At 55.3% G+C, this 57,671-nt stretch carries 46 protein-coding genes (1 of these 46 running past the window's edge); 39 read left to right on the top strand and 7 right to left on the bottom strand.

Annotated features, from left to right (window positions below):
- From tssF to RO22_RS20225, 30 genes are all read left to right on the top strand, one after another.
- Positions 1 to 1,200: the 3' portion of a type VI secretion system baseplate subunit TssF gene (tssF, locus tag RO22_RS20355; protein ID WP_022521992.1), read on the top strand. It extends 564 nt beyond the left edge of the window; the window shows 1,200 of its 1,764 coding nt (coding positions 565-1,764); its start codon lies beyond the left edge, outside the window; its stop codon occupies positions 1,198 to 1,200.
- Complete coding sequence (gene tssG, locus RO22_RS20350) at positions 1,164 to 2,183, top strand: type VI secretion system baseplate subunit TssG (protein ID WP_027956916.1); 1,020 nt, start codon at positions 1,164 to 1,166, stop codon at positions 2,181 to 2,183. The genes tssF and tssG overlap by 37 nt, the downstream gene beginning before the upstream one ends.
- Positions 2,184 to 2,186: 3 nt before the next feature.
- The gene (tagH, locus tag RO22_RS20345; protein ID WP_041159248.1) at positions 2,187 to 3,653 is read left to right on the top strand and encodes a type VI secretion system-associated FHA domain protein TagH; all 1,467 of its coding nucleotides are present in this window, start codon (positions 2,187 to 2,189) and stop codon (positions 3,651 to 3,653) included.
- Positions 3,650 to 4,189, top strand: a complete 540-nt coding sequence (tssJ, locus tag RO22_RS20340; protein WP_041159247.1) for a type VI secretion system lipoprotein TssJ — start codon at positions 3,650 to 3,652, stop codon at positions 4,187 to 4,189. The genes tagH and tssJ overlap by 4 nt, the downstream gene beginning before the upstream one ends.
- Positions 4,189 to 5,523 carry a type VI secretion system baseplate subunit TssK gene (tssK, locus tag RO22_RS20335; protein ID WP_041159246.1) on the top strand — a complete coding sequence of 445 codons (1,335 nt, stop codon included), beginning with the start codon at positions 4,189 to 4,191 and terminating at the stop codon, positions 5,521 to 5,523. Before tssJ ends, tssK begins: the two co-directional genes overlap by 1 nt.
- A 3-nt stretch (positions 5,524 to 5,526) precedes the next feature.
- Positions 5,527 to 6,372 carry a type IVB secretion system protein IcmH/DotU gene (gene icmH, locus RO22_RS20330; protein ID WP_009287540.1) on the top strand — a complete coding sequence of 282 codons (846 nt, stop codon included), beginning with the start codon at positions 5,527 to 5,529 and terminating at the stop codon, positions 6,370 to 6,372.
- 8 nt (positions 6,373 to 6,380) lie between these two features.
- Complete coding sequence (tssH, locus tag RO22_RS20325) at positions 6,381 to 9,002, top strand: type VI secretion system ATPase TssH (RefSeq protein WP_041159245.1); 2,622 nt, start codon at positions 6,381 to 6,383, stop codon at positions 9,000 to 9,002.
- Between the two features lie 4 nt (positions 9,003 to 9,006).
- Complete coding sequence (locus RO22_RS20320; RefSeq protein WP_051052062.1) at positions 9,007 to 10,590, top strand: sigma-54 interaction domain-containing protein; 1,584 nt, start codon at positions 9,007 to 9,009, stop codon at positions 10,588 to 10,590.
- 62 nt (positions 10,591 to 10,652) lie between these two features.
- The gene (gene vasI / locus RO22_RS20315) at positions 10,653 to 11,246 is read left to right on the top strand and encodes a type VI secretion system-associated protein VasI (protein WP_235270535.1); all 594 of its coding nucleotides are present in this window, start codon (positions 10,653 to 10,655) and stop codon (positions 11,244 to 11,246) included.
- 18 nt (positions 11,247 to 11,264) lie between these two features.
- Positions 11,265 to 12,728 carry a type VI secretion system protein TssA gene (gene tssA / locus RO22_RS20310; RefSeq protein WP_051430513.1) on the top strand — a complete coding sequence of 488 codons (1,464 nt, stop codon included), beginning with the start codon at positions 11,265 to 11,267 and terminating at the stop codon, positions 12,726 to 12,728.
- A 44-nt stretch (positions 12,729 to 12,772) separates the two neighbouring features.
- Entirely contained in the window at positions 12,773 to 16,423 is a 3,651-nt protein-coding gene (tssM, locus tag RO22_RS20305) for a type VI secretion system membrane subunit TssM (protein ID WP_041159244.1), read from the top strand.
- Positions 16,407 to 17,018, top strand: a complete 612-nt coding sequence (locus RO22_RS20300; protein WP_041159243.1) for a GNAT family N-acetyltransferase — start codon at positions 16,407 to 16,409, stop codon at positions 17,016 to 17,018. Before tssM ends, RO22_RS20300 begins: the two co-directional genes overlap by 17 nt.
- 100 nt (positions 17,019 to 17,118) lie before the next feature.
- Positions 17,119 to 17,256 (top strand): hypothetical protein, encoded by a 138-nt coding sequence (locus tag RO22_RS24710; RefSeq protein WP_161575217.1) that lies wholly within the window; start codon positions 17,119 to 17,121, stop codon positions 17,254 to 17,256.
- On the top strand, positions 17,249 to 19,483 hold the full coding sequence (tssI, locus tag RO22_RS20295; protein ID WP_041159242.1) for a type VI secretion system tip protein VgrG: 2,235 nt from the start codon (positions 17,249 to 17,251) through the stop codon (positions 19,481 to 19,483). Before RO22_RS24710 ends, tssI begins: the two co-directional genes overlap by 8 nt.
- A 3-nt stretch (positions 19,484 to 19,486) precedes the next feature.
- Positions 19,487 to 20,641 carry a DUF2169 domain-containing protein gene (locus tag RO22_RS20290; protein WP_041159241.1) on the top strand — a complete coding sequence of 385 codons (1,155 nt, stop codon included), beginning with the start codon at positions 19,487 to 19,489 and terminating at the stop codon, positions 20,639 to 20,641.
- On the top strand, positions 20,631 to 22,334 hold the full coding sequence (locus RO22_RS20285; protein ID WP_027956905.1) for a DNA/RNA non-specific endonuclease: 1,704 nt from the start codon (positions 20,631 to 20,633) through the stop codon (positions 22,332 to 22,334). The genes RO22_RS20290 and RO22_RS20285 overlap by 11 nt, the downstream gene beginning before the upstream one ends.
- Before the next feature lie 16 nt (positions 22,335 to 22,350).
- Complete coding sequence (locus tag RO22_RS20280; protein ID WP_027956904.1) at positions 22,351 to 22,686, top strand: immunity protein YezG family protein; 336 nt, start codon at positions 22,351 to 22,353, stop codon at positions 22,684 to 22,686.
- A 96-nt stretch (positions 22,687 to 22,782) separates the two neighbouring features.
- Complete coding sequence (locus RO22_RS20275; RefSeq protein ID WP_084625504.1) at positions 22,783 to 23,559, top strand: DUF2169 domain-containing protein; 777 nt, start codon at positions 22,783 to 22,785, stop codon at positions 23,557 to 23,559.
- Positions 23,549 to 24,652, top strand: coding sequence for a hypothetical protein (locus RO22_RS20270; RefSeq protein WP_041159239.1), 1,104 nt, complete (start codon positions 23,549 to 23,551; stop codon positions 24,650 to 24,652). The genes RO22_RS20275 and RO22_RS20270 overlap by 11 nt, the downstream gene beginning before the upstream one ends.
- 102 nt (positions 24,653 to 24,754) lie before the next feature.
- Positions 24,755 to 24,982 carry an HNH/ENDO VII family nuclease gene (locus RO22_RS25395; protein WP_081742584.1) on the top strand — a complete coding sequence of 76 codons (228 nt, stop codon included), beginning with the start codon at positions 24,755 to 24,757 and terminating at the stop codon, positions 24,980 to 24,982.
- 2 nt (positions 24,983 to 24,984) lie between these two features.
- Positions 24,985 to 25,458 (top strand): ankyrin repeat domain-containing protein, encoded by a 474-nt coding sequence (locus RO22_RS20265; protein ID WP_027956901.1) that lies wholly within the window; start codon positions 24,985 to 24,987, stop codon positions 25,456 to 25,458.
- A 507-nt stretch (positions 25,459 to 25,965) separates the two neighbouring features.
- Positions 25,966 to 26,112 carry an HNH endonuclease gene (locus tag RO22_RS25260; RefSeq protein ID WP_081742590.1) on the top strand — a complete coding sequence of 49 codons (147 nt, stop codon included), beginning with the start codon at positions 25,966 to 25,968 and terminating at the stop codon, positions 26,110 to 26,112.
- Positions 26,113 to 26,132: 20 nt separating this feature from the next.
- Positions 26,133 to 26,654, top strand: a complete 522-nt coding sequence (locus RO22_RS20260; RefSeq protein WP_041159238.1) for an SMI1/KNR4 family protein — start codon at positions 26,133 to 26,135, stop codon at positions 26,652 to 26,654.
- A gap of 22 nt (positions 26,655 to 26,676) precedes the next feature.
- On the top strand, positions 26,677 to 27,012 hold the full coding sequence (locus RO22_RS20255) for an immunity protein YezG family protein (RefSeq protein WP_027956899.1): 336 nt from the start codon (positions 26,677 to 26,679) through the stop codon (positions 27,010 to 27,012).
- Positions 27,013 to 27,083: 71 nt separating this feature from the next.
- Positions 27,084 to 27,728, top strand: a complete 645-nt coding sequence (locus tag RO22_RS20250; protein ID WP_084625502.1) for a DUF2169 domain-containing protein — start codon at positions 27,084 to 27,086, stop codon at positions 27,726 to 27,728.
- A 318-nt stretch (positions 27,729 to 28,046) separates the two neighbouring features.
- A complete protein-coding gene (locus tag RO22_RS20245; protein ID WP_161575215.1) occupies positions 28,047 to 28,547 on the top strand; it encodes a DUF2569 family protein in 501 nt (166 codons plus the stop codon).
- Positions 28,548 to 28,772: 225 nt separating this feature from the next.
- The gene (locus tag RO22_RS20240) at positions 28,773 to 30,185 is read left to right on the top strand and encodes a tetratricopeptide repeat protein (protein ID WP_051430511.1); all 1,413 of its coding nucleotides are present in this window, start codon (positions 28,773 to 28,775) and stop codon (positions 30,183 to 30,185) included.
- An 82-nt stretch (positions 30,186 to 30,267) separates the two neighbouring features.
- Positions 30,268 to 31,011: a hypothetical protein gene (locus RO22_RS20235; RefSeq protein ID WP_027956896.1), complete on the top strand. Its 744-nt coding sequence runs from the start codon at positions 30,268 to 30,270 to the stop codon at positions 31,009 to 31,011.
- Positions 31,012 to 31,197: 186 nt separating this feature from the next.
- Positions 31,198 to 32,409: a YeeE/YedE family protein gene (locus RO22_RS20230; protein ID WP_041159236.1), complete on the top strand. Its 1,212-nt coding sequence runs from the start codon at positions 31,198 to 31,200 to the stop codon at positions 32,407 to 32,409.
- A gap of 191 nt (positions 32,410 to 32,600) precedes the next feature.
- A complete protein-coding gene (locus RO22_RS20225; protein WP_039859571.1) occupies positions 32,601 to 34,280 on the top strand; it encodes an NAD-dependent malic enzyme in 1,680 nt (559 codons plus the stop codon).
- Positions 34,281 to 34,344: 64 nt separating this feature from the next.
- Here RO22_RS20225 and acnA read toward each other — a convergent pair whose 3' ends face one another.
- Positions 34,345 to 37,077, bottom strand: coding sequence for an aconitate hydratase AcnA (gene acnA, locus RO22_RS20220; protein WP_041159235.1), 2,733 nt, complete (start codon positions 37,075 to 37,077; stop codon positions 34,345 to 34,347).
- 272 nt (positions 37,078 to 37,349) lie between these two features.
- Here acnA and trxB point away from each other — a divergent pair, with 272 nt between their 5' ends.
- Positions 37,350 to 38,300 carry a thioredoxin-disulfide reductase gene (gene trxB / locus RO22_RS20215; protein WP_022522012.1) on the top strand — a complete coding sequence of 317 codons (951 nt, stop codon included), beginning with the start codon at positions 37,350 to 37,352 and terminating at the stop codon, positions 38,298 to 38,300.
- A 43-nt stretch (positions 38,301 to 38,343) separates the two neighbouring features.
- Here the strand turns inward: trxB and RO22_RS20210 are convergent, their stop codons facing one another.
- A complete protein-coding gene (locus RO22_RS20210; protein WP_022522013.1) occupies positions 38,344 to 38,880 on the bottom strand; it encodes a GspH/FimT family pseudopilin in 537 nt (178 codons plus the stop codon).
- A gap of 134 nt (positions 38,881 to 39,014) precedes the next feature.
- Here RO22_RS20210 and thiO point away from each other — a divergent pair, with 134 nt between their 5' ends.
- On the top strand, positions 39,015 to 40,130 hold the full coding sequence (thiO, locus tag RO22_RS20205; RefSeq protein ID WP_041159234.1) for a glycine oxidase ThiO: 1,116 nt from the start codon (positions 39,015 to 39,017) through the stop codon (positions 40,128 to 40,130).
- Here thiO and RO22_RS20200 read toward each other — a convergent pair.
- Positions 40,127 to 40,399 carry a PP0621 family protein gene (locus RO22_RS20200; RefSeq protein ID WP_022522015.1) on the bottom strand — a complete coding sequence of 91 codons (273 nt, stop codon included), beginning with the start codon at positions 40,397 to 40,399 and terminating at the stop codon, positions 40,127 to 40,129. The genes thiO and RO22_RS20200 overlap by 4 nt on opposite strands.
- 143 nt (positions 40,400 to 40,542) lie before the next feature.
- Between RO22_RS20200 and RO22_RS20195 the strand changes: the two genes are divergently transcribed.
- Complete coding sequence (locus tag RO22_RS20195; protein ID WP_027956891.1) at positions 40,543 to 42,177, top strand: NAD+ synthase; 1,635 nt, start codon at positions 40,543 to 40,545, stop codon at positions 42,175 to 42,177.
- A gap of 27 nt (positions 42,178 to 42,204) precedes the next feature.
- Here RO22_RS20195 and RO22_RS20190 read toward each other — a convergent pair whose 3' ends face one another.
- The 3 genes from RO22_RS20190 to RO22_RS20180 form a co-directional block, all read right to left on the bottom strand.
- Positions 42,205 to 44,361: a putative bifunctional diguanylate cyclase/phosphodiesterase gene (locus RO22_RS20190; protein ID WP_041159233.1), complete on the bottom strand. Its 2,157-nt coding sequence runs from the start codon at positions 44,359 to 44,361 to the stop codon at positions 42,205 to 42,207.
- Between the two features lie 89 nt (positions 44,362 to 44,450).
- Entirely contained in the window at positions 44,451 to 46,160 is a 1,710-nt protein-coding gene (locus RO22_RS20185; RefSeq protein ID WP_022522018.1) for a methyl-accepting chemotaxis protein, read from the bottom strand.
- A 237-nt stretch (positions 46,161 to 46,397) separates the two neighbouring features.
- Positions 46,398 to 47,213 carry an outer membrane protein assembly factor BamD gene (locus tag RO22_RS20180; RefSeq protein ID WP_022522020.1) on the bottom strand — a complete coding sequence of 272 codons (816 nt, stop codon included), beginning with the start codon at positions 47,211 to 47,213 and terminating at the stop codon, positions 46,398 to 46,400.
- Positions 47,214 to 47,412: 199 nt separating this feature from the next.
- On the opposite strand from RO22_RS20180, the gene rluD reads away from it, so the two are divergent.
- The 3 genes from rluD to clpB all read left to right on the top strand — a co-directional run bounded on the left by rluD (position 47,413) and on the right by clpB (position 51,873).
- Positions 47,413 to 48,372: a 23S rRNA pseudouridine(1911/1915/1917) synthase RluD gene (gene rluD / locus RO22_RS20175; RefSeq protein WP_009287556.1), complete on the top strand. Its 960-nt coding sequence runs from the start codon at positions 47,413 to 47,415 to the stop codon at positions 48,370 to 48,372.
- On the top strand, positions 48,369 to 49,124 hold the full coding sequence (pgeF, locus tag RO22_RS20170; protein WP_041159232.1) for a peptidoglycan editing factor PgeF: 756 nt from the start codon (positions 48,369 to 48,371) through the stop codon (positions 49,122 to 49,124). Before rluD ends, pgeF begins: the two co-directional genes overlap by 4 nt.
- Positions 49,125 to 49,290: 166 nt before the next feature.
- The gene (clpB, locus tag RO22_RS20165) at positions 49,291 to 51,873 is read left to right on the top strand and encodes an ATP-dependent chaperone ClpB (protein ID WP_041159231.1); all 2,583 of its coding nucleotides are present in this window, start codon (positions 49,291 to 49,293) and stop codon (positions 51,871 to 51,873) included.
- A 91-nt stretch (positions 51,874 to 51,964) separates the two neighbouring features.
- On the opposite strand, the gene RO22_RS20160 is transcribed toward clpB, so the two are convergent.
- Entirely contained in the window at positions 51,965 to 53,344 is a 1,380-nt protein-coding gene (locus tag RO22_RS20160; RefSeq protein ID WP_022522022.1) for a sugar porter family MFS transporter, read from the bottom strand.
- 719 nt (positions 53,345 to 54,063) lie between these two features.
- Between RO22_RS20160 and RO22_RS20155 the strand changes: the two genes are divergently transcribed.
- The 3 genes from RO22_RS20155 (at position 54,064) to pssA (ending at position 57,401) form a co-directional block, all read left to right on the top strand.
- A complete protein-coding gene (locus RO22_RS20155) occupies positions 54,064 to 55,788 on the top strand; it encodes an acetolactate synthase 3 large subunit (RefSeq protein ID WP_027956886.1) in 1,725 nt (574 codons plus the stop codon).
- Positions 55,788 to 56,279: an acetolactate synthase small subunit gene (gene ilvN / locus RO22_RS20150; protein ID WP_009287561.1), complete on the top strand. Its 492-nt coding sequence runs from the start codon at positions 55,788 to 55,790 to the stop codon at positions 56,277 to 56,279. The genes RO22_RS20155 and ilvN overlap by 1 nt, the downstream gene beginning before the upstream one ends.
- A 216-nt stretch (positions 56,280 to 56,495) precedes the next feature.
- Entirely contained in the window at positions 56,496 to 57,401 is a 906-nt protein-coding gene (gene pssA / locus RO22_RS20145) for a CDP-diacylglycerol--serine O-phosphatidyltransferase (RefSeq protein ID WP_035538112.1), read from the top strand.
- The last annotated feature ends 270 nt before the right edge of the window (positions 57,402 to 57,671 follow it).

Here is a 57,671-nt window from a genome sequence, read left to right as displayed (position 1 = left end):
CTAGCGCGCGTAGAGCTGGAAATTGATGGCAAACGGCTGCCTCTGCCCAAGCAGTTGCTGCAGCCGGTTGGTTTTGATCGCCATCATGCACTACTGCCCTACCCGAGGAATGTGTATCAAGGGTATCGGATACTGCAGGAATACTTGTGTTTTCCAGAGGCTTTCCATTTCTTTGATGTAACAGCCCTGAGCCAACACTTGCCGGCCATTCCCGCAGACAAAATTATTTTGCGCCTAGAGTTTGAGCGTACGTTACCGACCGACGCACGGGTGAGAGACGAGCATTTCGCTCTGTATTGCTCGCCGGCGATCAACCTGTTCTCTCACGATGCAGAGCCTGTTGATGTTAGCGGGGAGCGCAGTGAATACCGCATTCACCCCAATAGTCGATCTCCCGGCCACTATGAAATTTTTAGCGTCGATAAGGTGGAAGGCTGGTTAGAGAACGAGACCGGTAAAGGGCGCGGTACGCCGCGTGAGTACGTGCCTTTTGAAAGCTTTCAACACCAAGTCAAGAGAGACCGTGGCAACGATGCCTCCTACTACCGTCTTCGCGTGCGCGACAGCTTGCGCGGGGATGGGTTTGATCACGACATCTCCTTTGTGCGTGGCGATGAGCGCAGCTACATAGGCATGTCCGAAACCGTCTCGCTCGGATTGACGTGTAGTAATCGAGAGCTGCCTGAGCGTTTGACGGTAGGCGATATTTGCTACTCAACGGAAGAGAGCCCCTCGTATGCCATGTTTCAAAATATCACCCGCCCCACGCCAGTGTTGCGCCCCACGCTGGATGGCAGCTTGCTATGGACACTGATTTCTAATCTATCGCTTAACTACTTATCGCTACTGGAGCGTGATGCGCTGTGTTCTGTGCTGCGTGCCTACGATTTCCGTGCCTTGGTCGATAGGCAGGCCGAGCGAGTGGCTCAAAAACGGCTGGCAGGCATTGTTAGCATTGAAACCCAGCCCATTGATCGGCTGAAAAGAGGGCTGCCCATTCGTGGTCTGCGTTCGGTCATGACGCTAGATCAAGATGCCTTTGGCGACGAAGGGAGTCTGTATTTATTTGGCAGTGTGCTGGCGCGGTTCTTCTCCTTGTACGCCAGCATCAACTCGTTTCATGAGCTGCATGTTATTAACCGTCAAAATCACGAGCGCTACAAATGGACCTTACAGTCGGGGCAACAGCCTCTGATGTAGCGCTTGCCCCTTTGATGGCAAAGGCGCGGCGTTACGATTTTTATCAGCTAGTAGAGCTTCTGCATCGTCATCATGGCGATGACCTAGAGTGCGCTCAGCGAGGCGCGCCCGCTTTTGAGCGCGTGCGCTATAGCGCTTCAGCGTCACTAGGCTTTCCCAGCAGTGATGTGCTCTCACTGGCTTTTCAGCCTGAGGGCCATTATGAGCTGGAAGTTAGCTTCTTGGGTCTGCAGGGGTCTCAGTCGCCGCTGCCCAGCTATTACCTTGAAACATTGGCACATGAGGCAGCCCACCACGACGGTGTTGCAGGCGATTTCCTGGATTTTTTCAATAATCGCTTACTGGCATTAGTGCACCGCAGTTGGCGTAAATATCGCCACTACATCCGCTATCAGGATGGTGCTAGCGATGGATTTTCGGCGGCCATTTTTGCTTTGGTGGGGTTGGCGGACAGTGACCTGCGCGTTGAGACGCCTATTAACTGGAGCAAGATGCTGGCTTATGCCGGTTTGCTGGCAGGCCGTTCGCGTTCACCCGAGGTCGTCTGCAGCATCGTAGGGCACTGCTTTGACCTTGATGATGTGCAGATTGAAGAGTGGGTACATCGCTGGGTTCAGATTCCGATGGATCAACGCAGCCGAAGCGGTATGGCAGCAATGACCTTAGGCAGCGATGTGGTGGCCGGTGAGCGCGTAGCTGATGTTAACGGCAAATTTGTGCTGGGTTTATTTGGTCTCACCTTGGAGCGTTTTCGCGACTTCCTACCCGACGGCAGGGAGCATGCCCCATTGCGCACCTTGGTTGAGTTTGTGCTGCGCGAGCCGTTGGCCTACGACCTAGAGCTAGAGCTGTTACCCAGCGCCGTAAAGCCGATGCGGTTAGGCGATGCTGGCACCTGCCAGCTCGGCTGGACCACCTTTGTTAATCCCGAGTCCGGCAGCGCCTCAAAACGCCGCCGAGTGCGTATTCAGATGACAGGTTAAACAATGAACGCCAACCCAATTTCCGCTGTAACGCTGGTCATTGCCAATAGTGAGCGCCTAGAAGGCCGTTCGACAAGTAGTCATGTCTTTCATGAAGTCGGCGGCACCCTAGGCTGCTCAACCGATGATGACTGGTTATTGCACGATCACGCCGGCCGAATTCGCCCGCAGCATGCCCAAGTGAGCAAAATTGACGGCAAGTTCTGCCTGATTGATAGCAGCGGGCACACCTTTATCAATCGCGCCACCCTGCCGATTGGGCGAAACCGTAAGGTCGCTTTGAGCGAGGGCGATGAAGTGCTAGTCGGCGAGTACCGTCTTAAAGTGCATTTGGGTGATCGGCAGAGTACTCAACCCGGTGCTCAACCTCTGGCCTCGTTAGTCAATGAAGAGCAGGAGGCGGTAGATGCGTATGGCCGCCCGTTGGTTCAAGAAGACCAGCCGCTACGTGCGGAAGCCGCAAAAAAAGAAGATCCCATGGAGGCTCTTGGCGGGGTAGCGCGTGGAGTGGGGCACGAAGACCCAATGGCCGCTCTCGACCCCCGTTCTGCCAATACTCAGCTTTCCGAATCCATTGAAGAGATGCCTGAGTTGCTTGGCTCCGAGCGGCGCGTTGAAGGAAGTGTGGGGCGTGACCAGCAAGAGCGGCGCGAAGGCGCTGTTCGCATGCCCGCGATCAAACGCAAGCTAGGCAGCCATTCACCGGACAGCTATTCACCAAGCGGTTATTCACCAAGTAGTCATTCGCCAAACGGCTATACAGCAGGCAACCAGACAGAGAGGAGCAGTAGCATGGATGAGCGGGCAATAGATGACCTCGAACGTTCCGTTGGCGAGCAGTTAGAGGATCGCTGGCAAAAGCCTAGTGGCCGTTCCCTTGGCCATGTGGGGGCCGACCCGCTATTAAGGGGGTTGGATATCGACATTCCCTTCCGTGATAGCGAAGAGCAGCAGGCGTTTCTTGAAGAAGCGGGCCATACGTTACGGGCTGCTATTAATGGCTTACGTGCTCTGCAGCAAACCCAAAACGATAGCAAATACCCCCTCCGGGATCGTCGTTTACAGCCTATCGAAGATAATCCCCTGCGCCTTGGCCAGGCGTACGAGGCCACTGTCGAGACGATGTTTTCGGCCCAGCGCAGCCCGGTTCACCTTTCGGCGCCCGAAGCAGTGGGGGAGTGCCTGCGTCATCAAGGCCATCACCAAGCGGCAGTTGAGGAAGCCATTGAGTACGCCCTAACCGCTATTTTGGATGCCTTTTCACCTGAAGCGCTGCTCAAACGTTTCCATGCTTATCGGGGGGCAGGCACCCGCATTGAAGATGAAAACAGCTGGGCCTGGGAAATGTACCGCCACTACTACCACGAGCTTAACTCAGGCCGCCAGCTAGGTTTCCAAAAACTGTTCTGGGAGGTTTTCGAGCAGGCGTATGACCAGTCTGTTCGTCGCCAGCAGCGGGAGGGCGCATGAGCAAGGCCAAGAGCCTCGGACTTGTTGGGGTGCTTTTAGTGCTGCTGTCAATCACGGGCTGTGCCTCGACCCGTGAAGCAGCCGGTAAAGCCTGGGAAGTCATGCTAGACCCCTCGATACCGGTTGGCTATCCAGAAGATCAGCCCACGCTGGTCGATTTAAGCATGGTCGCAGAGCCCGATGTGAACCCAAACATCGATGGCGAGGGGACGCCGCTGCGCTTTCAAATTTTGCAGCTTAAAGATGACTCCATGCTAATGGCGGCTGACATGGATCAGTTAAGTGAGGATATGGAGGCGGCATTGGGCACGAACTATCTGACCCATGACGACTTCACCTTGCTACCTGGCCAGTGGAAATTCTACGAACCCTTCGCCATTGAAGAGGACACGCGCTATATCGGTTTGATTGCGTTCTACGCTCAGCCAAACGAGGCGGAGTGGAAGAAAGTCGTCAAAGTGAAGGCCAGTTCAGAGAATTATCACTTGCTGGTTCATCTGCGCAACAGTGAAGTAGAACTAAGGAAGGAAGAGTGATGGCCAGTCGCAATCGCGTGGTATGGAGTGAAGGGCTATTTATCAAGCCGCAGCACTTTCAACAGCAGCAGCGCAGCCTTGAAGGGTTGATTGATACGCGGCTTAAAGGAGTTAGTCACTATCTGTACGGATTTTTGACCCTGGAGTTGAACAACGAGTTTTTAAGCTTTGGCCGGATTGCGATTAGCCGGGCGAGTGGTGTCATGCCCGATGGCGTTGCTTTCCAATTGCCTGAGGATGATTTAGAGCCTTCTGCACTGGAAGTTGTTGATGCGGGCATTACTAACCAGGTGGTCTATTTAGGCTTGCCGCTAGCCACGGATAGCGTCGGGGAAGTGCGCTGGCCCGATGACGAACTGCCCGCACGTTATCGCCTTTCGCCGCGCAGCGTGCGCGACCTGCACTCCCGCGACGGTGATATGGCCGACCTGGATGTGGCGCGCGTTTCACCGCGCTTGTTGTTAGAGCAAGAAGACCGCAGTGGTTATGCCTGCTTGGCCGTTACGCGCATTCTAGAGCGTCGCCCCGACGGCAGCTTGGTACTGGATGAGCAATTTATCCCCACCTTAATGAACGTGCAAGCAGCGCCAAGCCTGCAGCGGTTTGTGGGTGAGATGGCGGGTTTGATGCGAGAACGGGCGCGTAATATTGCTCAGCGGCTGTCGACGCCCAATCAGGCAGGGGTGGCCGACGTAACGGATTTCATGCTGCTGCAGCTACTGAACCGTGCTCAGCCGCGTTTTCAGCATCTGGCGCGTTTAGGGCAAGTTCACCCAGAACGGCTTTACGACACCATGCACGAAATAGCTTGTGAGTTGGTGACGTTTACCGATGAGTCGCGTTTGCCGCCTGAGTGCCCTGCTTATGACCATGAGCATCCCGAGCGCGGATTCCGGCCCTTGATGCAGATGATGCGCCAAGCGCTCTCCACCGTGCTTGAACCCCGCGCGATCGCCATTCAGATACAGACACGGAAATTCGGCCTACTGGTGGCGCCGCTTTCGGATACCAGCCTGTTCGAAACAGCCGAGTTCATTTTGGCAGTGCGCGCCGATATGCCTAGCGAGCGCCTGCGTAAGCAGTTTCTACAGCAAACCAAAGTGGCCAGCGTCGAGCGTATTCGCGACCTTATTAGTCTGCAATTACCGGGTGTGCCCTTGGAGCCGTTACCGGTGGCCCCTCGTGAGTTGCCTTATCACGCGGGCTATACCTATTTCCAACTCAGCCGACAAAGCGAAGCCTGGGGAATGCTGGATGGTGCAAGCGGTTTTGCCTTCCACGTGGCGGGCGAATTTCCCGGGTTGGAGATGCAGTTTTGGGCGATCAGGAGTTAAGCCATGCAAGATATTGCCACGCATCAAGATGACGCCAAAAACGACTACCCGATGGGTGAGCCGGTTCGCCATGAAGATCAAATAAAAGACAGCGGCGTTGAGCAGTTGGTGCATAGCCATGCCCAGCACCTGAATGCTGACGAGGACTACTGGTTTCGGCTGCGCGGGCACAACTTAAACCCGCTGGTCGATGCATCGAGCAGCCTGCTGGGCATGGCGGTGCGCGTCCGACAGGTGGACGGCGCTGATGATCTCGAGCGCTTATATCGTCAGGTAGTGGACGAAATTGCCTCTATCGAAATTGAGCTAACCGAACAGGGGTATGACCGCCCGACACTGCTCGCCTACCGCTATGTGCTTTGCTCGTTTATCGATGAAACCGTGATGGGCATGCCCTGGGGGAGGCAGAGCGTGTGGGCTGAGCACTCGCTGCTAGCGAGGTTTCATAACGAGACCTGGGGTGGCGAAAAAGTTTTCTCTATCCTCGCGCGGCTGCAGCAAGAGCCTCATCGCTATCGCGACATGCTGGCCTTTATCTATTTGTGCCTGTGCCTTGGGTTTGAGGGGCGTTACCGGGTGAAAACCCATGGTCGTGAAGAGTACGACCAGATTGTACGCGCGCTGGGCGATCAACTGGCGTCACTTGATGAGCCGCCAGATGAGATGCTGACCCAGCCACTTAGGCATGTGGTGAAAGGGCGTGGCAAAGGGATGCACGAGGGGTTACCGCTGTGGGCCATCTTTGCCCTGTTCGGCGTTACGTTGGTGGGTATTTATTTGGGGCTTTCTTGGTCGCTGGATCAGCAGGCTGAGCAAGTCAGAGCTTTACTCGATCAGATTTATCGTTAGGAGATAGCATGCTTAGGGTAGAGCTACCGGCGCTTATTAGTCGACTGAATGGAATTTCTCGTCATGGCCTCGAGCAGGCCGCCGTGCTGTGCGCAGAGCAGCAAGCACCGGAGGTGACCACCGGGCACCTGCTGCTGGCGCTGGTCGACCAGCCGCTATGTGATGTGCGCTTACTGCTGGAAACGCTTGATATTGATGTCGAGGAGCTGCGCGCACGAATGGCTGAGGAGAGCCGTCCGCCTCGTGATCTTGAGGTGTCGACACCCAGCTTTTCGCCGTTATTGGTAGAGCTGCTGCAGGACGCGTGGTTACTGGCAGCCACCGAGTATGGACATCAAGCGCTTCGCAGCGGCGTGCTTTTCACGGCGCTACTGCACAACGCCCCGCGCTATTTAGGTCCGAAGAGCACGGCGCTACTGGAAGATATCAATCGCGAAAATCTACGCCGCCACTTGGAGCGTCTTACGGCCGATTCAGCCGAAGCACCTCGGGAGGGTGCCGACGCTAAACAACGCCAGGCTGCTCATCCTGCTGGCGATGACAGCACACTCGCCCGTTTTGCTACCTCGCTGACCGAACAGGCGCGCAAGGGTGAGCTTGACCCTGTGCTGGGGCGTGACCCGGAAATCGACCAAATGCTCGATATCCTGGGGCGTCGGCGCAAAAACAACCCCATTGTGATTGGCGATGCCGGGGTGGGTAAAAGTGCTGTGGTAGAAGGTTTAGCAGCACGCATTGTGGCGGGACAAGTACCCGCTGCGCTGGCAGGTGTTGAGTTGCTGACCCTTGATCTAGGTGCGCTACAAGCCGGTGCCGCGGTGAAAGGCGAGTTTGAAAAGCGCCTTAAAGCGGTGATTGACGAAGTCAAAAACGCCCCTCGTCCCACGCTGCTATTTATAGATGAAGCGCACACGCTGATCGGTGCTGGTAACCAGGAAGGCGGCGGTGACGCGGCCAACTTGCTCAAGCCCGCCCTGGCCCGGGGCGAGTTGCGTACTATCGCCGCCACTACCTGGCGTGAGTACAAAAAGTACTTTGAAAAAGATCCGGCGCTGTCGCGGCGCTTCCAGCCCATTGCGCTTTCCGAGCCAAGCGTAGAACAGGCACTGGTCATCCTGCGCGGTTTGCGGGATGTGTATGAGCGCGCCCACGGCGTGCTGATCGGCGATAGCGGCCTGCGTGCTGCCGCTGCGCTTTCTGCCCGTTACCTGGCCGGACGGCAATTGCCTGACAAAGCCATTGATGTGCTGGATACCGCCTGTACCCGATTGGCGCAGGCTCTGGATACCCCGCCCCGCAAGCTAAGCCACTTACAGAGTGAACATATCGCCGCGCTACGTGAGCGCGATCAGGTCGAGCGTGAACGTCTGCTGGGGCGCGAACCGGATAGTGAACGCCACCACGACTTAACCGAACGCTTAGCCAAGCTGGAAGAGGAGTTGGCAAGCCTGGAAACTGCCTGGCAAGCGCAGCGCGAATGCGTCGATGCCATTGTGGCGCTACACCGCCAACTGCTAGAGGCAACGGATAATGATTCCGTTGATCAACTGCCCGAGGGCGTGCATCAAGAACTCGCCGAACGGGAGCAGCAGCTGGCCCAACTGCAAGAGGCGTTTGCGCTGGTTAATCCCAGCGTTGAAGAGGCGCAAATTGCTCAGGTGATTGGCGATTGGACCGGCGTACCGGTCGAACGCATGACCAGCGACGAGCTAACCCGCCTCACCGAACTGCCGACCCATCTGGATGCGCTAATCCAAGGGCAGGGCAGTGCCATTGAGCGTATCCATCGCCACTTGCTAACCGCACGTGCGGATCTGCGCCGCCCAGGGCGGCCATTGGGCGCATTTCTGCTGGTAGGCCCCAGCGGCGTGGGTAAAACCGAAACCGTGGTGCAAATTGCCGACCAGCTGTATGGCGGTCGTCAGTTTCTTACCACGATCAATATGTCGGAATACCAAGAGAAGCACACGGTTTCACGTCTGATTGGTTCGCCGCCGGGGTATGTCGGGTTTGGCGAGGGCGGGCTACTCACCGAAGCGATCCGTCAGCGCCCTTATTCGGTGGTGCTGCTGGACGAAGTCGAAAAAGCCCATCCCGATGTGCTTAACCTCTTCTACCAGGCGTTTGATAAAGGCGAACTGGCCGACGGGGAAGGGCGCGTTATCGATTGCAAAAACGTGCTGTTCTTCCTGACCTCTAACCTGGGCTATGAAGCCATCGTTAGCTATGGCGATGACCCAGCAGCGCTGGATGCCGCGCTCTACCCGGTGCTGGCTGAGTTCTTTAAACCGGCGCTATTAGCGCGTATGGAAGTGGTGCCTTACTTGCCGCTGGACGGCGATACCCTGCGTGACATCGTCAAGGCCAAGCTGGATACCTTGGCAACACGCATCCGTGAGCGCCATCGCCATGCCGAGGTGGTGCTGGATGACAGCCTGGCCGAGGCAATTTGTAAACGTGCGACGCGGAGTGAAAACGGCGCACGCATGCTGGAGTCGGTGATCGACGGTGAACTGCTGCCGCCGCTTTCCCGTGCCCTGCTTGAGCGTATGGCACGGCGCGAGAACGTTAGCCGGGTAGTGTTGGGCACGGATGCCGACAGCGGTGTCTTTACTGCGGAGGTGGCATAGCGCCATGCAGGTAAAGGCTCTTGACCAGCGCAATGCTAGCGAAGCGCAGCCTTTAGCTGGGCTGGCGGCTATGCCCATGGCGCTTGCGTTGGTTGAAAGTACCACACCACGGGAGCTGCGCTTACGCAGTCGGCAACTGCTGGGTAATAGCCTGGGCTTGGCGTGGGTGGAGTGCCTCTATCTAGACAGCAGCGGCCGCTGGGTGGGCCGTGATAATAGTGAGGCGCGCTTCAACTGTGATGAGTTTAGTCACCCCTACGCCCATGCCATCCGCAGCGGTAAACCGGTGACACTGGGCGTGGGGGAAGCGCGTACCCGGCTTGATCATCCCGGTTTTCAAGCCCAAATAGCCTCCCTCAGTGGCGACTTGCGGCTACACGTGAGGCCGTTACGACTCCAGGACAGTTCGCGGGAGTGGCTAGGCGTGCTGGCCTTCGTCACGGAAGCGGCAACCTTGACGAACCTCATGGAGTGTAGCGATTTTGTCGCTTTTGAGGCCCTGCTGTGTCGGTTGTGGTCGCGCCTGGCAAGCAGTCAGGGAGAGCGTCAGAAATCAGCGGTATTGCGTGACTCGTTAGCCAAGCTCAACGACAACACCCGGCGCCAGGGGTTAGCGGCCAAGCTTGCGAGTGATTTGCTGGGTAACTCCATCGCCATGCAAGAGCTTCGGCAGCAGGTGATTCGTGCGGCCGAAACCAATTTAGCGGTGTTGCTCCAGGGCGAAACCGGTACCGGCAAAGACCTCGTGGCGAGAGCGATTCACCGTTTCTCGGCACGCGCCAAGGCGCCGTTCATGGCGATTAACTGTGCCGCGATCCCCGAGTCGCTGCTCGAGTCGGAGCTGTTCGGCCACTCCAAAGGGGCGTTTTCAGGCGCTGATCAAGCCAGGGAAGGGCTCATCGCCCAAGCCGACGGCGGTACGCTGTTTCTGGATGAAATCGGCGATATGCCGCTAGCGCTGCAAGCCAAACTGCTCAGGGTGCTGGAGAGCGGCCGCTATCGCCCCTTAGGGTCGAATGAAGAACGCTGTGCAGACCTGCGTCTTATTGCGGCTACCCATCAGCCGCTACGCGAGCAGATCAAACAGCAGCGGTTTCGCGCTGACCTCTATTATCGCTTAGGCCAGTTCCCGCTTTCGCTGCCTTCGCTGTCGGCACGGCGTGAAGACATCGCCTTTCTGGCCGAGCACTTTGTTGCTGATTTCTGTGCACGGGAAGAACGCAGTGAGATGGGCATCACACCCGCCGCGTTGCGGCAGCTAAAAGAGCGTGATTACCCCGGCAACGTGCGTGAGCTCAAAAACTTGATCGATTATGCCTGCGCCATGACCCCCGCCGGTGGCGATATTGAAGCCTTGCTCCTGCCCAGCGATACCGCCAGTGGCGCTGATTCAGCGACATCAGAAGCCAGCGGCACGCTGAATAAGATCCATGATCTGCGCCAAGCGGTTCGCGATTATGAAGCGCAATTGATTAGCCAGCGATTGCTTTACTACGGCGGGAATCGTGCCCTTGCAGCAGAGAGCCTGGGAATACCCAAGCGAACGCTCTCCCACAAATGCCAATTGCTAGAACTGGATGCTAAATGAAAGTGACATTCGTAAGTTGCCGATGGCAGCACAGGCTATTGATTTGCCTCTGGCTACTAAGCATGAGCAGCGCACTACAAGCAGAGGATAGCGCGGCGGTATTGGAACAGGCGCATCAGTGTGGCCAAGAAAGCTCCCGTTTGGATCGCCTGGGGTGCTACGACAGTCTGTTCCTGGACGAGCAGAGCACGCCAAGTGATAGCGCTGAATTGCCGCCACTTTGGCACGCAGTTGTCAGCCAAGAGGAGAAACGCAATCCCGATGACTTTGGCCTGATAGTCAGCGCCGAGGGAAGCCAAGTATTAATGACGGTGCCCGCGCGGGGCACAACGCCTCCGCGGCCCGTATTAGTACTGGCCTGCGAGAAGTTAATTACCCGCTTCCAGGTGCACCTGCCCAATGCCTTGGATACGCCCCGCGTGTCGTTGCGGGTCGTCGCGGATGGACGTGATGTCTCTCAACAATGGCGAGTGCGCGATGACGGCCACGTGGTAAGCGGTGGGCGCGGCCTGCCCGCCATTGAAACGCTGCGGCAATTATTGAGCGCCAACGAGCTTGTGTTGAGTAGCGACGCAGGGGCTCTGGACGGGCTGCGTTTTGATGTATCAGGACTGCGTCAGCAAATTCAACCGCTTCGCAGCGCCTGTCGCTGGTAGTGGGTATAGGAGTTCGTGATGCGTATAACGGCGGATAGTCACCTTGAACCCCTGCTAGCGCCTCTGCCTGCCAATGAGCAGGGTGAGGAGATCGGCGTTGTGCTGGAGGACAGCGCCGACTACCTGCGCCTTGAGGCTGAAATGATGAAGGTCGGCTCATTGCAGCACCAAGACGTCGATTGGGACACGGCAGAAGCATTAGCAATCACTATGCTCAGCCATAAGGGCAAAGACCTAAAGGTGTTGGGACACTTGCTGCACTGCCTGCAGCATGAAGGCAATGGCGTGCGTTTCGCGCTTTCCCTAAGGCTGCTGGCCGGTTGTCTTGAAGCCTGGTGGGCGTTGGCATACCCCTTCAATGGCGCACGTGGGGCTAAGTTGCGGCCCAGGCTGTTCCAGCAATTTACCCAACGCACGCTGAAGCTTGCCGCGGGCCTCGACTTTCATAATGCCGAGGATGAGTTTCTGGCCTGCCGCCACTCGTTGGAAAAACTGCAAACGTTAGCCGCGGACAAGCAGTTGCCCGCTGACTCACTTGACGAGCTGATGCGCCTGCTGGATGAAAAGCAGCCTAATCAAAACCGTGCTGCATCGGCCTCTCAAGGCGGCGACGCTTCCGGTAGCGATGCACGGACGGCCGCGTCTTCTTCCTCCAGCAGTGCTGAAAAGGTTGAGCAGCCCGGTGGGGCAAAAGTCCCCGAACTGCGTCTGGAGGCGGGCAATGAGCGCGCCAACCGCCAGTCTCTGCTCAAAATGGCCGATTTTCTAAACGAGCAAAACCCGGGCGAGCCGCTGGCATACCGCTTGCGTCGCTATGCCATCTGGAGCGCCATCCAGGCGTTACCTGCTGCAAGGGAAGGGGGGCGTACCGAGTTAGCCCCTGTGGCTGCTGACCGTGTGGCGGATTATCGAGAGGCGCTTTCCCGGGGCGGTGACGAAGCGCTTTGGCAGCGCATAGAGAAAAGCGTTGCGGTCAGCCCCTACTGGCTAGAAGGACACCGCTTGAGTGCCGAGCTGGCCAAGCGCCTAGGGCGGCCGCGCTGCGCTGAGGCTATTCGTGATGAGTCGGTGCGGTTCGTGGAAAGGCTCCCCGGTATTGAGTCGTTAACGTTTAACGATGGCTCGCCTTTTTTAGATAAAGAAACGCAGCAGTGGCTGTATAGCGGCGCGGGCAGCGGCGCAAATGACGGCGCCGGTGGCGGTGAAGCATGGCACGCGGGGTTAGAGGAAGCGCGTAGCTATATGGGGAGTGAAGGGTTAGGGCCTGCCTTGCAGGTGCTTGACCAGGGGTTAGCGTCGGCACGCTCCTTGCGCGAGAGCACGTACTGGCGCTTGGCCAGCGCTGATTTGCTGCAGGAGGCGGGGCTAGAAACGCTCGCCCAGCAGCACTACAGCACGCTGCACCAAACTGTTAATGAACTTGATTTAGAGCAGTGGGAACCAGCGCTGGTTTCGCGGCTTCAGGCATCGCTTAGGACATGACAACGATGATCGACTTTATCACTAGGGACGAGGATTAAAGGCTCATGTGGGGAACATTGAAATCAAAGCTGAGCCGCTGGGTGCCCGGCTTTTCACGTGCACAGAGCACTCACAATCGCGCCAAAGCGCAAGCTAACAGAGTCAAGGGGTTAGGGCGGCTTTCCATGGCCATGTGGGGCGTATTAATCGTGCTCCTATTAGTGGCCATCTGGTGGTTAGGGCCTAGCTGGGAGGTACGAGACAGTTACCCATTAGGCCCCTGGGTCAATCGGTTACTGGCCACCTTGGCGCTGGTAACGTTAGTGGCGCTGATTTGGGGCGTTCGGCTTTCCCGTCGACTGCGCGAAGCCGATGAGCTCGCGCAGGATATGGAGTCGCAGCAGTCAGACCCTATTCAGGAGAGTATCGACCAGCAGGAAACCTCGCTGAACAACGTATTATCCGAAATCATTGATAGCGTTGGCAGTGGGGACAGCAGCCGCTATCGCCTTCCCTGGTATTTGGTCATGGGGGTCGAAAACGCGGGCAAAACCAGCTTGGTCAACCGCTCTGGGCAAAACTTTGCGCTGTCCAATGTCATGAAAGCCTCTGGCATCAGCAGCAAGAAAAACCGCTTTGGTTTTGACTGGTGGATTGGCGATAAAGCGATACTCATCGACCCTGATGGCGAGTTATTGACCCAAGGCGCACTGGAAACTGGCGAGCCTGACGAACTGAATAGCCGCCTATGGGATCACTTCACCGAGTGGCTAGAGCGTAACCGCCCACGCCGCCCGCTGGACGGCGTTGTGCTGGTGTTGGATCTAGCCCGTCTTAGCCACGCCCAGGTAGCCGTTCGTAAAGCGTACGCGACGCTGTTACGTAGCCGCCTGCGCGAGTTGATGGAGCGCCACGGCAGCCGGTTACCGGTTTACGTCACCTTCAGCAAAATGGATTTGCTGCACGGTTTTGACGATTTCTTCCGCCATTACTCCCGTGCTGCACGGCGGGCGCCGTTAGGCTTTACCTTCTCGGCTAAATCCATTGATACACCGGGACAGTGGGAAGAAGAGTTCGCCGCCGCTTACGACAACATGCTGGAACGCCTTAACCGCGCAATGCCCACCATGCTGGCAGAGTGCCGCGACCGGGAAGAACGGGAATCGGTATTTCGCTTTGTGCGCCAGCTAGCAGGGCTGCGCGATGTGCTGCTCGGTTTCCTCAACGAGGCGCTCTCCAGCGACCGTTTTTCCACCGCGGCGATTGTACGCGGCACGTATTTCACCTCGGTTTATCAGCAGGGGGTGCCTGAAGACCCTTTCGTGGATGCTGCGGCACGCCGTTATGGCATGTCCGAAAGCGTTCAGCCTGCGCACCGTGCGACGCGCAGCGCGCTGTATTTCACTGAAGAACTGTTTGAGAAAGTCATTTATCCAGAAGCGGGGCTGGCCGGTGATAACGCCAAAGTCGCCCATCGCCGACAGCGTATTCGCCAAGCATGCATTGTTGGCTGCATGTTAGTGGCTGCGGTAATGATCGGTGGGTGGAGTCATTTCTACCAGAAAAACGCGACCTCGCTTTCCACCGTCGAGCATCGGGCGGAAACTTTCCTGGCCACCCATCCCGAAGAGTTTCAGAGCGACGACCCAACGGGCTACGAAATGCTGGCGCCGTTGGATCGCCTACGCGATGCGATGCAAACCTTCGAGGGCTACCGAACGCATACCCCTTTCCTTGCCGATATGGGGCTTTATCAAGGCCACATTATTGGTGGCCAGTTAGAGAATGCTTACCTCGCCATGTTGGAATACCAATTCCTGCCGGCGTTGATGGTGGGCATCATGGATGACATGAACCGCGAAGAGGAGGGCAGTAACGCCAAGCTGGCGCTGCTGCGCATTTTGCGCATGATGTCTGACGCCAGTGGCCGCCAGCCCGAACGCGTACACGACTTTATGGCGCAGCGTTGGCAGTCGGATTTCCCCCAGCGTGGTGAAATCCAAGACCGCTTACTGGCTCATTTAGATTACGCCCTGCAGCACAGCGATTTGGAAAGCCGGGTTGCCGCTGGTAATCGGCGCGCTGAATATGCCATGGCGCCACTACGCGGCAGCTTGGTCGCCGCGATAGATGACCTATCACGCCTGCCGATGGATGAGCGGGTCTACGCCACCATGAAAGCTGACAGTAGCCGTCGCGGTGATCCTCTCGATCTGCGCCGTCAGGTGGGGTCGATGTTCAACACGGTGTTTATGGCGCGTAACGATGAACCCTCGTATGTGCAACTGCCGTATCTGGTTACCCGGGGTGGCTTCGAAAATCACTTCCTGCAGCAGTTGGATAGGGCAACCGAGCTAGCGCTTATCGACTTGTGGGTATTGGATCAGCGCGAAGACATCAATTTCAGCAACGCTGACCGTCAGCAACTGCAAAACGCCCTGCGTGACTATTATGTCAGTGACTATCGCGTGAGTTGGCGTGATGCCCTGCGCAATACCCAGCTTGTGCCCCTGCCGGACATTCATCAGGCAGCGGTGGTCGCCGATGCGCTGGTCAGCGCCGAGCGCCCCCTAGACCGTCTGTTAGCAGCGGTCGAGCAGAATACCCGTCTCTATCCGGAACTGCCTGAAGATGACGAGGAAGCCCGTGAAGCGCTGCAGCGTTCACCGCGCTATCAGCTTGCTCACGATATCGAGCAGCAGTTTACCGCGATTAACAAGCTCTCCAATCCTCAAGAGGGGGATCCCTCCTCCCTGGAAGAGATCAAATCGGCGGTAACGGAGCTGCGTGATTACCTGCTTGATATAGAAGAAGCCAGCGACCCAGGGCGCGCCGCTTTCATTGGCGCGCGTGACCGCTTATCGCTGCGCGGTGATGACCCTATTTATCGCCTGCAGCGTATTGCTGACAGCTCGCCCGAGCCTGTCGCAAGCATGTTGAAAAGCCTGGCGGATCAAAGCTGGCAGCTCATCATGGCAAGCGCTATCAGTCACCTGGAAAATATCTGGATAGATGAGGTAGTGGCACCCTATCAAGAGCGTTTAGCCGGGCGCTATCCGCTGGTGCCCAGTGCAAGCCGGGATGCTTCGCTAAGCGACTTTGAAGCCTTCTTTGCTCCTGAAGGTATCCTCGACAACTTCTATCAGGATAACTTGCAGCCCTTTATCGAAGGTGCGCCTGAGCAACTGGTGGATACCCAGGGTAATTCGCTACTGCGTGAGAGCGTGTTTGCCGCTGTGTCACAGGCGGAACAAATTCGCCGTGCCTATTTTGGCCCTGATGGTGCGCTAGACGTCGAGTTCGCTCTTGAGCCGATCAGCTTAAGCCCCGACAAGCGGCGCAGTGTGATCAGTGCCGATGGCCAGCTCATTGATTACACTCACAGCGCCAGTAGTCGGGTCTCCATGATTTGGCCAAATACGTTGCGTGGCGGCACGGATAGCCGCATCACCATGGTGCCCAGCCAGGTAAATCACTCGCCGCGGAGTATAACCCGCGATGGCGCCTGGGCTTGGTTCCGGCTGTTGGAAGAGGCAAACATCACCAGCGTTAATGAGCGTGAGTTAGAGCTACGTTTCAACGTGGACGGGGGCGCTATGCGTTATCGCCTATTTACCGATAGCGCCCCCAACCCCTTTACCCGTTCGCCCGCCGCAGGCTTCCAGTTACCGTCGGCACTCTATGCAGAACGAGGGCCCTATGCTGACGAAACTTAAGCAGTGGCTCTCCCCCTCAGCTAGCACGACCCATGACCACCCAGGTGGTCATGTGGATAGCGGCCCTGATGTTAATGGCCAAGCATCTTCCCGCGCGCTTGAAAGCGCCCGCGAAGGGGATATCGATAGTTTTATCGAAGCCGTCCAGCGTGCCGATGCAAAAGGGCATTCGCCCTGGGTACTGCGTGATAAGGCCTACCTGGATACGCTGCGCCGCGCGCTGGAATTTACCCTGCATCGCCAGGTGTGGTTGCAGCGCGAGCAAGAGCACGTTGAGCACTGGCAGGGGCGTTTACTCGCCCTACGCCATGGGGATGGCCCGCCGTTGGGGATGGTGTTGGCGTGCCGACCCGATGACGAAGCCGCCTGGCAGCTTCGCTTCTTCTTTATCAGCCAAGAGTGGAAAGGCAGCGGCCATGGCGCACGCCTGCTGACCGCTGCGCGGCTGAGTCTAAGCGGTGTGCCGCTACAAACGCGGCTACCGCTCGCGTGCCACACGGCGATTCAAAGCCTGGAAGCGGCGGGGTTTCAGCGCATGTACGTCGATGCTTTTGAGGTGGCGAGCTACGAAGCGCCAGCAAAATGGGATGAGTAAGGCAGCGGCAGCCAAGGCTTTTAAGCGCCGATTGTGAAGCGCTGCTGATAGCCACAACTGCCGTCACCCAATCTAGAAAAACAGCAGCGGAGGAACAGTAATGGGACGAAAAATGGTAGTGGCTAGTCGCTTAATCATCACGCTGGACAATAAGCCGGTTGCACTGACCGATCATGCAGCTGTCTGCGGCGGTATTTTAATCGGCAGTGGCCGCGGAGAGGGGGCTTCCAATGGCTGATAATACGGGTCTTCAGTTTACTTTGTCCCTTCCCGGGGCTACTGACACGGCGGTGGTGAGTTTTACCCACCGCGAAGCGCTGTCGGAGACGTTTGCACTCACCGTTGAGTTCGCCAGCCGCACCCACGACCTGTCGCCCAGCGACTGTTTGGATCAAAATGCCACGCTCACCATTTGGCAGGATGGCGAGCCGCTGCGCCGGGTGCATGGCATTATCGCTGAGCTGCATCGCGGCGATCGCGGGCACCGGCGCAGCTTTTATCGGGTGGAAATTCGCCCCGCCCTGTGGCGGCTATCGCTGCGCCAAAACTCGCGTATCTTTCAAGATACCGTTCCTTATGATGCGATCAAAACGTTAGCCAGCGAGCGCGGCCTCACCGATATCGAGTTTGCCACTACGCGCACGCCGCCCAGCCGTGAATTTCTGGTTCAGTACCGCGAGACCGATCTGGCCTTTATCGAGCGCCTAGCCGCCGAAGAGGGCTGCTTCTATTTCCATGAGTTTGAGAACGCCGAAGGCGGAGCCCATCAGTTGGTGTTTGCCGATGCCACGGTGGTACTGCCTAACATCGGCGAGCGTACCTACCACGGCCGCGCCGGTGGCACGCCGCCCCGACGTCACTTGCGCAAGCTACGCCAGGTTAGCCGGGTACGCCCCGCCTCGGCCACACTCAAAGACTACAGCTTCAAGAACCCGCCTTACGCTCAGCTACACGAACACCAGGCCCCCAATCTAGGGGAGCACGCTCAGCGAGAGGATTACGAACACTACGACTACCCAGGGCGCTATAAGAAGGACGCCTCCGGCAAGCCGTTCACCCGCCACCGACTAGAATCGCTACGTGCCGACGCCACCACCGCCGAAGCGGAAAGTGACCTGCCTGAACTCGCCCCCGGTACCTGCTTTACTCTCACCGACCACGATATCGACAGCCTCAACCGTGCTTGGCAGGTGGTATCGGTGGTGCACCACGGCGAGCAACCTCAGGCGCTAGAAGAGGATGGTATGGCGCGGGGTGGCTATGACAGTAACAATGGGGGGAGCAGCGCTGCGCAAGCAGGCGAGCTGATGACCCGCTACCACAATGAAGTGGTGATCATGCCCCGGGATCAGACCTTCCGCCCGGTGCCCAACCCCAAACCGCGGGTCGATGGCCCTCAAGTGGCCTTTGTGGTCGGGCCAGCGGGCGAAGAGATCTACTGCGACAAGTATGGTCGGGTCAAAGTGCAGTTTCCTTGGGATCGCTACTCTGCCTCTAACGAAACCGCCAGTTGCTGGGTGCGCGTCGCCCAGGGCTGGGCGGGCGGCGGTTACGGCAGCATGGCGATCCCCAGGATCGGGCATGAGGTCATTTTGTCGTTCTTGGAGGGTGACCCGGACCAGCCGCTGATCACCGGGCGCACTTACCACGCGGTTAATCGGCCGCCCTACCCGCTGCCGGCCTACAAAACCCGCACGGTCATCCGTACCCAGAGCCACAAGGCGGACGGCTTTAACGAGCTGCGCTTTGAAGACGAAGCAGGCGAAGAGCAAATCTGGGTGCACGCCCAAAAAGACCTCGATCTGCTGACCCTCAATGACCGCACCGAGGACATCAAGCGCGATAGCACCCTGCACGTCTATCGTGACCGCACCACCGATATCGACCGCGACGAAACCCGCACCGTCCATCGCCATGAAGTCCACACGGTGCATGGCAACGAGACCCATACCGTGGACGGTAACGAAACCTTTACCGTGCATAAGAACCGCCGTAAGACAGTGGATGGCAACGAAACCGACCGCATCGGTAAAAACTGGTCGAGCAAAGTGGGTAAGAACAAAACCGAAACCGTTGGTAAGGCGTATCTGCAGAACGTCGGCATGGGCCGCATGGAAAACGTCGGTCTGGGCTACAGCCTCAACGTCGGGGCGATCATGAATACCCTGGTCGGGCTCAGCAAGAGCACCCAGGTGGGGCTCAACCACTCGCTCAATGTCGGGCGCAACATCACCCTCAAGGCCGGCAAGCAGCTCACCCTGCAGGTAGGCAACAGCCGGCTGGTGCTCACAGAGGACGCCATCTACCTCGATGCGGGCGAGATCCACGTCAAGGCGGGCACCAAGGTGCATGTCGACGGCCCCGATGACGTACTGCTCAACACCGGCACGGCCCAACCCGCACCGGGAAGTGCCGAGGAAAGCGATGGCCCTGAACCAAGCGACGCTAAGTCGCCGGGGTGGTAGTACATGGCGCAAGTGATTAATCCAACGTCGTTCCCCCATGCGCTGTATCGCAAGCTCGGCCCGGGCGACCAAGAGTATGATGTGGTGGTGGTACGCGCCACCTACCGATTCACCGAAGACAACTGGCCGCTGTTCGAATCCAGCCACCAGCTGCCGATTCGCTGGCAGCCCACGCTTGAGGGCGATAGCGACAACCTGTATGCCCAGGTCATCACCGATGACCGCGACGTGCTGCTCGGCAAACTGAGCACCGAAGTGCACGTGCATGGCACCCTGCGCTCGCCCACCGGGCAACCGCGCAGCACCTGGCAGGTGCGGGTACAGGTAGGCCCGGTGGACAAACGCCTGATCGTGCGTGGGCCACGGGAGTTCCGCTGGCAACTGCTCGGTGGCTGGCGGGTCACTGACCCCACACCGGTGAGCGAAGTACCGCTGGACTACCGCTACGCCTTCGGTGGGCACTACAGCCTGCCCGACGAGGACGCCCTCGCTAACACGCTCTACTACCCCGACAACCCCGCTGGGCGGGGCTGGTTGCCATCACGTGCTGACTATAAGCGGGTGTCCAGCGAGGTCGCCCGGTACCTAAAACCTGACCTTAACGCTGTGACACGGCTACCCGCCCCCCAACTGGAAGACCCGGATTGGCTGGTCACCTCACCCTTCGACCGCCCGGCCCCGGCAGGCTTTGGCCCCATCGCCCCCTGGTGGGAGCCCCGGGTCAGTTATCAAGGCACCTTCGACAACCACTGGAAAACCCAGCGTTTGCCCTACTGGCCCGAAGACTTCGACTATCGCTTTCACCACAGCGCCCCGGCGGATCTGGTCGCGCCTGACTACCTGCGCGGTGACGAACTGATGATCCTCACCAACTGCCTGCCCAATAGCCGCGCGATCATGGTGGGAGACCGCCAACGCTTTCGCCACCGCACCCGGCTACCGGGCATCGCCCTGCAGGCTCTCACCGAACACGCCAGTGGCCAGCGGGGCAATACCCTGTTGGCGCTGGACACGGTGGGTATCGACCTGGATCGTGAAGACGTCACCCTCACCTGGCGGGCACTGTTCCCGCTCGATGACCCACTCAAGCAGGTACGCATCCGGCGCACACGGCTGGCAGCGACCTCATCCACCGGAGGAGCGCGCCATGTCGGATAACGCGCACGAGCTAGCCCCCATGTGTGTGACACCTGACGGACTGTGCGAAGAGGGCGACGGCCCACCCGGTGCTGACAGCAGCACACCGCGCGATACCCAGGGAGAGTCACCCCAAGGCGAAACCCTTAGCGGCCAAGCCCGTCACGCCGGTAATGCGGAGGCCCGATGGAGAGCGTTGACCAGCTTTCCTGATTTTTGTCAGGTGGGTGACAAGATCGTGGGTTTTGACTCCTCGGGACCGCTTGGCAACCCGGTGAACTACTCGCCTAACGTGATCACCGCCGGGCAGCGCACCTACCGGGTCGGCGATTTATGCCAAGGCACCGAGGGCAACGCCGGATCGGGGGTGGGCTCTGGCACCTCCCAGGGCAGCGGCCACGTGCTGTTCATGACCGGGCACGACAACGTCAAAGCCAACGGCCTGCCTGTCGTTCGCGACGGCAGCGAATGCACGATCAACTGCAACGCCGCCGGGGCAGGCGGCGCCAAGGGCTATGTCCACACCAACACCGAGAGCGTCAACAGCCAGGCCGAAGAGAGCAGCGAGGCGCTCAGCGAGGCTGAACTGTTTCAGCAACAAGGCGAAGCCAACCTAGAACGCGTGGGCGAGCTACGCGACGCCCTGCACGATAACCCCAACGGCAAAACCGCTGCCGAGGCTGAAGCGCTCTATGCGGAGGTTCAGCAATTAGCCAGCGAGACCCGAGCTCAACAAGACGCCCTTATGGATGCGCTAAGGGAAGGGCGCATCAGCGGTAACGACTATATCGAGAGTAGTTTTGAGGTCGACGAGGCTGCTAATCGTGCCGCCGATATGCAGCAAGAAGCCGAGCGCCAAGTGCGTTATACCTCAGAAAGTGGTCGCAACATCCGAGCAGCGGGGGTGTTTGTGGCCGAAGCCGCTACACCGTATGGCATCGTTGTGGATATACAAGACACAATGGCATTGTGGGGCGAAGGTAGATTACTCGCCGCGTCGGGCATGACCCTGCTGACGGCTGCCTCGGTTATTCCGGGGGTAGGGCTTTTACGTAAGGCGGATGACGTCGTGGACATTGCCCGGAATACTGATAGGACAGGAGATGCGGCGGGAAGTGCCAATCGCAGTGGGACGCCAGGAGACAACGAAGGGGTGCAGATTAGCGCAAAGCAAGGAGGGAAGATTGTTCACCGGTTTGATAATGTTACGGATTTCAATCGGGCGGCTAACAATCCTCTACCAAATGCGCGTTATGAATATGGTACGTATGCTTGGGAAACTGATAATCTGGGCCGAGTCACGGAAGCTTCCGGAACAGTCCGGTTGGATGCGCTGGATGGCCGAGCAGGCACGGACGGCATTAGCACTAGTGTTATTGGAAAGGAAGGACAGCCAGGAGATGTAGGCTTTCACCTTATTGGTGATCAGTTCGGTGGGCCTACAAATAGATTGAATGTGGTGCCGGGTAATGGGGCACGAGTAAATCCCAATGGTCCGCCGAATTTGAACCAGGGCCAATATGGGAAATTTGAGCGCTCTATGAAGCGAGCTGCCCAAGATCCAGTGAATGTTGGGAAGAATGTGGAAGTCAGGATTTCGCCTCAGTATAACCCCAATAATAGTACAAATAGGCCTGATGAGTTTGAAGCTTCATACCGTGTTGATGGAGAGCGCTGGAAAACGTTTGTATTTGAAAATAAACAAGGTGGATAAAGAAAGGAGTAAGTAAATGTCTATAGAATTTCAGAAAAATGTTGTTCAAGAGGTGGCAGGCTTAGTTGGGCCAGGATGGGAGAAGATAACTGTAAATATTGAAATTGATGATGTTGAAGGAGAAATAGTGGTAAGCCCAGAGGCTGATGTTTGGTATGACGGAAGTGCCGATGAACTTCGATTAGATATAGTGGCTCGAAATTCTTTTAAAAAGCTTCGTGAGGTTATGGCCCAGAACGATAAGGAAAATCGTGCCTGGACGATTTGCGATCTTGAAATTCAGAATGATGGACAATTCAAATTTAAGTTCTCATATGATGAACCGCCTAGATTGGCTACTTTGAAGGAATGACAAAGAGAGCTCTTAATATTCTGTGCCAGCGGTAGTGTTCAGAATTCTGTGTCAGCTAGCTCACAGGTAGATATGATCGTCTAGTTCCGCTGGCAACTGCTCGGTGGCTGGCGGGTCACTGACCCCACACCGGTCAGCGAAGTGCCGCTGGACTACCGCTACGCCTTCGGTGGGCACTACAGCCTGCCCGACGAGGACGCCCTCGCTAACACACTCTACTACCCCGACAACCCCGCCGGGCGGGGCTCGTTGCCATCGCGCGCTGACTACAAGCGGGTATCCAGCGAGGTCGCCCGGTACCTAAAACCCGACCTTAACGCCGTCACGCGGCTACCCGCACCCCAACTGGAAGACCCTGACTGGCTGGTCACCTCACCCTTTGACCGTCCGGCTCCGGCAAGCTTTGGGCCCATCGCCCCCTGGTGGGAGCCCCGGGTCAGTTATCAAGGCACCTTCGACGACCACTGGAAAACCCAGCGGTTGCCCTACTGGCCCGAAGACTTCGACTATCGCTTTCATCACAGCGCCCCGGCGGATCTGGTCGCGCCTGACTACCTGCGCGGGGACGAACTGATGATCCTCACCAACTGCTTAGCCAATAGTCAGGCGATTATGGTGGGGGACCGCCAACGGTTTCGTCACCGCACCCGGTTACCGGGCATCGCCCTGCACGCCCTTACCGACCATGCCAGTGGCCAGCGCGGCAATACCCCGCTAGCCCTCGACAGCGTGGTGATCGACCTGGATCGGGAAGACGTCTCCCTCACCTGGCGGGCACTGTTCCCGCTCGATGACCCGCTCAAACAGGTACGCATCCGGCGCACACGGCTGGCAGCGACCTCATCCACCGGAGGGGCACGCCATGTCGGATGACAGCAACACGCCACCAGACGCCCAGGGGCAAGCCCGTAACGGCCAGGCCCGCCACGCCGGTAATGCGGAGGCCCGATGGAGAGCGTTGACCAGCTACCCTGATTTTTGTCAGGTGGGCGACAAGATCGTGGGTTTCGATTCCGAGGCGACGCTCGGCAACCCTGTGAACTACTCGCCCAACGTGATCACCGCCGGGCAGCGCACCTACCGGGTCGGCGATTTGTGCCAAGGCACCGAGGGCAACGACGGCTCGGGGGTGGGCTCCGGCACCTCCCAGGGCAGTGGCCACGTGCTGTTCTTGACCGGGCACGACAATGTCAAAGCCAACGGGCAACCGGTCGTCCGTGACGGCAGCGAAAGCATGATCAACTGCAACGCCGCCGGGGCAGGCGGCGCCAAGGGCTACGTCCACACCAACACCGAGGCCGTCAACAGCCAGCCCGAAGAGGCCAGCGAACCGCTCAGCGTCGCCGAGCAATTACAGCAAGAGGCACAAGCCAACCTGGAACGCGTGGGCCAACTACGTGACGCCTTGAACGACAATCCCACCGGCAAAACCTCGGAACAAGCCCTGGCGTTGCGGGCGCAGGTAGAGGAGCTTTCCCAGATGGTGGAGCACCAGCAGCAAGCGATGATGGAGGCCTCTCGCAACGGCACCCTCACGGATGATGAGCTGCATGATTTGATAGACTACATCAATGAAGCTACCGCCAGTGTTGGAGAGTTGCGAGAGAACGTTGGACGGCAGACCGCGCGTGCCAATGGCAAAGGGACATGGGTTGATTTTCTTATTGGTTTTAACCCCGTTATAGCGGGAGCACAGCTGCTTGAAGGAGTGGGAGATGGCATCAGGTCAGGCCAATACGGCCAGGCCATTTTGCCTGTGTTACTTGATGCTACGCCCATCGGGCGCTCTCTCGGTTCCTTTGTTAACAAGGTGTTTGGCGGTTTCAAAAAGCCCAAGAGGGTTGACAGAGATTCGTCTAGTAGCACTGACGACACCTCGACTAAGGCGGATGTGCCACCACCGGCGCCTGAGGAAGGGGGGGCAGATTGCGGGGCGAGGAAAAACTGGGCAAGGAGGGGATATTGATGTTCCAGTTAAAACCCCTACTCTGACTCTAAGAGAAGGCCTAAGTACGGTAAGGGTCAGGTTGAAGATGTATGGGAGAACGCGAAGCAACCTGACGGAAATATCTATGATCCGAATACAGGTGAGTTACTAGAATGGGACACTTCGAAGTCAAGGGCTGGTCAGTGGGATATGGGGCATAAGCCTGGTCACGAATATCGAAAACTACACAAGGACTACATGGATGATAAGATCACGAAGGAAGAGTTCATGACGTTTTATAGAGACCCAAATAATTATCAGCCGGAATCTCCTAGTGCAAACCGGAGCCGTAAGTACGAGGTCGACTAAATATGAGTATTGAAGATGTTTTTCAGGCGATCCGATTAAAGAACTACCAAGACTATCTTCGTTTAATTGATGGCGTTGATGTAAACGCAGAAAACGAAGATGGACAAACACTGCTTCATGAGGCTGCTGCTTACAATAGCCTTGAGTGCGCCCGGGACCTAATTTCCAGAGGAGCGGATGTAGATAGCCAGGATCCGAAGGAAATGGTTCCCTTACACTATGCTGCTGCCAATGGAGCGTTTGAGGTTGCCGAGATTTTAGCTGAAGGTGGGGCAAACTTTTCTATCAGTGATAAGTACGGAAATGAGCCTTTGTGGACAGCGGTTTTTAATGCCAGAGGGAACTATAAAACAGTCGATCTATTTGTAAGGCACGGCGCAAACCCCAACCATAAAAATGATAGTGGAAAGTCCCCGTTTGATTTCGCCAAGCAAATTAAAGATTTCGGATTGATCACAATGCTTGAGAATGAGTAGTATCAAAGACGAGCCTCCAAGGCAGATTGAGGATATACTTCGAGGTGACTACCCGGAGCTTTTCGATCGTCACAACCTTCAGGCTTTCGGACTGTTGACGTCTGAAATATGAGCCTGTGAACCAAGTTCTGTAACTGCCTATGAGTAATGTATTCAAAAGCCTGTATCATGCAGACCGGTAGTGTTCAGAATTCTGTGTCAGCCGTTCGTCCCGTCTGAATTCAGACCGATTCTAACGAAGCCGTTGGATACGCGTGGTTCAAGGCTGGGCGGGCGGCGGCTACGGCAGCATCGCGATCCCCAGGGGCGGCCTGACCCAGATCAGTCGCTGATCACCGGGCACACCTTTTATGCGGTGAACACGCCACCTTAACCGCTACCGGCCAACAAAACCCGCATGGTGATCCGCACCCAGAGCCATAAAAGCAAAGGCTTTAACGAACTGCGCTTTGAAGATGCCACCGGCGAGGAGCAGGCTGGCTCCTCGTCCAAAAAGACCTCGACCTACTGGCCCTCAACGACCGCAGCGAAGAGGTCAAGTGCGATAATTATACCTGGCATAGGGGGACAGCACTACATCATCTAGATAATGTGACAATACAGTTTATTCCTACAAAGTTGCACGGAAATATACCGCATATAGGATCTGCATAAGATCTTAGAGGAGGGTTTTAATGTACAGTGAAATTTTAAGGAACCTTGGGGCAAGGGCATTGAAAGATGATTCAATTGAGCAATGTTCTTATGAGCAAGTATGCTCAGAGCTCGATATCAGACTACCAGATGATTATGTGTTGCTGTTAAATGATTATAATGGCTCAATTGTTTTTGATAATGGGACTATGTTTAAGCCAAAACAAAAAACTCCGATTGATTCAGAAGATGGCTTTCAGTCATTGGAGATTCTTTATGGTTTAAGTGGAAAGAATAATTTAATAAAGAAAAATGTGATGTATAAAGATCAGATTCTGGCTGGTTTTGTAACAATTGGTGAATCTATTGGAGGCAGTCAGATATGCGTGTCAAGCGCTGGCGGTGGTATTTATTTTTGGTTTCATGAGGCTGAAACTGATGATGGCTCTCTATTTGTAGTGTCGGATAGTCTCAATAGCTTTATTAATTCACTGATAATTGACGACATGCAAGGTAAAAATAAAAGAGAAGTGGATGATTCAGGCTCATTTTTAGATTTTTAATCGTGATGGATGGGAGTTTTAAATGAGTGTTAATCTACAGGGTAATGTAGTTCAGGAGGTCTTGCTTTTAGTACCTCACAAGTGGGATAAAATTCAGCTGAATATTGAAATTGATGATATTGAAGGTGAATTAGTCATTAGCCCGAAGGGAAAGTATTTTATTGGTGATGAATTGTATGAGTTACGCTTAGGAGTTGATACCACTAATGCTTTTAAAGAACTCCGCAAGGTTATGGCTCAGAACGATAGGGAAAGCCGAGCCTGGACTATCTGCGACCTTGATGTTCAAAATGATGGCCAATACGATTTTAAGTTCTCATATGATGAACCACCTAGGTTGGCTACTTTGAAAAATTGATAATAAAGGCTCTTCGTCGGTAGTGTCAGAATTCTGTGTCAGCTCATGAATCCAGGGTATAACGGTTTGTAATTGGCGGGAATTGCACCCTGCTCTCGCCCACAGGCCAGCCGCGCAGCACCTGGCAGGTGCGGGTGCAGGTGGGCTCTGTGGACAAACGCCTGATCGTGCGCGGGCCACGGGAGTTCCGCTGGCAGCTGCTCGGCGGCTGGCGGGTTACTGACCCCACTCCGGTGAGCGAAGTCCCGCTGAACTACCGCTATGCCTTCGGTGGGCACTACAGCCTGCCCGACGGGGACACCCTCACCAACACGCTCTACTACCGCGACAACCCCGCTGGGCGGGGCTGGTTGCCATCACGCGCTGACTATAAGCGGGTGTCCAGCGAGGTTGCCCGGTATTTAAAACCCGACCTTAACGCCGTCACACGGCTACCCGCTCCCCAGCTTGAAGATCCCGATGCCCTGGTCACCTCACCCTTTGATCGTCCGGCTCCGGCAGGCTTTGGGTCCATTGCCCCTTGGTGGGAGCCCCGGGTCAGTTATCAAGGCACCTTCGACGAGCACTGGAAAACCCAGCGTTTGCCCTACTGGCCTGACTTGAGGATGCCACCGGCGAGGAGCAAATTTGGCTCCATGCCCAAAAAGATTTCGACTGCGGTGAAACCCATACCGTGCATGACAACGAGACCTACTGCATGGGCAAAGATTGAATAAAGTCGACAATAATCAAACCGAAATGGGGCAGTCTGTACCTAAAAAAGGTTGGTCACAAACTATTCAAGTAAATCGTTAGACGCTTTAGTGGCTTCTCTACTCGAAGGTTGGTATTGCTTGCCCCTCGCACCATGGTTGTCGATATATAGATATTGCCACTTCAAACCGTCCATGGCTAAGGCAAAGTGGATTTTACTTGAGATTATAGAAAAATTAGTGTATTTAAAAAATTGTGGCGAAGTATTATGAGGATGCTAGTGGGTGAGTGTGGTAAGATTCGCTATCACCATTTTTGGATCAATGAAGAGAGGGATCGAAATGACTGAGAGGGACTTACCTTACCCCAACAAGCCAGTAGGTGTAGGTGGTTGGTTGATGTTTTATATATGGGTTGTATGCATCATTCTTCCATTTATCTTTGTGGTCAAAATTCTAGAGTTTTTAAGAGAACAGGATGTTGTTGAAAATGCTGATTGGTTTAATTATTTTTTAGAAACTGTGCCTTACACTTCTGCTTTTTTTGTGTTTTGCCATTTATGCATGGTAGTTGTTTTATATGCGAGTAATAAGAAAGTTACGCGTTACATCGTCGTGTTGCTAATATGGCTTTCCGGCCCTTTGTTGAACGCTAGCCTTCTTGCCTTCTGTGTTGTGACTATGCCACCTGAAGCTGGGGAGTATTTCCTTGCGATGAGAATCCCACCTTCCATTTTTAATCTGGTATGGTCAGTTATCTGGACTCTTTATTTTTTACGCTCTAAGAGAGTGGCTAACACCTATTGGCGAGATGAAAAGGCTATAAAGAATTCGGCAGCTTAAGCGGCGTCGTAGTACGGGTAAAACGATCATGCTGAACTAAGCCTCGGAGTTTGCTGACCACGAGGCTGTTACAAAGGCGGTTAGCGCCTCTGTTTATTTCTTGATCCTTGTTACTCAGGCCCTTGTGGGAGTCATGAGATCAAGAAAATGAGTGGTTTGTATAGAAATCCAACAAATAGTCTGAGAAGATAAGTAGAATTAAGATCAGTGCAGGGATTGCATGCCATGCCTCACCTTATTGCTATATCACTTCTGAGTCTCACCCTTTTCTTATGCTCCTCACCCGCATTAGCCCAGCCGATGAATGAAGCGCTTAGCGCTTATACTGACGATCAAGTTAATGCAGGTTTTGATCAGCTTGTCGCACGCGCTAAGCAAGGTGATTCGGAGTCACAGTATCAGCTTGGTGCTATGTATCGTCACGGCGATGGCGTATCCAAAAATACTAACAAAGCCATCACGTGGCTTAGACTCGCGACAAAACAGGGGCATCCTGACGCCCAATTTATGCTGGCAGGGATGTATTACTTAGGCATTGGGCTCCCTCAAAGCTCTAGTGACGCGGCCGAGCTATATTTTCTCGCCGCTGAACAGGGTGTTCCCGATGCACAGTATAACTTAGGTGTTATGTATCGCGATGGCGAAGGCGTAGTACAGGATTTTAGTAAAGCCATCGAGTGGTTTCAGTTAGCCGCCGACCAAGAAGTGGTTGATGCCTATAATAACTTAGCCTGGCTTTACTATCGGGGCGAAGGCGTTACTCAAAGCATGAGTGATGCCTTAAGGCTATTTAATCTTGCGGCTGAGAACGGCCATATGGGCGCTCAAAACCAACTGGGGTATATGTATGCCAATGGCGAGGGCGTTACCCAGAATGAGGATACCGCGACTGAGTGGTATCGCCGGGCCGCAGAACAAGGGGATGCCGATGCGCAGTTTAGAGTGGGCTACCGGTACGATACCGGCCTGGGCGTTGCTCAAAATAGCCGCAAGGCGTTGGGTTGGTATCGCCAGGCTGCTGAGCAAGGCCATATTTCTGCCCAGTTCAACACGGGCATCATGTACCGAGACGGAGAAGGCGTTGAGCAAGACGCGCGAGCAGCGGCAGACTGGTTTCGGCTGGCCGCCGAGCAGGGCGATGCTGATGCACAGTTTGAATTAGGCTATATGTATGATTTTGGTGCAGGTATTCCCCCAAACCCAGAAAAAGCGATGATGTGGTACCGTCGCGCCGCAGAGCAGGGTGACGTCATGGCTCAATTCAACCTGGGGGCTATGTACCGTTACAACCCAGGCGTTGAACGAGACGATCATGAAGCGGCGCACTGGTACCGTCTTGCCGCCGAACAGGGAGATACTGATGCTCAAACCATGCTAGGCGCTATGTACCAGTTTGGTGAAGGCGTGCCTATTAACCGTGTACTCGCCCTGCAGTGGTATCAACAAGCGGCCATTCAGGGCAATGCTATGGCCCAATACAATTTAGGCAGTATGTACCTTCGCGGCGAAAGCATTCCCGAGAGCCGGAGCGACGCCATTCGCTGGTTTGATCTTGCCGCCCGCCAAGGGGAACCGAATGCCCAGTTTACGCTTACTCTCATTTACGTCGAATCACTAGGGCTTTTAGCAGGTGGCTAGCTCGTAATTAGTTCACTTATTATCTGCAATCAAGAAGACAATTAGGCTACGACTAAGCTCTGTCTTACACCAAGGACAAAATATGCGACTACTTATTGCCATCTTGCTGTTTCTTACTTGTGCGGTCTTTACACTCGCGACTCCTAATGGTTATGTTAGCTACGAGGGATTGATTGTAGATATTATCTTAACGGCTATTTTAATCCCATCATTGATGGCGCTTCCTTTCTGCCTACCCAAATCTGGTAGAAACGTTAGGCGTTTCCTCAAAGCATATAATATCGCCGTGCTTGTTGTTATTTTATTTCAAGTTAAAGACCTTCCTGTTGGTAAAGAAAAAGCCATCGCTTCCACAGAGGATGCCAATAACTCTGAAGTGATCAGTAGCGACGCAACAAAAAAAATTACCAATGGCGAGTTCGCTATATCCGTTCCACTTACCTGGGCCATTTATGCGCCCAGCGGGAAAGACTATATTTTAAGAACAAAGAGTGAAACAGGTGAGTTAGAAATGTTCATTGGTTTCGATCAGAATGATGCCTCTCTTACCTTAGAAGAGTACGGTTTATTGCTTGAAAGCAGTTTCCAATATCATGTGCCGGGCGATATTTTTGTATCGACCTCGGCCAATTGCGGAGTAAAAGACATCGAGTGTCTTTATCAAGTCGTAAACATTGTAGATGGCGATCAAGAAACATCTACCCTCGTTGCTTCTTTAGCCGCTCCTAATGGGCACTATAGAATAATGATAAACACCTTTACTGCGTCGTGGGAGGAACAGAGCGCCACAATATTCAAAGTACTGCATTCTTTTAGGTTGCTATAGCAGGGTGATTCTTGCGCTAGACTGGTGCGTTGCTCCATCATCCATATATTCCCCAAAGATATAACTACCTTTAAATAAAGAATTTCCCGCGCTCTACAGCTATCGTTAGGCTTATAACTATTGTCCATGTCTACCAAAAGCGCCTGTTTGTTAACAGGCGCTTTTGGTGCTGCAAAAGGTGAATGTATGTCTACAACGACGGTTGCTGCGCCGCAGAGCTATCGCGTGCCGCTGATAGCCACAGCGGCGATTGTGCTGGGTGCGTTGCTTATTGGGGTTGTCTTTGACGCCAACATTGGCCTGTTGATGATTGTCGGCGGGCTATTTGGCATGGTGCTGTATCACGCTGCCTTTGGTTTTACCTCAGCGTGGCGGGTATTTATTACTGAGCGGCGCGGGCGTGGCCTGCGTGCCCAGATGATGATGCTGGCGATTGCTGTGGTGCTGTTTTTCCCTGCCTTGGGGGCGGGTTCCCTGTTTGGCAACGAGGTGTCGGGCTTTGTGGCGCCCATTGGTATTTCTGTGTTGGTAGGGGCGTTCCTGTTCGGTGTGGGCATGCAGTTAGGCGGCGGCTGTGCCTCTGGCACGCTGTTTACCGCAGGCGGTGGTAACGCGCGCATGCTGATCACTCTGGTGTTCTTTATTGTCGGCTCGGTGATTGGCTCGGCGCATTTTGCCTGGTGGCAGAGCTTACCGACCTTTCAACCGGTATCGCTGGTTAACGTTGCCGGGGTCAGTGGGGGGATCGCCATTAGCCTGGTGCTGTTTGCGGCTATTGCGGCGTTTACCTGGGTGATGGAGAAGCGTCGTCATGGTCAGTTAGAACAGGCGCCCATGGTCGATAAGCATGGCTATGAGCGTTGGTTGACTGGGCCTTGGCCGTTAGTGGCGGGCGCGGTGGCGTTGGCGCTGCTCAACTTTGCCACCTTGGCACTGGCAGGCCGCCCTTGGGGAATTACCTCTGCGTTTGCGCTGTGGGGTGCTAAAGGCTTTGAACTGGTGGGCGGCGATGTCAGCCAGTGGGGCTATTGGCAGTCCCCTGGCAACGCAGCGGCCCTTAAAGCCAGCGTATGGAGCGACATCACTACGGTAATGAATGTCGGTATTATGCTGGGCGCGCTGGCTGCCGCCAGCTTGGCGGGTCGCTTTGCACCTAACTTCAGAATCCCGTTGAAATCTATCTTGGCCGCGGTCATCGGCGGCATCTTGCTAGGTTATGGCGCGCGTTTGGCGTTTGGTTGCAATATTGGTGCTTACTTCAGCGGCATTGCCTCTGGCAGCCTTCACGGTTGGGTATGGCTGGTAGCGGCGTTTGCGGGCAACATGTTTGGCGTTAAGCTGCGGCCGTTCTTCTTCGCTGGCGTGGAGGGGCGCAAACCCACCGCTAAAACTTGCTAGGGCATCGTTAGATCACTAGTTAATCGCGCCATCACGCCTCGGTTTAGGCTTCCTAAACCGAGGCGTTTTTTTATCAACATGGTCGCTCTCTTCCACCTTTGTCGCAGGAGCATGTTACATTACGCTCAAACGCCGCAAACGCCCGATGTTGCTGCATTGCAGCAGTGATTGACATAAAAAAGAGAGTGCTTATGACTACCGAGAGTAGACGCCCCCTATACCTTCCTTACGCCGGTCCTTCTTTGCTCGAAATGCCGCTATTGAACAAAGGCAGCGCGTTTACTCAGCAGGAGCGCTTGGCGTTTAACCTGATTGGTTTGCTGCCGCAGAAGGTAGAAACTATTGAGGATCAGCTAGAGCGGGTCTACCGCCAGTACCAACAATGCCATAGCGACCTCGAAAAGCACATCCACCTGCGCGCCATTCAAGACGACAACGAAACACTCTATTTCCGTATGGTTTCCCAGCATCTTGAAGAGATGCTGCCGATTATTTACACCCCCACGGTAGGGCAGGCGTGTCAGGAATTTTCCAACATTTACCGTAACCACCGCGGCCTGTTTATTAGCTATCCTGACCGCGAACATATGGATGATATCCTGCGCAGCGCCACCAAAGATAATGTCAAAGTGATCGTAGTGACCGATGGTGAGCGCATTCTAGGCCTCGGCGACCAGGGCATCGGGGGCATGGGTATCCCGATTGGTAAACTGGCGTTGTATACCGCCTGTGGCGGTATTAGCCCCGCCTACACGCTGCCGATCATGATTGATGTGGGCACTAACAACAAAGCGCTGCTGGATGATCCCATGTACATGGGCTGGCGCCACGAGCGGGTAGGGCAGGAAGAGTACGATGCTTTCATGGCAGAATTTATCGCTGCTGTGAAGCGCCGCTGGCCGAACGTGCTGCTGCAGTTTGAGGACTTTGCCCAGGCCAATGCGGTGCCGCTGCTAGAGCGCTATCGCAACGAGCTTTGCTGCTTCAACGACGATGTGCAGGGGACTGCCTCTGTGGTGGTGGGTACGCTAATGGCGGCTTGTCAGGCCCGGGAAGAGACCATTGCCCAGCAGCGTGTGGTGTTTGTAGGTGGCGGTTCCGCGGGGTGTGGAATCGCCGAGCAGGTGGTCGTAGCGATGGAAGCGGAGGGCTTGACCGAAAGCGAAGCACGGTCGCGTATTTACATTGTCGATCGCGACGGCTTGATGACCAGCGATCAAGAGTGGCAGCGCGACTTCCAGCGCCGGTTAGCCCACGACCCTTCGCTAGTCGCCGAGTGGAATGGCCAGGGTCTGGAAGAGACGATTGCTCAGATCAAACCAACAGTGCTGATCGGTGTCTGCGGCCAGCGCGGTATCTTCACCGAGCAGGTGGTGCGCACCATGCACGCGGGTTGTGAGCACCCGGTCATCATGCCGCTGTCTAACCCTACTTCCCAGGCAGAGGCCGTGCCAGAGGATGTTATTCGCTGGACCGACGGCCAAGCCTTGGTAGCCACCGGTAGCCCCTTTGCGCCGGTGGTTTACAACGGCCGTACTTATCCGATTGCCCAGTGCAACAATGCCTATATCTTCCCAGGCATTGGGTTGGGCGTGATTGCTGCCAGTGCCAATCGAGTCACCGACGAGATGCTGATGAGCGCCTCGCGGGCGCTGGCCCGTGAAGCGCCGCTGGTTAAAGAGGGCAAGGGTGCTTTGCTGCCGCCGCTATCGCGTATTCGCGATATCAGCAAGTCGATTGCTTTTGAAGTGGCTGCCCAGGCACAGCAGAATGGCGTGGCACTGAAAACCAGTGGTACGACGCTACGGGAACTGATTGAAAAGGCGTCCTGGTCGCCAGATTATCGCACCTATCGCCGCCGCGCTTTTTAAACGTTTGGCTAAAAAAAAGCCCCCACCGAGGTGGGGGCATGCAAGCATTGGTAGGTTTTACCCTTTAGGCTGCGCCGATCATCTTGCGCAACACGTAGTGAAGGATACCACCGTGGCGGTAGTAAGCCAGCTCGTTTACCGTATCAATTCGGCACTTGGCATCAACGCTACGTTCCCCGTCGGCATTTTTGATCACGATGTTGACCGTGCCACCTGGCGTCAGGTCGCTTAAGCCGGCAATCGAAATCTCTTCATCGCCGGTTAATCCCAGCGTTTTACGGCTTTCGCCTTCGGCAAACTGCAGCGGTACAACGCCCATGCCGATCAGGTTAGAGCGGTGAATACGCTCGAAGGATTCAGCAATCACCGCGCGAACGCCCAGCAACCGGGTGCCTTTGGCCGCCCAATCCCGTGAGGAGCCGGTGCCGTACTCTTTACCGGCGATCACGACGAGCGGTTTGCCTTCCTCTTTGTACTTCATGGCCGCATCGTAAATGGCCATCTGCTCGCCGCTGGGTACGTGGCGTGTTTCACCGCCGACCACACCGTCGAGCATCTCGTTTTTGATCCGCACGTTGGCGAAGGTGCCGCGCATCATGACTTCATGGTTACCCCGGCGTGAGCCGTAGGAGTTGAAGTCGACCGGCCTGACGCCGTGTTCTTGCAGATAGCGCCCGGCGGGGCTGTCAGGCTTGATGGCACCGGCAGGGGAGATATGGTCGGTGGTCACCGAATCACCCAGCATGGCAAGCACGCGGGCACTGTGCACATCTTCGATGGCATCCGGCTCGCGGCCCATGCCTTCAAAGAAGGGCGGGTGCTGAATGTAGGTGGATTCAGGCCACTGATAGACCTTGCTTTCTGACACGTCGATGGCTTTCCAGACATCGTCACCCTCAAACACCGCGCCGTATTCTTTACGGAACATGGCGGTGTTGACCTGCTCGACGGCGCTGGCAATCTCGGCCTGACTGGGCCAGATATCTTTGAGGTAGACCGGGTCGCCGTTGCTATCTTTGCCCAACGGCGCCTGGGTAAGGTCAAGCTGGACATTACCCGCCAGGGCGTAAGCCACCACCAGGGGCGGCGAGGCCAGCCAGTTGGTTTTGACCAACGGGTGTACACGGCCCTCAAAGTTACGGTTACCGGAGAGCACCGAGGCCACGGCAAGATCGCCGCTGTTGATCGCTTTTTCGATCTCATCAGGCAGCGGGCCGGAGTTACCGATACAGGTGGTGCAGCCGTAGCCGACGAGGTTGAAGCCCAGTGCATCCAAGTCATCGTTTAATTCAGCGGCTTCCAGATAATCGGTGACCACTTTGGAACCTGGTGCTAAGGAGGTTTTCACCCAGGGCTTCGTGGTTAACCCCTTTTCACGCGCTTTACGTGCCAGCAGCCCAGCGGCCATCATCACGCTGGGGTTGGAGGTGTTGGTGCACGAGGTAATCGCCGCAATCACCACCGCCCCGGGGTCAAGGCTGAAATCATGGTCATCAAGCGTAACGGCCTGGCTGGTGTCATGCTCGAAGCTGCGCCTCACCCCCACGGCGGTTTGGCCGCCTTCAGAAGAGAGTTCCCCCTTTGCGTTGGCATCCGCGTTGACGTCTTCCTGCATGAACTTGTCAAAGGCCGCCGCCATGTCTTTCAGCGCCACGCGATCCTGAGGACGTTTGGGGCCGGCCAGGCTGGCCTCTACCTCGGTCATGTCCAGTGCTAGGGCGTCGGTGAAGATCGGCTCGTCATTAGGTTCACGCCACAGCCCTTGGGCCTTGCTATAGGCTTCCACCAGGGCGACTTGCTCATCTTCACGCCCCGTCAGGCGCATATAGTTCAGGGTTTCTTCATCCACTGGGAAGAAACCACAGGTAGCACCATACTCGGGGGCCATATTGGCGATCGTGGCACGATCCGCCAGCGGCAGGTCTTTCAAACCATCGCCGTAGAACTCGACAAATTTACCCACCACGCCTTTTTTACGCAGCATCTCGGTAACGGTGAGTACCAGGTCAGTGGCGGTAATACCTTCGCGTAGCTTGCCGGTTAATTTAAAGCCAATCACTTCGGGGATCAGCATCGACACCGGCTGACCGAGCATGGCCGCTTCGGCTTCAATACCGCCCACGCCCCAGCCAAGCACGCCCAGGCCGTTGATCATGGTGGTGTGAGAGTCAGTGCCCACGAGGGTGTCGGGGTAGGCAAAGGTCTTGCCGTCTTCGTCCTTCGTCCATACCGTTCTGCCTAGGTACTCCAGGTTGACCTGGTGACAAATACCGGTACCGGGGGGAACGACGCTAAAGTTATCAAACGCCTGCTGGCCCCAGCGCAGAAACTCATAGCGCTCGCGGTTGCGCTGCATTTCGATATCGACGTTCTCTTGAAATGCAGCCGGGTTGCCGAACTTATCGACCATTACCGAGTGGTCGATAACGAGATCGACGGGGGAAAGCGGGTTGATCTTCGCCGGGTCTTCGCCCAGCTTTTCTACTGCGGCGCGCATGGAGGCTAAATCCACCACACCGGGCACGCCGGTAAAGTCCTGCATGAGTACCCGCGCCGGGCGGTAGCCGATTTCGCGGCTGGATTTGCCCTCGGCCTGCCAGTCGACCAGGGCCTGCATATCTTCCTGATCTACGCTTTCGTCGTCGGCGAAGCGCAGCTGGTTTTCGAGTAGAATCTTGAGCGTCTTGGGTAGCCGGTCAATGCTGCCCAGGGTCTCGGCCGCGTGGGGCAGGCTGTAGTAGTGATAGGTTTTACTACCAACCTCTAGGGTGTTTAGCGTATCGGGTATCTTGCTCATATCTCTCTCCTCTGGTTGCTGAGCGCAGCGCTCAGCATGACGGTCACGATCTTTCTTTAGTATAGATTTCCCCCCAGTATGGCGTTGATTTAGTAATAACACATGGGTCTTTGCACAGAGGCTTTCAAGGTTTCTTCGCCTAATAGCGTAGATGAAACCTTGCAATAGCTTGTACTTGGCACCATTTCAGGCAGACTCTGTGGCTAATTTTTTCAAAGCTATTAATACAGCTAGCGACAAAGCTATCAGTCAGATATTTACAAGGTGGTGTCATGGAAACTCGTCATGAGCGTTTGATTATTCTTGGATCCGGTCCCGCAGGCTATACGGCTGCCGTCTATGCTGCTCGGGCCAACCTGAAGCCGCTGCTAATTACCGGTATTCAGGCGGGTGGCCAACTGACCACCACAACCGATGTGGATAACTGGCCCGGCGACGCTCAAGGCGTACAGGGGCCGGAGTTGATGGAGCGCATGAAGCAGCACGCCGAACGTTTCAATACAGAGGTGCTGTTTGATCACATCAATGAGGTTAGCTTAAGCGAAAAACCGTTTACCTTAAAAGGCGATAGCGGTATTTATACTTGCGATGCGTTGATCGTGGCCACCGGCGCGAGTGCCCGTTACCTGGGTCTGCCCACTGAGCAGCAGTTTATGGGCCAAGGGGTGTCGGCCTGCGCTACCTGCGACGGGTTTTTCTACCGCAATCAGGAAGTCATTGTGGTTGGCGGCGGCAATACCGCCGTGGAAGAGGCGCTCTATCTCTCTAACATCGCTTCCAAAGTGACCCTGGTACACCGCCGTGACACACTGCGGGCGGAAAAAATCCTCCAAGATAAGCTTTTCGAGAAAGCTGAGGCGGGCAAAATCGTTCTTGAGTGGTTCCAGGAAGTCGAAGAAGTGCTCGGCGATAACTCCGGTGTTACAGGCGTTCGGGTTAAATCCACTAAAGATGGTTCAAGCAAAGAGATTCATGCGCCTGGACTGTTTATTGCCATTGGCCATAGCCCCAACACAGGGATCTTTGAAGGCCAGCTGGACATGAACGGCGGCTATATCAAAGTGCATTCAGGCCTTGAAGGGAATGCAACCGCGACTAGCGTACCGGGCGTATTTGCCTGCGGCGACGTGATGGATCACATTTATCGTCAAGCAATCACTTCAGCTGGCAGCGGCTGCATGGCAGCGCTGGATGCCGAGCGCTATTTAGACGGTATTGCTTAAAACCATTGTCACAACGCCGTGAATGAGTTGAAGCGCCTAATGATTAACAGTCGATAGGCGCTTCATCAATCCTTAGCCGCCCTAATTGGCTAAGTACCAGCTTTTTACCCTTAGAGCCCACGGCGCCGCTGGTTGAGCAAATAGCAAAACTGCCGTTATAACCGCTGGTATAGCCCAGCGGGCTGTAACGGATACGCGACCAGCCCCGGTTGTAGGTCACTTGTGTGCCTTGTTGCGCGGGCACAATGCGCAAAATGTCTTCTTCAGTGATGCTATCGGTTTTATTGCCCCACACAATCATAAGCTCTCCACCCCAGTCATTAGCGCAAGCCTCACGGTTCTGCGAGGCTGGGCAAAGCGTCAGCTGGCGGCGTTGGCTAATCGCTGTATTACGCGCGAACGAAAACGCACTCTGGAATCGATTGACCTCGCTAGTCTGTGCGGTACGCTCCCCCAATGCTTGAAAATTGGGTAGCCCCCAGGCGGCGATGATTCCAACCAACAGCAGGGTGATCAGTAGCTCGAGCAGTGTAAACCCGCTTTCAGGTGTGGTGTGCGTCTTGACGTAAAAACTGCTCATCGCCTCTCCTCACTTGACCTTGTTATCGCCCGCGCTATGCTCACTCTCCTTTACCAGTAGCGAACATATCGTCGTTAATAGGTCATCCTAGGCGGCGCTACGCTTTTTTTATGTAAGCCAAAACGGACAATTTTGTGAGCGATTTCTTAATTATTGGCGGCGGCGTGATCGGTATGATGACAGCGCTGCAGTTAGCCGATGCCGGTCACCAGGTCACACTGGTTGATCGTGGTGAGTGCGGTAAAGAGGCATCCTGGGCGGGCGGTGGTATCGTTTCGCCGCTCTATCCCTGGCGCTACGACTCTGCGGTATCGCAACTTTCCCGCTGGTCGGAAGGCGTTTACCCCTCTTTGGCCCTGCGCTTATTGGAAGAGACCGGTATTGACCCCGAATATCGTCAAAAAGGGCTGCTCTACCTAAATGTGGACGATGCCGACCAAGCGCTGCAATGGGCACGCCAGCTGGGGAAACCGCTAGAGCGGGTAGGGGCAGACTTTGTTCACGCTAAAGAACCTGGTGTGGCAATGGCTGACGATAGCGCGCTATGGATGCCGACGCTGGGCAGTGTGCGCAATCCGCGTTTAGCCAAGGCGTTGAAGGCGCGGTTAGCGGCGATGCCCCAGGTAACGCTGAAAGAGCAGTGCGAGGTCAGCGGTTTTATTCAACAGGGTGGCAAAGTAGAGGGCATCGTTGAAGGCGTGGTGACGTCTCAGGGGCCGATAACGGCTGAACGCATTATTGTTTGCGGCGGCGCTTGGGCTGCGCAGCTCTTGTCGCAGTTGAATGTGCAGTTGCCGGTAAGACCCGTTAAAGGTCAGATGATCGCTTACCAAGCACCCAAAGGGTTGGTGCAGCGCGTGGTGTTAAAAGATGGACGCTATATTATTCCGCGTGCAGATGGCTTGCTATTGGTCGGTTCTACGCTGGAAGAGGTGGGTTTTGACAAGCGCACCGATGAGGCGGCATTGGCGTCGCTAAAACAGAGTGCTGAAGCTATTCTGCCCGCTTTGGCAACGTACCCGGTAGCGCACCAGTGGGCCGGCCTGCGGCCTGGATCCCCAACGGGCATTCCCTTTATCGGCGCGCTGCCTGAATGGAGTAACGTCTTCGTCAATGCCGGGCACTATCGCAACGGCTTGGTGCTGGCGCCTGCTTCGACCCATTTACTGGTGGATCAACTGCTGGGGCGCGAGCCACTAATTGACCCCGCGCCTTACCAACTTACGCCAGAGCGGCTAATACAGGCTTAAGGTGTGCCGTCTTTATCCTGCTGCTCCTGCAGGTAGCGGTCGCGATGGGCGCTGGAGCAGAACCACTGCTCCTGGTCACGCAGTGCTTCGTCTTCAGGAACGTGGACCTCACACCAGCGGCAGCGCACCATTTTGCCACCCTCGTGGCGGTTGACTTTTTTATGCTGCGCTTCATGCTCAAGCTTACGTTGCCGGTATATGCCGTATAGCTTTAAACCGGCATAGAATATAACGGCGAAGATAATCAGCCGAATGATCAAGAGGTTCATCCTTTTGTGTCTCCCAAAGTGGGAATCTAGGCACAAGGCGTTAGGATAGACCCGCAGCCTTTGCCAGTTGGCGGCCCTTGCGGGACAATACGACTATGTTGGTGTAACCCTATTTTAAAGATTCTCAAGAGATTTTGACGCCCATGCAAGACTTAACGCTGGTAATGGCCCAACTCGATCCTCTGGTCGGGGATATTCCCGGCAATGCCGCACGCGCGATTGAAGCAGTGCGCGAAGCGCGGATTGAGCATGGGGCGGATATTGTTGTCTTTCCAGAGCTTTTTTTGTCAGGCTACCCACCGGAAGACCTGCTGCTGCGCCCCTCAATGGAAACCCGCCTGCGTGAAGCTCGCGCGCTAATGGCATCGAAGGTCGCCAGTGATGTGTTGGTGATCATTGGCTATCCCGGCGTGCGGGAAGGTCGCTGTTACAACTTGGCGGGCCTACTTTACAACGGCCAGTGGGAAGCTGAGTACGCCAAGCAGGCGCTGCCTAACTACCAAGTGTTCGATGAGCAGCGCTATTTCACGCCCGGCACTGAAACGCTGGTGTATGAGCATAAAGGCGCCAAACTGGGCATCGTGATCTGCGAAGACCTATGGGATGGCGTGCCGGTTAAGGCCGCCGCGCAAGCGGGCGCTGAGGTGCTGGTTTCCTTGCACGCCTCTCCTTATCACCAGGACAAGCCCGCGGAACGGTTGCGCCTGTTGGAGAAACACGCCCAGGATACGCAGCTTCCAATTGTGTATGTGAACACCATCGGTGGCCAAGATGAACTGGTCTTTGATGGCGGCTCTTGCTGTGTTAACGCCAGCGGTGAGCTGCAGGTGCTGGCACCGTATTGGCAGGCGGGCCTGATGCCAGTTCAGTTTTTGCAAACCAGCGCGACGGTCTGGGAACCCCAAGCCGGAGAGGTTGACCCCGAGGTAGAACCGGAAGAGAGCCTTTACTGTGCGTTAGTTACCGGGGTGCGCGATTACGTCAACAAGAGCGGTTTTGAGGGCGTGGTGTTGGGGCTTTCCGGCGGTATCGACTCAGCGCTTTCGCTGGCGATTGCGGTTGACGCACTGGGCCCTCAACGGGTGCAGGCGGTGATGATGCCGTACCACTACACCGCGGATATCTCCAAGCAGGATGCTGCAGAACAGGCCAAAATGCTCGGCGTCCACTATGAGATCATGCCGATCGAGCCCATGGTAGAAGCCTTTATGGGCACGCTGGCAGAGAGCTTCGCGGGAACTGAGCGAGATACCACCGAAGAGAACCTACAGTCCCGCTGTCGCGGCGTACTGCTGATGGCGATCTCCAATAAAAAAGGCTTGATGGTACTGACGACTGGTAACAAGAGCGAAATGGCGGTGGGCTACGCCACGCTGTATGGCGATATGGTGGGCGGTTTTAATGCCATCAAAGACGTGTATAAAACCTGGGTGTATCGCTTGGCTCGCTGGCGCAATACGCAATCACCTGCGATCCCCGAGCGGGTCATTGAGCGCCCACCCAGTGCGGAGCTGGCGCCGGATCAGCAGGATAGCGACTCTTTACCCGATTACGACGTGCTCGACGCTATCCTATTAAGCTATATCGAAGGCGACATGAGCGCTGAAGCGATCATCGCTGGTGGCTTTGACGCTGAAGACGTCTATAAAGTGGTGAAGCTGGTTGACCGCTGCGAGTATAAGCGCCGCCAGGCGCCCATTGGTGTCCGGGTGACGCCTCGGGGCTTTGGTCGCGACCGCCGCTATCCGATCGTCAATGGTTGGCAGCCCGGTGAGTAAGCCTTTATGACGGGGACTACCTCCGTATTAGGCGAGCATTGGTGGTGCAGCCAAACTGCGCTGTATCATCTCTGCAGCGGATACCGGCTTGCAAAAATAATATCCTTGGAAGGCATGACACTGGTGTTCGTTTAGGTGGCGCCAGTGTTCTTGGTTTTCGACACCTTCGGCGATAACCTGCAACCCGAGCGAACGCCCCATGGCAATAATGGTTTGTACGATGGCCTTATCGTCCGTGTCTTTATGCAGGTTGCGCACAAACGATTGATCGATTTTGATTTGATCTAAAGGGAGCCGTTTGAGGTACTGCAGCGACGAGTAGCCAGTGCCGAAATCGTCCAAGGAAAAGCTAACTCCCAGCGCTTTGAGCTGGTGCATGCGGGCAATGATGTCATCTATTTCGCCAATCATAGTACTTTCTGTCAGCTCCAGCTTTAGCCGGTGTGCCGGAGCATCGCATTTGGTTAGCACGCCGCAAACGGTGTCCACGAAGTCGGGCTGTTGAAACTGTTTGGCGCTGACGTTGACTGCTAATGTTAGATGCTGCGTGTTTTCGTCATTTGCCCAGATGACTAACTGTTCACAGGCTGTTTCGAGTACCCAGTTGCCAATCGGCATGATTAGACCCGTTTCCTCAGCTAGGGGGATAAAAGTACCCGGCGAGACAAACCCATGACGCGGGTGTTGCCAGCGGATCAATGCTTCTGCGCCAATCGCCCGCCCAAGGCTGTCTACCTGCATTTGATAGACGAGTATAAATTCATCTCGCTCAATAGCCAGCCGCATATCATGCTCTAACTCAATGCGGGCTTCTAAATCGGCTTGTACCTTTGGGTCGTAAAAACGAATGTTATTGGGGCCTGATTTTTGGGCTAAGTGAACGGCAGCGTTGGTATATTGAAACAAGTTGTCGACCGTGTGCTGTGGCCCGTTAAACAATGCAATACCCATGCTCAAACTAAGAAAATGTTCTTGCCCTTCTAGCTGGAAAGGCTGATTGAGTTTGTGCTGTATCTGTTCGGCCAATACCTCGGCTTTTTCGGCCGCTTTTAGGTGTTCTCCAGCCAGGCCGTCTAATATGACCATGAACTCATCGCCGCCAAGGCGGCCAATGGTGGCGCCTTCGACTTGTAGGTCGGTAAGGCGCTGGGCAATAAGCTTGAGGAGGTTATCGCCCACGCGATGGCCGCTGCTATCGTTGATGCGCTTGAAGTTATCCATCCCCAGATACACTAGCGCGCCAAATGTGCTGGCCTGTTGGTTGGTATCCAACGAATGCTGTAGATGCTCTTTCATCAAGCGCCAGTTAGGTAGTTTAGTTAGCGTATCGTAATAGGCGAGCCGGTGAATCTTTTGCTCGGCTTCACGGCGCTGCTGCTCGGAATCCTTGAGCGCGATCAATGCGGTGGCAATCCGCTTCAAGGGGCCGCTATGCTGCTGTCTCATCTGCTCAATAGCGTGGAAGTCCGGCAACGGCTGTCGGCGCTTAGAAAGCGATAAAATAGCGTCTCCCACTACCATCAACCGTTTATTGATGCGCCAGGAAGCAAAAAATGCTGCGCTGATAAGCACACCCATCATGGCAATGCCCAGCCAGATGGTGGTGCTATGAGAGCGTGTAAGTGCATCAAATGAAAGGTCATGACGCTCCTTGGCACGCAGGGTTAAGGCTTCGAATATTTGCTGGGAGAATAGCGTAAAGGTGTTGAAGTGGTTTTGCGCTTCTTTGAGGAAGAGGGCGGGGTCGCCCAGTTCTCGTGCTGCTGACTCATTGGCCATACTGACAAAACGCTGATATTGCCGGAACGCACTTTGAAGGGCGGCGGTACTGTCCTGGCTTAAGTCGATAAGCAGGGGGGAGGTCGCCAGGGTGTCCACGCTTTGGCCGATCTGGTTAAGCTCTTGCGCAATCTGACTGTAGGCCGTATAGCGTTGCGAAGTACTTAGCTTTGTTACTTCAGTGTCGATCAATAAAGCAGTGATACGTTGGTGTAAGTCGCTAAGCTGGCGATCAAAGGTCGCCATTTGAACCAAAGTGTCTAAATCATTGGTCTGTAAAAGGTTGCTTTGCTGCGACTGTTCTTCCAGCACCTTCATGGCGATTGTCAGCATCAGCAGGGCAGGTAGTACCACCATTAAAATAGGTAACAAAAAAACCATTAAAAGGCTTTGGGTGGATTTCATTACAACCTCGGGCAAGGCAATAAAGAACGGCTCCTAACCCTTAGGAGCCATTTCTCTCTACACTATAAACGGCCAAAATCGTTATTAGTTTAGAAGTTTTCCCACTTAGGTTCGCTTGGCTGAGGTTTCGCAGCCGCGAGTGTAGGTTTGTTAGTGCCTGGAATGCGTGCAGGTGCAGGTGCCAATGCAGTGTGCTGCGGCTGTGCATTTTGAAGGGTCTTCGGCAGCTTGAAGACTTCCATGGCATGCAGTAGAGAGTGGGCATTCTGACGTAGGTTATTGGCGGAGGTGGCGCTCTCTTGTACGAGTGCGGCGTTCTGCTGAGTGACTTGATCCATCTCGGTCACCGCCCGGCCCACTTCTTGTACACCGGTACTCTGCTCAGCACTGGCGTAACTAATCTCCTTCATGATACTGGTTACCCGCTCGATAGCCGCGACAATCTCTTCAGTCGATTTACTGGCTTCTTCAGCGCGCTCATTGCCGTGGTTTACCCGCTCAAGGTTGCTGGAAATCAGAGCGTTAATTTCGCGTGCCGCATCGGCACTGCGCTGGGCGAGCCTGCGTACCTCTTCCGCGACTACTGCGAACCCCCGGCCGTGCTCGCCTGCACGGGCGGCTTCGACCGAGGCGTTAAGCGCCAGAATGTTGGTTTGGAAAGCAATTGCATCGATAGTGGAGATGATACCGGCAATTTCCTGTGAGCTTTTGTTGAGATCATTCATGGTAGCAACGACCTGACTAACCGCTTCACCACCTTGCTTGGCTGTACTGGACGCGCTGGTAGCCTGTTGGCTGGCCTGCTCGGAATTATCAGCATTCAGTTTTACCGTGCTGTTGAGTTGCTCCATTGCCGAGGCCGTTTCCGCTAGTGCACTTGCCTGCTGCTCGGTGCGTGAAGAGAGGTCGTTATTGCCTTCAGCAATTTGCTCGCTGTTGCTGGCCACCGCCTCCGCTGAGGCGCGCACCTGGGTCACAATGGTTTGTAGCTGATGCGCCATCGCGACCTGTGACGCCATGATGCTGCGGGTGTCGCCCTTCTTAAGCTGCCCATGACTGGTTAGCTCGCCGCGGCCAATCGCTTCCGCAAACGCTTTGACTTCGTGGGGCTCTGCGCCCAGTTCACGCAGTAGCTGGCGGGATAAAAACACTGCAATCAAGCCGCCAACCAGTAAAGCGAACAGTGTTAGCCCCAGCATCTGCATCTGGAAGCCGGAGGCGGTATCGCGGGCTGTTACCGTGGTGGTGTCGTTCAGTGCTTGCTGAAGCTCGATAAACTGATTAATGCGATTAAGCCACTCGGCGTAAGCAGGCCCCGCTTCTTCGAGTAACAGTGTCTGTGCATCGGCAAATTGATCCTTTTGGCGAAACTCCATGACTTGCTGGGTGAGTGACAGGGTTGTGGCGGCTTGGGCGTCAATGCTGTCTAGAATGTTTCGCTCTTCTTGACCGCTGGGGTACTCGCTAGACACTTGATGTTCGCCTTCGGATGCCGTCACGTAGTCACTGCTTAGGCGCTCCATTTCACTGCGTAAAGCATCTAACCGAGTATCGTCTTGGGTGAGTACCACATCGCGCAGGGCAATGGCTCTATCATGCACGCTGCCGCGCATATCTACTGCAAACCCAAGCTTGGTACCGTTAACATCATTAATGGTCGTTAAGTCGCGATCAATTTGATTGACTTGGTAAATACCTACGGCTGTTAGCAAAACCAACAGCCCGAGTAAGGCAGAAAAACCGAGCGTTAAACGCGTGCTTATTTTGGTGTTGCTGGAACCGGCGTTAAGAAGTGGCATTGATTGCTCCCTTAGGCGCCGTTAAGACGCTTTATCATGTAAGACGAGCTAATTATACCCTGTTGTACAATTTTTGTATAGAAAATAGTGTTATCTGTATAATATTACCATTCTGTTTGTATTTTCCCCTTTAAAGTTATTCGCTTACTGTTCTTTTTGAATAAAAAAAACCACGCCGAGGCGTGGTTTGGTAGGTAAGTGTTGTACAGCTTTTAGCGATTGAAAGCTCGCAATGGTTTAATCATTTTGACCTAAATGCTTGGGAACAAAGCGGCTGCCCTGCAATTGCTCATGATCAGGCGCGTTCTCGCGCAGTACTGCGAGGACTTCATTGGCGCGGTCATCCATGTCTAGGCCTTGATAGCCTTCCACCATGGTGGCTAGGGCATCCCGGGTAGCGTTCGACTCTGGGTAGTTTTCGATTACCCAGCGGCCGCGTTCAACCGCTGCTAGATAAGCGCCGCGGCGCAGGTAGTAATCGGCAACGTGCAGTTCATGGCGGGCCATCAACTCACGTAAGTAGACGATACGTTGCTGGGCATCAGCAGCGTATTCACTCTGCGGATAACGCTGAATCAGCTCGCGGAAGTCATTGTAGGCATCACGGGAAGCGCCCAAATCACGCTTGGAAATATCAATCAGTCGTAGGCGCTCCAGGCTGAAGCGGCCTGCTTGCCAGGCGGAAAGACCACGCAGGTAGTACGCGTAATCCACCTGGGGATGGTCAGGATGAAGGCGAATAAAGCGGCTAGCCGCTGCCCGGGCTTCTTCCCAATCGCTGTTTTCATAGTAGGCATAGATCAGCTCGAGCTGTGCTTGCTCAGCATGGACACCAAACGGGTAGCGGGTATCGAGTGCTTCTAAACGCTCTATCGCAATCGGGTAGCGGTTGCTGTCGAGGGCTGTGCGGGCCAGCTCATAGAGCTCACGCTCCTGAACCCCAGCAAATTCATCGTCCTCTTCTTCACTTGTATCGTTACTCGCACAGCCCGCTAGAAGGGCAAGGCTTAGGGCTAGAGCACCAAAGCGGTTGGCAGCTGAAATAACGCGCATCATCATCCTCGTTGCAAACAAGCCTCGATCACCAAAAAGCGACGATGGCCATAAGTAGAAATGGTAGAATAGGTCGCAGTCCGCCCACTATAAAACACCTCGGCTCAAAACGCAGGCTTAGCGACGTTTCGTCGGGTGTCGTCACAGCTTATTTTTCCATGTCGGGGCTGGGGGTTTTTGCGTCTAAAAGAGGTTTTTCATGTCTCGAACAGTTGAAGACACGCAGCGCGTGCCCGCTACGTTGGCCGGTGCGCGATTAGACCAAGCGGCGGCTGAGTTGTTCAGCGATTACTCCCGCGAACGCTTAAAAGCGTGGATTAACGCTGGTGAGTTGACGGTGGACGGCGCGCAAGCCAAGCCGAAAGCCAAGCTGCATGGCCATGAAGTGTTGGCGCTTCAGGCCACCATCGAAGACGATACGCGCTTTGAAGCCCAGGACATTGCGCTGGATATCGTTTACGAAGACGACACGGTGATGGTCATCAACAAAGCTGCCGGTATGGTGGTGCATCCTGCCGCAGGCAACCCGGATGGCACACTATTGAATGCACTACTGCATCACCAGCCGTCGCTTGCCGAAGTGCCCCGGGCTGGCATTGTTCACCGTTTGGATAAAGATACGACCGGTTTGATGATGGTAGCGAAAACGCTGCCCGCCCAAACGGCTCTGGTTGAACAGTTGCAGGCGCGCAGTGTGTCGCGTCAGTACGATGCTGTGGTGATTGGTAAGCCGGTGTCGGGTAGTACCATTGACGCACCCATTGGTCGTCACCCTAAAGACCGTAAACGCCAGGCCGTGACGGCTTCGGGTAAACCTGCCATTACCCATTTTCGCGTGGTTGAGCGCTTCCGTGCTCACACTCATGTGCGCTGTAAGTTGGAAACGGGACGTACCCACCAAATTCGCGTGCACATGGCCCATGCTCGCTATCCGTTAATTGGTGACCCCATGTATGGTGGTCGTGCCAAATTACCACCGGGGGCTGCTGAGCCGCTGAAAGAGATCCTGCGTGAGTTCCCTCGTCAGGCCCTTCACGCGCGTAAGTTGATTTTCAAACATCCGGTAAGCGGCGAAACATTAACGTTTCAGGCAGACCTCCCTGATGATTTGTTAATGTTGTTGGATTACCTGCGCGAAGATAATGAGACTATGCGATGAGCGATGCCATTAATTTACGGCCAACGCTTTTAGTGCCCGACTGGCCAGCGCCGACCAATGTGCGTGCCTTTGTGACGACCCGTGAATCGGGGCCTAGCCAGGGTGATTTCGCTGCCTTTAACCCCGCCTCCCATGTCGGCGATAATGCTGACCATGTGGCGTTGTGTCGTCGTTTGCTGCAAAAGGAAATTGGCGATGAGCGGCCTCTGTTGTGGCTGAACCAGACCCACGGCGCCCGTGTGCAGCAGTGTTATCAGCCCGAGGCTGCCGACGCGGATGCAGCCCTTGCGACCTCCAATGAGTACGCATGCGTCGTACTGACGGCAGACTGCCTGCCGGTGATGTTCTGCAATCGAGCGGGTACCCAGGTGGCGGTTGCTCATGCCGGTTGGCGCGGTTTGGCGGGCGGTGTGCTGGAAGCAACCATTGCCGCGATGAACACTGACCCAGACGATATTCTGGTGTGGTTAGGGCCTGCTATCTCCAACGCTCAATTTGAGGTTGGCCCTGAGGTTTACGGCGCCTTTGTTGCCGTTCACCCGGATACTGCGGACGCCTTTGACCATAGCCCTTACCGGTTGGGTCATTACATGGCCGACTTATACCGGCTGGCGCGCTTTCGGTTAGAGGCACTGGGCGTCAATCACATAAGCGGCGGCCACTTCTGTACCGCCTGCGAGTCGCGCTTCTACTCCTTCCGTCGTGATGGCGGCAAAACCGGGCGAATGGCAAGCGTGATCTGGATCAATTAATGTGAATTTAAGCTTCCATAAGTCAGCGGTTTACACCGCCACCTCTTGAAAAGCATGGAACTGACGCCATTTAACTTGTCAAGCTAATAGTGATTTAGCACGTCTAATGACACGTTATCGGGTCACGCGGTGCGTCCAAACGCACGGCTACCCCAGGAGGAATTCCATGCGTTTTGATAAATTTACCGCCAAGCTTCAAAGTGCGATTGCTGAAGCGCAGTCGCTGGCCGTTGGCCGCGGTCATAATCAGCTAGACCCAGCGCACTTGCTGCTGGCCCTGCTTGACACCAAAGACACCGGTATTAAAGCCCTGATTGAAAAAGCCGAGGGCAATCCTTCGCGTCTGCGCGATGGGTTGGTGCAGCAGTTGGATAACCTACCCAAGGTGGGGCAGTTCGACGGCGAAGTGCAGCCATCGCGGGACTTCATCAAGCTTTTTAACTTAACCGATCGCGAAGCGCAGAAGCGCGGTGATCAGTTTATCGCCAGTGAACTCGTTCTATTGGCAGCGCTGGAAATGAATTCAGCGATTACCAAGCTGCTTAAAGACGCGGGGATTAACCGCAAATCTCTTGAAGCCGCCATTAACAGCCTGCGTGGCGGTGCTACCGTCGACGATGCCAACGCCGAAGATCAGCGCGAAGCGCTCAATAAATACACCATGGATCTTACCCAGCGCGCGCTGGACGGCAAGCTCGACCCGGTGATCGGCCGCGACGACGAAATTCGCCGTACCATTCAAGTGCTGCAGCGGCGTACCAAGAACAACCCGGTGTTGATCGGTGAGCCGGGGGTGGGTAAAACCGCCATTGTCGAGGGGTTGGCCCAGCGCATCGTTAACGGCGAAGTGCCGGAAGGCTTAAAAGAGAAGCGCGTGCTCTCGCTGGATATGGGCTCGCTATTGGCGGGTGCCAAATTCCGTGGCGAGTTTGAAGAGCGCTTGAAAGCGGTACTTAAGGAGCTTTCCCAGGAAGAAGGCCGGGTGATCCTGTTTATTGACGAGCTGCACACCATGGTCGGCGCAGGCAAAGCCGAAGGTGCGATGGACGCGGGCAATATGCTCAAGCCCGCCTTGGCCCGCGGCGAGCTGCACTGCGTGGGTGCGACCACCCTTGATGAGTACCGCAAGTACATTGAGAAAGACGCCGCCTTGGAGCGCCGCTTCCAGAAAGTGCTGGTTGATGAGCCTTCCGAAGAGGACACCGTGGCGATCCTGCGTGGCTTGAAAGAGCGCTACGAAGTGCACCACGGCGTGGATATTACCGACTCAGCGATCATTGCCGCGGCCAAGCTCTCGACCCGTTATATCACTGATCGCCAGCTGCCTGATAAAGCCATCGATCTAATCGATGAGGCCGCCTCGCGGATTCGTATGGAGCTGGACTCCAAGCCAGAGGCGATGGATCGCCTTGATCGCCGCCTGATCCAGCTCAAAATGGAGCGTGAGGCGCTTAAGAAAGAGACTGACGAGGCCACTAAAAAACGCCTGGAGGCACTCAATACCCAGATTCACGACCTAGAGCGCGAATACGCGGATCTTGATGAAATCTGGAAAGCCGAGAAAGCCAGTATTCAAGGGGCTGCTCAGTTTAAAGCTGAGCTTGAACAGGCACGCATTGACCTTGAACAGGCCCGCCGCCAGGGCGACTTGGGTCGGATGTCGGAAATTCAGTACGGCAAGATTCCAGAGCTGGAGAAGAAAATTGCCGAAAGCGGGGAAGGTGAAGCGGATACCTCAAGCCATCAGCTGCTGCGCTCTAATGTCACCGAAGAGGAGATCGCCGAGGTGGTTTCCCGTTGGACGGGCATTCCGGTCTCCAAAATGCTGGAAGGCGAGCGCGATAAGCTCCTGCGTATGGAAGAGGCGTTGCACCAGCGGGTGATTGGCCAGGATGAGGCCGTCGAGGCAGTGGCCAATGCGGTACGCCGCTCCAGGGCCGGGCTTTCTGACCCTAACCGCCCCAACGGTTCGTTTCTGTTCCTCGGCCCCACCGGGGTGGGTAAAACCGAACTGTGTAAGTCGCTGGCGAACTTTCTGTTCGATACCGAAGAGGCGATGGTGCGTATCGATATGTCGGAGTTTATGGAGAAGCACTCCGTGGCCCGCTTGATCGGTGCGCCTCCTGGCTACGTCGGCTACGAAGAGGGTGGTTACCTAACCGAAGCCGTGCGCCGCAAGCCTTATTCGGTGCTGCTGCTGGATGAGGTGGAGAAAGCCCACCCGGATGTCTTCAATATCCTACTGCAGGTATTGGAAGACGGCCGCTTAACCGATGGCCAGGGCCGCACGGTGGATTTCCGCAACACAGTGATCGTGATGACCTCCAACATGGGCTCGGACATTATCCAGCGGATGGGGGGGGATGATAGCGATTATGAGGTAATGAAAAATATGGTCATGGAGGTGGTGGGCAACCACTTCCGGCCTGAACTCATCAACCGCATCGATGAAGTGGTGGTGTTCCACGCCCTGGGCCAAGAGCAGATTCAGGCCATTGCCGGTATTCAGCTTGAGCGTTTGAAAGTGCGCCTTGCCGAACACGACCTGAAACTTGAGGTCAGCCCAGAGGCCATGGCGCAACTGGCGGTGGTGGGCTTCGACCCCGTGTACGGGGCGCGGCCACTCAAGCGGGCGATTCAGAGCCGTATCGAGAACCCGCTGGCGCAAGACCTGCTGGGTGGCAAATTTGCCCCTGGTGATACCATCCATATCAACGCAGAAGAGGGTAAGTTGGTGTTTAGCTCATAATTGAGCCGTCACTTCGGGTAATTGAGTAGGTAAAAAGCCTCGCGAGCTTTGCTAGCGAGGCTTTTTTTTGGCTTCTCTTAGGGGGAGGTTATCAGACGTTAACTCGGGCGCCTGATAGATGAACCCTGCGTAGTTTGACGTCGTTACCTACCAAGTGTTTTTGCAGCTCTTCAAGAGAAACATTACGTGTTTCCGGCATCAGGATCAGCACGAATACTAATTGCAGCAACATCATGATGGCGAAGAAGGCGAACACCGGGCCACCACTAAAAGTGCCCAGTACCCAAGGCATGACCAGGGTAATCAAAGCTGCGAAGACCCAGTGGATTGAGCTGCCAAAGGATTGACCGCGAGCACGCACATGGTTGGGGAACACCTCTGCAATGAAGACCCAGATCACCGCCCCCTGACTGATAGCATGGGCAGCAATAAACAGGGCCAGTAGCAGCGGCACCTCGATACCGCCCAGGGAATCGGTAAAGAAGGCACGTGAGATCAGAACTAATGACAACAGGTACCCTGCGGAACCGATGAACAGGAGTGTGCGCCGTCCGAACCGGTCGATCAGCGACATCCCGATCATGGTGAAGACCAGATTGACTAAACCAATGCCCGCGGTGGACAGCAGTGCCGCTTGGCTGCCGAGCTGAGCGGCCTCAAGCACGCGTGGCGCGTAGTAGATGATGAAGTTGATGCCCGATAACTGATTGAAGAAGGCGATCAGAAAGGCAAGTAGGATCGGCAGCCGATAGCGGCGAGAGAAGAAGCGTGCATTAGCGGAGCGCTCCTCGTTCTCGGCGGCTCGCATGGTGGCAATTTCCGCATCAACATCCACGTCTGGGTCGATCATCCGCAGCACGCGACTTGCTTCTTTGACGTCATTGCGCTTGAGGATGAGCCAGCGTGGGCTACGCGGAACACGGGTAATCATCAGAGTATAAATCAGAGCCGGAATGGCCTCGATGCCGAGCATCCAGCGCCAGGCGATATCCCCCTCTATCATACTGCCGATGACATAGTTGGAAACGAACGCCATGAGGATACCGAAGACGATATTGAACTGGTACATGGCCACCAGCACACCCCGATGTCGAGGTGGGGCAATCTCGGAAATATAAATCGGGGCGGCGACTGAAGAGACGCCCACACCAATGCCACCGATGAGGCGGAAGAGGGCGAAGACCCAGGGGTCGGTGGCCACAGCGGATCCTATCGCCGATACCAAGTACAGAACACCAATCAACAGCAGAGTCATGCGTCGACCAAGGTGGTCGGTAGGCCAGTTACCGAAGATGGCGCCAAGTACAGTGCCCCATAAAGCCATCGACATGATCAACAGACCATGCTGCAGATCACTGAGGCCCCAGAGTGCTTGAATGGGCTTGTCGGCCCCAGAAATTACTGCCGTATCAAAGCCGAACAGGAAGCCGGCTAGTGCCACGGTAACGGACCATTGCACAATGCGTGACATGAGCTTTTCCTCGCGCTACTTGTTGCTGTAGTAGGTCAGTTGGCTGACCCTTCGTTGTTTGATGAATCGATTCACCTAATAAGTGCTAACCGTCTCCAAATAGGCTGAATTTAGAAAGCCTATGAGAAGCAAGGAAATGCTGGCGATGTTTCCTCGGAGTTGCACTTCCAGGTAATGCTGTGAGTATCAGAAATAAACTTTAGATGAATCGTGTCACCTAAAATATTACACAGCCGCACAGACGATATGCGAATTTCTCGGCTTAGACATTGGTCTCGTGCGTCGAGAATCGTATTTGGATTACCGCAACTCTGAGCCGAAAAGGGGCTCATGGGCGCATTCAGCGAGTAATGGCGGTTGACAGGGTGGGGCTGCTAATGGAATCTTGTCAGTTCCTGATTTGCGGGCGCGGATCCAACGGGCAACCCCTAATTCCCGCGCGAAGGGTAGGCGAGAGCCTCTACCCGCCGAAGGACTTCCGGGCTTGGGCTAACCGCCCAACCTGGCCAACGCCCCGACACGGCGAACTGCCGTGTAAGGGAGCGGGTGATTTATGTCGACATAAGGCACCCTCTCCCGACAAGAGTGCAGGCCCTAACCGGGCCATCTGCCAGGGTTTGGCATCAGGTGCCGGCAAGGGCCGGCAGCGGCATACCGCCGCACTCGACACCGCAGGATGTCCTGCGGATCGCACTCGAGACCTCCAGGGGAGAAATACAGTGGAACTGCTTTCCGGCGCAGATATGATCGCCCGCTTCTTGCAAGATGAGGGCATCGAATACATTTATGGTTACCCCGGCGGTGCAGCGCTGCATATTTACGATGCACTCTTCCGCCAGGACAAAGTGAAGCACATTCTGGTGCGTCACGAACAAGCGGCTACCCACGCCGCCGATGGCTATGCTCGTGCATCAGGCAAGCCCGGCTGCGTACTGGTTACCTCAGGCCCCGGTGCCACCAACGCCGTCACCGGCATCGCCACTGCTTACATGGACTCCATTCCCATGGTAGTGCTGTGTGGTCAGGTGGCAAGTCATCTGATCGGTGAAGACGCCTTCCAGGAAACCGATATCGTCGGCGTGACGCGGCCCATCGTGAAGCACAGCTTCTCGATTCGTCACCCGTCTGAAATCCCGGAAGTGCTCAAAAAGGCGTTTTATTTAGCCGCTACAGGGCGTCCGGGCCCGGTGGTGGTCGATATCCCAAAAGATATGACGGCTCCCACTGAGCGTTATGAGTACATCTATCCGAAAAAGGTCAAGATGCGCTCGTACAACCCCGTCACGCGTGGCCACACAGGGCAGATCAAAAAAGCCGTTGAGATGATACTCAAAGCCAAGCGCCCGGTGTTCTATACCGGTGGCGGCGTGGTCACTGGCAAAGCCAGCGAAGGCTTGACTGATCTGGTCAAGCAGCTGGGCTACCCGATTACCACCACGCTGATGGGCATTGGCGCGTATCCGCAAAGTGACCGGCAGTGTTTGGGTTGGCTGGGCATGCATGGCTCTTATGAGTCGAACATGGCCATGCACCACGCCGATCTGATCATTGCCATTGGGGCGCGCTTTGACGACCGCGTGACCAACAGCACTTCGAAGTTCTGCCCGACAGCTAAAATCATCCACGTTGATGTTGACCCAAGTTCGATCTCTAAAACGGTGCGTGCCGATGTGCCGATCGTGGGCCCGGCCTCCAGCGTTATCAATGAGATGATCAGTTTGGTGCAGGGGCATAAAATTGCCCATCCTGAAGCACTGACTGAGTGGTGGGAAAAGATTGATGGCTGGCGTGCCGACCGTGAAGGCAAGCTTTATGAGCCTTCCAAGGTGGGTGAAGCGCTTAAGCCACAGGAAGTTATTGAAGCGCTTTGTCGGGTAACCCGAGGCGAAGCCTACGTGACTACCGATGTTGGTCAGCACCAGATGTTCGCAGCGCAGTACTACAAGTTTGATAAACCCAACCGACTGATCACCTCAGGTGGTTTGGGCACCATGGGCTTTGGTTTCCCCGCCGCCATGGGTATCAAGCAGAACTACCCGGATGATGACGTAGTGTGCGTCACCGGTGAAGGAAGCTTCCAGATGATGATGCAGGAGCTCTCCACCTGTAAGCAGTACGGGGTGGGCGTTAAGATCGTCAACCTTAACAATGCGTCGTTGGGTATGGTACGTCAGTGGCAGGACTTGAACTATAAGTCACGCCACGCGCACTCCTATATGGAGTCGCTGCCGGACTTCCATATGCTGATTGAGGCGTATGGGTTTACCGCCATTACCGTCAATACGCTTGATGAATTGGAGCCTGCACTGGAGCGTGCGTTTGCTGATAAGCACGAGCTGGTCTTTCTTGACGTGAAGGTCGACCCTTTTGAGCACGTCTATCCGATGCAGGTGCCGTTAGGTGCCATGCGCGACATGCTGCTGTCTAAAACGGAGCGTACCTGATGCGTCATATCATCTCGATTCTGTTAGAAAACGAACCGGGTGCGCTGTCACGTGTAGTCGGGTTGTTCTCCCAGCGTAACTTCAACATCGAAACGCTTAACGTGGCGCCTACTGAAGACCCGTCGCTGTCGCGCTTAACGGTCACCACCATAGGCGATGACCGGGTCATCGAGCAGATCACCAAGCACCTCAATAAGCTGATCGATGTGGTTAAACTGGTGGATCTCACCGAAGGTAACCATATCGAGCGCGAGCTGATGTTGGTTAAAGTGAAAGCGCTAGGCGCGGCCCGCGATGAAGTGAAGCGCACGGTGGATATCTTCCGCGCGCAGATCGTCGACGTAACGCCAAGCCTGTATACCGTGCAGATCACCGGTGATGCGGGCAAGCTTGATGCTTTCCTTCAGGCCATGGCGCCGGTGGGTATTCTTGAGGTCGCCCGTACTGGGGTCTCGGGTATTGCCCGGGGCGATAAGGTGTTGTCGCTTTAAGCACGAAAGTACTTAGCCTTTACAGTCAGCACTTAAATGTAAACATAAGCGTCGCTTCTTTCCCGGAGCGGCGCTTTTTAGTTATTAACCTGTTAGCGCTCGCTGATGCAGACCGCGCAGGGTATCAATGCAGCAATTGGCTGGCTGAGTGGCACTCACCGTGTAGAATGAAAGCGACTACGGTTCCCGTGACTTCTCTTTTAATGGATGAAAACTATGACACAGGACGCTCGCGACCAAGAGCACTCAAACTCTGATCAGTCAAACCCAGGCCAGCCAGACTCGGCTCCGTCTGATAAAGCTGAGCAGCCAGACAGTGCTCATCAGTCAGAAGTGGGCGACAATGAAGATTTGGCGGCTGCCTTCTTGCGTGAAACCGAAGTAGTCGAAGAGGCCGTAGAGGACGGTAAAAAGATTCGCCGTCGAGGCATCTATTTGCTGCCCAACCTATTTACCACTTCGGCGCTTTTTGCCGGTTTTTTTGCAGTAGTGGCAGGCATTAATGGTGAGTTTACCTCGGCTGCCGTTGCGATCTTTATTGCCATGGTACTGGATGGCCTGGATGGCCGCGTCGCCCGTATGACCAATACGCAAAGTGAATTCGGCGCTGAGTACGACAGCTTGGCTGACATGGTCTCCTTTGGTATGGCGCCCGCTTTAGTTGCCTTTACCTGGATTCTTCAGGACATCGGTAAGACGGGGTGGGTAGTGGCCTTTCTCTATGTTGCCTGCGCGGCGCTTCGCCTTGCGCGCTTTAACGTACAAATTGGTAGTGTTGATAAAAAGTGGTTTATCGGTTTGCCGAGCCCTTCTGCAGCCGCGCTAGTGGCGGCCAGTGTATGGACGTTCCATAGCTTTGATGCTGATGCCTTTGGTTTCAAACTATTGATGTTAGTAGTAGTAGCTGCGGCGGGTGTGTTGATGGTGAGTAATATCCGTTACTACAGCTTCAAGGATCTCGATTTTAAAAAGCCGGTACCTTTTGTTGTGCTGCTAGCCATAGTGCTGGCGTTTGTGTTGATCTCGGTCGAGCCTTCAGTGATGCTGTTATTGCTGTTTGGTACCTACGTGGCTTCAGGCCCTGTATTAGCCGTTATGCGTAAGGCTAAAACGAGTAGATAGTACTTTTCTCCACTTTTTTGACAGTTATTTCAAAACAGCCCTTGCCAACCCGTCAGCGAATCCGTAAAGTACGCATCCGCTGCCGGGGACGCCAAGCGTTACCAGCAGTAAATGAAGTGTAAAAGCTTGGGTTTGTCAATGAGTTAGCGGTTTTGGATGTGGTCAGGTTTGCATCGAAAACAACGCCCTTGACAAACACCAGGAAATGCGTAGAATACGCCTTCCTCGCTGAGGCAAGCCAGTTCAACGGCAAGCCGTGTGGCCCAGTTG

This window comes from Halomonas sp. KHS3 (assembly GCF_000830495.1).
GTDB lineage: Bacteria > Pseudomonadota > Gammaproteobacteria > Pseudomonadales > Halomonadaceae > Vreelandella > Vreelandella titanicae.
Note: the sequence above shows the minus strand (reverse complement) of the source record. Positions and strands in the feature narration are given on the sequence as shown.

Bases quoted from the DNA above. Each gene is read 5' to 3' on its own strand.
- tssG (WP_027956916.1), top strand. From the start codon at position 1,164: ATGGACCTTACAGTCGGGGCAACAGCCTCTGATGTAGCGCTTGCCCCT.
- tagH (WP_041159248.1), top strand. From the start codon at position 2,187: ATGAACGCCAACCCAATTTCCGCTGTAACGCTGGTCATTGCCAATAGT.
- tssJ (WP_041159247.1), top strand. From the start codon at position 3,650: ATGAGCAAGGCCAAGAGCCTCGGACTTGTTGGGGTGCTTTTAGTGCTG.
- tssK (WP_041159246.1), top strand. From the start codon at position 4,189: ATGGCCAGTCGCAATCGCGTGGTATGGAGTGAAGGGCTATTTATCAAG.
- icmH (WP_009287540.1), top strand. From the start codon at position 5,527: ATGCAAGATATTGCCACGCATCAAGATGACGCCAAAAACGACTACCCG.
- tssH (WP_041159245.1), top strand. From the start codon at position 6,381: ATGCTTAGGGTAGAGCTACCGGCGCTTATTAGTCGACTGAATGGAATT.
- RO22_RS20320 (WP_051052062.1), top strand. From the start codon at position 9,007: ATGCAGGTAAAGGCTCTTGACCAGCGCAATGCTAGCGAAGCGCAGCCT.
- vasI (WP_235270535.1), top strand. From the start codon at position 10,653: ATGAGCAGCGCACTACAAGCAGAGGATAGCGCGGCGGTATTGGAACAG.
- tssA (WP_051430513.1), top strand. From the start codon at position 11,265: ATGCGTATAACGGCGGATAGTCACCTTGAACCCCTGCTAGCGCCTCTG.
- tssM (WP_041159244.1), top strand. From the start codon at position 12,773: ATGTGGGGAACATTGAAATCAAAGCTGAGCCGCTGGGTGCCCGGCTTT.
- RO22_RS20300 (WP_041159243.1), top strand. From the start codon at position 16,407: ATGCTGACGAAACTTAAGCAGTGGCTCTCCCCCTCAGCTAGCACGACC.
- RO22_RS24710 (WP_161575217.1), top strand. From the start codon at position 17,119: ATGGGACGAAAAATGGTAGTGGCTAGTCGCTTAATCATCACGCTGGAC.
- tssI (WP_041159242.1), top strand. From the start codon at position 17,249: ATGGCTGATAATACGGGTCTTCAGTTTACTTTGTCCCTTCCCGGGGCT.
- RO22_RS20290 (WP_041159241.1), top strand. From the start codon at position 19,487: ATGGCGCAAGTGATTAATCCAACGTCGTTCCCCCATGCGCTGTATCGC.
- RO22_RS20285 (WP_027956905.1), top strand. From the start codon at position 20,631: ATGTCGGATAACGCGCACGAGCTAGCCCCCATGTGTGTGACACCTGAC.
- RO22_RS20280 (WP_027956904.1), top strand. From the start codon at position 22,351: ATGTCTATAGAATTTCAGAAAAATGTTGTTCAAGAGGTGGCAGGCTTA.
- RO22_RS20270 (WP_041159239.1), top strand. From the start codon at position 23,549: ATGTCGGATGACAGCAACACGCCACCAGACGCCCAGGGGCAAGCCCGT.
- RO22_RS20265 (WP_027956901.1), top strand. From the start codon at position 24,985: ATGAGTATTGAAGATGTTTTTCAGGCGATCCGATTAAAGAACTACCAA.
- RO22_RS20260 (WP_041159238.1), top strand. From the start codon at position 26,133: ATGTACAGTGAAATTTTAAGGAACCTTGGGGCAAGGGCATTGAAAGAT.
- RO22_RS20255 (WP_027956899.1), top strand. From the start codon at position 26,677: ATGAGTGTTAATCTACAGGGTAATGTAGTTCAGGAGGTCTTGCTTTTA.
- RO22_RS20245 (WP_161575215.1), top strand. From the start codon at position 28,047: ATGACTGAGAGGGACTTACCTTACCCCAACAAGCCAGTAGGTGTAGGT.
- RO22_RS20240 (WP_051430511.1), top strand. From the start codon at position 28,773: ATGCCTCACCTTATTGCTATATCACTTCTGAGTCTCACCCTTTTCTTA.
- RO22_RS20235 (WP_027956896.1), top strand. From the start codon at position 30,268: ATGCGACTACTTATTGCCATCTTGCTGTTTCTTACTTGTGCGGTCTTT.
- RO22_RS20230 (WP_041159236.1), top strand. From the start codon at position 31,198: ATGTCTACAACGACGGTTGCTGCGCCGCAGAGCTATCGCGTGCCGCTG.
- RO22_RS20225 (WP_039859571.1), top strand. From the start codon at position 32,601: ATGACTACCGAGAGTAGACGCCCCCTATACCTTCCTTACGCCGGTCCT.
- acnA (WP_041159235.1), bottom strand. From the start codon at position 37,077: ATGAGCAAGATACCCGATACGCTAAACACCCTAGAGGTTGGTAGTAAA.
- trxB (WP_022522012.1), top strand. From the start codon at position 37,350: ATGGAAACTCGTCATGAGCGTTTGATTATTCTTGGATCCGGTCCCGCA.
- RO22_RS20210 (WP_022522013.1), bottom strand. From the start codon at position 38,880: ATGAGCAGTTTTTACGTCAAGACGCACACCACACCTGAAAGCGGGTTT.
- RO22_RS20200 (WP_022522015.1), bottom strand. From the start codon at position 40,399: ATGAACCTCTTGATCATTCGGCTGATTATCTTCGCCGTTATATTCTAT.
- RO22_RS20195 (WP_027956891.1), top strand. From the start codon at position 40,543: ATGCAAGACTTAACGCTGGTAATGGCCCAACTCGATCCTCTGGTCGGG.
- RO22_RS20190 (WP_041159233.1), bottom strand. From the start codon at position 44,361: ATGAAATCCACCCAAAGCCTTTTAATGGTTTTTTTGTTACCTATTTTA.
- RO22_RS20185 (WP_022522018.1), bottom strand. From the start codon at position 46,160: ATGCCACTTCTTAACGCCGGTTCCAGCAACACCAAAATAAGCACGCGT.
- RO22_RS20180 (WP_022522020.1), bottom strand. From the start codon at position 47,213: ATGCGCGTTATTTCAGCTGCCAACCGCTTTGGTGCTCTAGCCCTAAGC.
- rluD (WP_009287556.1), top strand. From the start codon at position 47,413: ATGTCTCGAACAGTTGAAGACACGCAGCGCGTGCCCGCTACGTTGGCC.
- pgeF (WP_041159232.1), top strand. From the start codon at position 48,369: ATGAGCGATGCCATTAATTTACGGCCAACGCTTTTAGTGCCCGACTGG.
- clpB (WP_041159231.1), top strand. From the start codon at position 49,291: ATGCGTTTTGATAAATTTACCGCCAAGCTTCAAAGTGCGATTGCTGAA.
- RO22_RS20160 (WP_022522022.1), bottom strand. From the start codon at position 53,344: ATGTCACGCATTGTGCAATGGTCCGTTACCGTGGCACTAGCCGGCTTC.
- ilvN (WP_009287561.1), top strand. From the start codon at position 55,788: ATGCGTCATATCATCTCGATTCTGTTAGAAAACGAACCGGGTGCGCTG.
- pssA (WP_035538112.1), top strand. From the start codon at position 56,496: ATGACACAGGACGCTCGCGACCAAGAGCACTCAAACTCTGATCAGTCA.